Source organism: Enterobacter cloacae complex sp. 418I7, from assembly GCF_050030705.1.
Taxonomy (GTDB): Bacteria; Pseudomonadota; Gammaproteobacteria; order Enterobacterales; family Enterobacteriaceae; genus Enterobacter; species Enterobacter intestinihominis.
The window spans coordinates 4522407-4580077 of the sequence record NZ_JBLGUU010000001.1 but is presented as its reverse complement, the minus strand read 5'-3'; the positions used below and the strand labels follow the sequence as shown (position 1 = coordinate 4580077).

General features: G+C 56.6%; 44 protein-coding genes, 4 tRNA genes, 3 rRNA genes and 1 riboswitch (1 of these 52 only partly in view). Of the genes, 29 read left to right on the top strand and 22 right to left on the bottom strand.

Going from position 1 to position 57671, the window contains the following annotated elements; all coding sequences use genetic code 11:
- The 6 genes from menA to priA all read right to left on the bottom strand — a co-directional run.
- A protein-coding gene (gene menA / locus ACQG0S_RS22015; protein ID WP_088581795.1) for a 1,4-dihydroxy-2-naphthoate polyprenyltransferase crosses the window boundary here: on the bottom strand, positions 1 to 514 show its 5' portion. It extends 413 nt beyond the left edge of the window; 514 of the gene's 927 nt are visible here — the first part of the coding sequence; its start codon is at positions 512 to 514; the stop codon falls past the left edge of the window.
- Between the two features lie 62 nt (positions 515 to 576).
- Positions 577 to 1911 (bottom strand): HslU--HslV peptidase ATPase subunit, encoded by a 1335-nt coding sequence (hslU, locus tag ACQG0S_RS22010; protein ID WP_022649796.1) that lies wholly within the window; start codon positions 1909 to 1911, stop codon positions 577 to 579.
- A 9-nt stretch (positions 1912 to 1920) separates the two neighbouring features.
- The gene (gene hslV, locus ACQG0S_RS22005) at positions 1921 to 2451 is read right to left on the bottom strand and encodes an ATP-dependent protease subunit HslV (RefSeq protein WP_022649795.1); all 531 of its coding nucleotides are present in this window, start codon (positions 2449 to 2451) and stop codon (positions 1921 to 1923) included.
- A gap of 94 nt (positions 2452 to 2545) precedes the next feature.
- Positions 2546 to 3514: a cell division protein FtsN gene (gene ftsN / locus ACQG0S_RS22000; RefSeq protein WP_017383099.1), complete on the bottom strand. Its 969-nt coding sequence runs from the start codon at positions 3512 to 3514 to the stop codon at positions 2546 to 2548.
- A 92-nt stretch (positions 3515 to 3606) separates the two neighbouring features.
- A complete protein-coding gene (cytR, locus tag ACQG0S_RS21995) occupies positions 3607 to 4632 on the bottom strand; it encodes a DNA-binding transcriptional regulator CytR (protein WP_048966386.1) in 1026 nt (341 codons plus the stop codon).
- A gap of 119 nt (positions 4633 to 4751) precedes the next feature.
- Positions 4752 to 6947, bottom strand: coding sequence for a primosomal protein N' (gene priA / locus ACQG0S_RS21990; protein WP_048966387.1), 2196 nt, complete (start codon positions 6945 to 6947; stop codon positions 4752 to 4754).
- Between the two features lie 200 nt (positions 6948 to 7147).
- Between priA and rpmE the strand changes: the two genes are divergently transcribed.
- Positions 7148 to 7360 carry a 50S ribosomal protein L31 gene (rpmE, locus tag ACQG0S_RS21985; RefSeq protein ID WP_003862040.1) on the top strand — a complete coding sequence of 71 codons (213 nt, stop codon included), beginning with the start codon at positions 7148 to 7150 and terminating at the stop codon, positions 7358 to 7360.
- Between the two features lie 48 nt (positions 7361 to 7408).
- Here rpmE and metJ read toward each other — a convergent pair whose 3' ends face one another.
- Positions 7409 to 7726, bottom strand: coding sequence for a met regulon transcriptional regulator MetJ (metJ, locus tag ACQG0S_RS21980; protein ID WP_006179183.1), 318 nt, complete (start codon positions 7724 to 7726; stop codon positions 7409 to 7411).
- Positions 7727 to 8001: 275 nt separating this feature from the next.
- Between metJ and metB the strand changes: the two genes are divergently transcribed.
- The 4 genes from metB to katG all read left to right on the top strand — a co-directional run bounded on the left by metB (position 8002) and on the right by katG (position 15083).
- On the top strand, positions 8002 to 9162 hold the full coding sequence (gene metB / locus ACQG0S_RS21975) for a cystathionine gamma-synthase (protein ID WP_017383102.1): 1161 nt from the start codon (positions 8002 to 8004) through the stop codon (positions 9160 to 9162).
- Positions 9163 to 9164: 2 nt separating this feature from the next.
- On the top strand, positions 9165 to 11597 hold the full coding sequence (locus ACQG0S_RS21970; RefSeq protein WP_023298896.1) for a bifunctional aspartate kinase/homoserine dehydrogenase II: 2433 nt from the start codon (positions 9165 to 9167) through the stop codon (positions 11595 to 11597).
- Between the two features lie 270 nt (positions 11598 to 11867).
- The gene (gene metF, locus ACQG0S_RS21965; protein ID WP_022649792.1) at positions 11868 to 12758 is read left to right on the top strand and encodes a methylenetetrahydrofolate reductase; all 891 of its coding nucleotides are present in this window, start codon (positions 11868 to 11870) and stop codon (positions 12756 to 12758) included.
- Between the two features lie 144 nt (positions 12759 to 12902).
- Positions 12903 to 15083: a catalase/peroxidase HPI gene (gene katG / locus ACQG0S_RS21960; RefSeq protein ID WP_023298895.1), complete on the top strand. Its 2181-nt coding sequence runs from the start codon at positions 12903 to 12905 to the stop codon at positions 15081 to 15083.
- 91 nt (positions 15084 to 15174) lie between these two features.
- Here the strand turns inward: katG and gldA are convergent, their stop codons facing one another.
- The 5 genes from gldA to argE all read right to left on the bottom strand — a co-directional run bounded on the left by gldA (position 15175) and on the right by argE (position 22058).
- On the bottom strand, positions 15175 to 16278 hold the full coding sequence (gldA, locus tag ACQG0S_RS21955; RefSeq protein ID WP_023298894.1) for a bifunctional L-1,2-propanediol dehydrogenase/glycerol dehydrogenase: 1104 nt from the start codon (positions 16276 to 16278) through the stop codon (positions 15175 to 15177).
- 12 nt (positions 16279 to 16290) lie between these two features.
- Positions 16291 to 16953, bottom strand: coding sequence for a fructose-6-phosphate aldolase (fsa, locus tag ACQG0S_RS21950; protein ID WP_048966390.1), 663 nt, complete (start codon positions 16951 to 16953; stop codon positions 16291 to 16293).
- Between the two features lie 128 nt (positions 16954 to 17081).
- A complete protein-coding gene (locus ACQG0S_RS21945) occupies positions 17082 to 17846 on the bottom strand; it encodes a helix-turn-helix transcriptional regulator (protein ID WP_048966391.1) in 765 nt (254 codons plus the stop codon).
- A 102-nt stretch (positions 17847 to 17948) separates the two neighbouring features.
- Positions 17949 to 20600 (bottom strand): phosphoenolpyruvate carboxylase, encoded by a 2652-nt coding sequence (ppc, locus tag ACQG0S_RS21940; RefSeq protein WP_048966392.1) that lies wholly within the window; start codon positions 20598 to 20600, stop codon positions 17949 to 17951.
- 306 nt (positions 20601 to 20906) lie between these two features.
- Positions 20907 to 22058: an acetylornithine deacetylase gene (gene argE, locus ACQG0S_RS21935; RefSeq protein ID WP_015569956.1), complete on the bottom strand. Its 1152-nt coding sequence runs from the start codon at positions 22056 to 22058 to the stop codon at positions 20907 to 20909.
- Positions 22059 to 22146: 88 nt separating this feature from the next.
- Between argE and argC the strand changes: the two genes are divergently transcribed.
- The 4 genes from argC to oxyR all read left to right on the top strand — a co-directional run bounded on the left by argC (position 22147) and on the right by oxyR (position 26636).
- Positions 22147 to 23151, top strand: a complete 1005-nt coding sequence (gene argC, locus ACQG0S_RS21930) for an N-acetyl-gamma-glutamyl-phosphate reductase (protein WP_023298889.1) — start codon at positions 22147 to 22149, stop codon at positions 23149 to 23151.
- A gap of 6 nt (positions 23152 to 23157) precedes the next feature.
- Entirely contained in the window at positions 23158 to 23934 is a 777-nt protein-coding gene (argB, locus tag ACQG0S_RS21925; protein WP_169440832.1) for an acetylglutamate kinase, read from the top strand.
- A gap of 105 nt (positions 23935 to 24039) precedes the next feature.
- Positions 24040 to 25413: an argininosuccinate lyase gene (gene argH, locus ACQG0S_RS21920; RefSeq protein ID WP_126490455.1), complete on the top strand. Its 1374-nt coding sequence runs from the start codon at positions 24040 to 24042 to the stop codon at positions 25411 to 25413.
- A 305-nt stretch (positions 25414 to 25718) separates the two neighbouring features.
- Positions 25719 to 26636 (top strand): DNA-binding transcriptional regulator OxyR, encoded by a 918-nt coding sequence (oxyR, locus tag ACQG0S_RS21915; protein ID WP_022649783.1) that lies wholly within the window; start codon positions 25719 to 25721, stop codon positions 26634 to 26636.
- On the opposite strand, the gene sthA is transcribed toward oxyR, so the two are convergent.
- Entirely contained in the window at positions 26619 to 28019 is a 1401-nt protein-coding gene (gene sthA / locus ACQG0S_RS21910) for a Si-specific NAD(P)(+) transhydrogenase (protein WP_003862057.1), read from the bottom strand. The genes oxyR and sthA overlap by 18 nt on opposite strands.
- A gap of 196 nt (positions 28020 to 28215) precedes the next feature.
- On the opposite strand from sthA, the gene fabR reads away from it, so the two are divergent.
- Both fabR and ACQG0S_RS21900 read left to right on the top strand, forming a co-directional pair.
- Positions 28216 to 28854, top strand: coding sequence for an HTH-type transcriptional repressor FabR (gene fabR / locus ACQG0S_RS21905; protein WP_003862059.1), 639 nt, complete (start codon positions 28216 to 28218; stop codon positions 28852 to 28854).
- 9 nt (positions 28855 to 28863) lie between these two features.
- A complete protein-coding gene (locus tag ACQG0S_RS21900) occupies positions 28864 to 29223 on the top strand; it encodes a YijD family membrane protein (RefSeq protein ID WP_017383113.1) in 360 nt (119 codons plus the stop codon).
- 90 nt (positions 29224 to 29313) lie between these two features.
- Here ACQG0S_RS21900 and trmA read toward each other — a convergent pair whose 3' ends face one another.
- Positions 29314 to 30414, bottom strand: coding sequence for a tRNA (uridine(54)-C5)-methyltransferase TrmA (gene trmA, locus ACQG0S_RS21895; RefSeq protein WP_023298887.1), 1101 nt, complete (start codon positions 30412 to 30414; stop codon positions 29314 to 29316).
- A 104-nt stretch (positions 30415 to 30518) separates the two neighbouring features.
- Positions 30519 to 30694: riboswitch (cobalamin riboswitch) on the top strand.
- A gap of 66 nt (positions 30695 to 30760) precedes the next feature.
- Between trmA and btuB the strand changes: the two genes are divergently transcribed.
- From btuB to ACQG0S_RS21850, 9 genes are all read left to right on the top strand, one after another.
- Positions 30761 to 32608: a TonB-dependent vitamin B12 receptor BtuB gene (gene btuB / locus ACQG0S_RS21890; RefSeq protein WP_023330102.1), complete on the top strand. Its 1848-nt coding sequence runs from the start codon at positions 30761 to 30763 to the stop codon at positions 32606 to 32608.
- Complete coding sequence (gene murI / locus ACQG0S_RS21885) at positions 32553 to 33404, top strand: glutamate racemase (RefSeq protein ID WP_169440830.1); 852 nt, start codon at positions 32553 to 32555, stop codon at positions 33402 to 33404. Before btuB ends, murI begins: the two co-directional genes overlap by 56 nt.
- A 384-nt stretch (positions 33405 to 33788) precedes the next feature.
- A 16S ribosomal RNA gene (locus ACQG0S_RS21880) occupies positions 33789 to 35330 on the top strand.
- Between the two features lie 70 nt (positions 35331 to 35400).
- Positions 35401 to 35477, top strand: a tRNA-Ile gene (locus ACQG0S_RS21875).
- A 105-nt stretch (positions 35478 to 35582) separates the two neighbouring features.
- Positions 35583 to 35658, top strand: a tRNA-Ala gene (locus tag ACQG0S_RS21870).
- A gap of 170 nt (positions 35659 to 35828) precedes the next feature.
- Positions 35829 to 38734: ribosomal RNA gene (locus tag ACQG0S_RS21865) — 23S ribosomal RNA — on the top strand.
- Positions 38735 to 38805: 71 nt separating this feature from the next.
- Positions 38806 to 38921: ribosomal RNA gene (gene rrf / locus ACQG0S_RS21860) — 5S ribosomal RNA — on the top strand.
- The 16S, 23S and 5S rRNA genes sit together here with 4 tRNA genes alongside, the layout of an rRNA operon.
- Positions 38922 to 38976: 55 nt before the next feature.
- A tRNA-Asp gene (locus ACQG0S_RS21855) sits at positions 38977 to 39053 on the top strand.
- Positions 39054 to 39106: 53 nt separating this feature from the next.
- Positions 39107 to 39182, top strand: a tRNA-Trp gene (locus tag ACQG0S_RS21850).
- A 100-nt stretch (positions 39183 to 39282) separates the two neighbouring features.
- On the opposite strand, the gene hdfR is transcribed toward ACQG0S_RS21850, so the two are convergent.
- Positions 39283 to 40104, bottom strand: coding sequence for an HTH-type transcriptional regulator HdfR (gene hdfR, locus ACQG0S_RS21845; RefSeq protein ID WP_022649779.1), 822 nt, complete (start codon positions 40102 to 40104; stop codon positions 39283 to 39285).
- Positions 40105 to 40222: 118 nt separating this feature from the next.
- Here hdfR and ACQG0S_RS21840 point away from each other — a divergent pair, with 118 nt between their 5' ends.
- Positions 40223 to 40561 (top strand): DUF413 domain-containing protein, encoded by a 339-nt coding sequence (locus ACQG0S_RS21840; RefSeq protein ID WP_006808641.1) that lies wholly within the window; start codon positions 40223 to 40225, stop codon positions 40559 to 40561.
- A gap of 27 nt (positions 40562 to 40588) precedes the next feature.
- Here the strand turns inward: ACQG0S_RS21840 and ACQG0S_RS21835 are convergent, their stop codons facing one another.
- Positions 40589 to 42109 (bottom strand): YifB family Mg chelatase-like AAA ATPase, encoded by a 1521-nt coding sequence (locus ACQG0S_RS21835; RefSeq protein ID WP_169440828.1) that lies wholly within the window; start codon positions 42107 to 42109, stop codon positions 40589 to 40591.
- A gap of 341 nt (positions 42110 to 42450) precedes the next feature.
- Between ACQG0S_RS21835 and ilvL the strand changes: the two genes are divergently transcribed.
- From ilvL to ilvA, 7 genes are all read left to right on the top strand, one after another.
- A complete protein-coding gene (gene ilvL, locus ACQG0S_RS21830; RefSeq protein WP_001311244.1) occupies positions 42451 to 42549 on the top strand; it encodes an ilv operon leader peptide in 99 nt (32 codons plus the stop codon).
- Positions 42550 to 42635: 86 nt separating this feature from the next.
- Positions 42636 to 42686: a peptide IlvX gene (ilvX, locus tag ACQG0S_RS21825; protein ID WP_166792073.1), complete on the top strand. Its 51-nt coding sequence runs from the start codon at positions 42636 to 42638 to the stop codon at positions 42684 to 42686.
- 2 nt (positions 42687 to 42688) lie between these two features.
- The gene (gene ilvG, locus ACQG0S_RS21820) at positions 42689 to 44335 is read left to right on the top strand and encodes an acetolactate synthase 2 catalytic subunit (RefSeq protein WP_094948592.1); all 1647 of its coding nucleotides are present in this window, start codon (positions 42689 to 42691) and stop codon (positions 44333 to 44335) included.
- The gene (ilvM, locus tag ACQG0S_RS21815) at positions 44332 to 44595 is read left to right on the top strand and encodes an acetolactate synthase 2 small subunit (RefSeq protein ID WP_003860184.1); all 264 of its coding nucleotides are present in this window, start codon (positions 44332 to 44334) and stop codon (positions 44593 to 44595) included. Before ilvG ends, ilvM begins: the two co-directional genes overlap by 4 nt.
- An 18-nt stretch (positions 44596 to 44613) precedes the next feature.
- Positions 44614 to 45543 carry a branched-chain-amino-acid transaminase gene (gene ilvE / locus ACQG0S_RS21810; RefSeq protein WP_003860182.1) on the top strand — a complete coding sequence of 310 codons (930 nt, stop codon included), beginning with the start codon at positions 44614 to 44616 and terminating at the stop codon, positions 45541 to 45543.
- A 60-nt stretch (positions 45544 to 45603) separates the two neighbouring features.
- Positions 45604 to 47454, top strand: a complete 1851-nt coding sequence (ilvD, locus tag ACQG0S_RS21805; protein ID WP_022649775.1) for a dihydroxy-acid dehydratase — start codon at positions 45604 to 45606, stop codon at positions 47452 to 47454.
- A 2-nt stretch (positions 47455 to 47456) separates the two neighbouring features.
- Entirely contained in the window at positions 47457 to 49001 is a 1545-nt protein-coding gene (ilvA, locus tag ACQG0S_RS21800) for a threonine ammonia-lyase, biosynthetic (RefSeq protein WP_169441321.1), read from the top strand.
- 45 nt (positions 49002 to 49046) lie between these two features.
- Here the strand turns inward: ilvA and ilvY are convergent, their stop codons facing one another.
- Entirely contained in the window at positions 49047 to 49937 is an 891-nt protein-coding gene (gene ilvY / locus ACQG0S_RS21795) for an HTH-type transcriptional activator IlvY (protein WP_017382574.1), read from the bottom strand.
- A gap of 152 nt (positions 49938 to 50089) precedes the next feature.
- Between ilvY and ilvC the strand changes: the two genes are divergently transcribed.
- The gene (gene ilvC, locus ACQG0S_RS21790) at positions 50090 to 51565 is read left to right on the top strand and encodes a ketol-acid reductoisomerase (RefSeq protein WP_022649773.1); all 1476 of its coding nucleotides are present in this window, start codon (positions 50090 to 50092) and stop codon (positions 51563 to 51565) included.
- Positions 51566 to 51601: 36 nt separating this feature from the next.
- Here ilvC and trmL read toward each other — a convergent pair whose 3' ends face one another.
- The 5 genes from trmL to lldP form a co-directional block, all read right to left on the bottom strand.
- A complete protein-coding gene (gene trmL / locus ACQG0S_RS21785) occupies positions 51602 to 52075 on the bottom strand; it encodes a tRNA (uridine(34)/cytosine(34)/5-carboxymethylaminomethyluridine(34)-2'-O)-methyltransferase TrmL (protein ID WP_022649772.1) in 474 nt (157 codons plus the stop codon).
- A 46-nt stretch (positions 52076 to 52121) separates the two neighbouring features.
- Positions 52122 to 53462 (bottom strand): MFS transporter, encoded by a 1341-nt coding sequence (locus tag ACQG0S_RS21780; protein WP_048966146.1) that lies wholly within the window; start codon positions 53460 to 53462, stop codon positions 52122 to 52124.
- Between the two features lie 179 nt (positions 53463 to 53641).
- Positions 53642 to 54829: an FMN-dependent L-lactate dehydrogenase LldD gene (lldD, locus tag ACQG0S_RS21775; RefSeq protein ID WP_022649770.1), complete on the bottom strand. Its 1188-nt coding sequence runs from the start codon at positions 54827 to 54829 to the stop codon at positions 53642 to 53644.
- Positions 54826 to 55599, bottom strand: a complete 774-nt coding sequence (gene lldR / locus ACQG0S_RS21770) for a transcriptional regulator LldR (RefSeq protein WP_023298877.1) — start codon at positions 55597 to 55599, stop codon at positions 54826 to 54828. Before lldR ends, lldD begins: the two co-directional genes overlap by 4 nt.
- Positions 55596 to 57251 carry an L-lactate permease gene (lldP, locus tag ACQG0S_RS21765; protein WP_022649769.1) on the bottom strand — a complete coding sequence of 552 codons (1656 nt, stop codon included), beginning with the start codon at positions 57249 to 57251 and terminating at the stop codon, positions 55596 to 55598. Before lldP ends, lldR begins: the two co-directional genes overlap by 4 nt.
- Between the last annotated feature and the right edge of the window lie 420 nt (positions 57252 to 57671).

The window sequence follows — 57671 nt, the reverse complement described above, 5'->3', positions numbered from 1 at the left end:
ACCAGCTTCCCATGACGCTCAGCCAGCCGAAGAACACCAGTACGGAGATGTCGCCCAGACCAATATACCCGTAAGGACGCGTCCCGACGGTATAGGTAATTGCTGCAATAATGGCGAGCAAGCCCAGCACCAGGAAGCCAATGAAATCGCTGGTGGTTTTCGAGGCGACCGTCACCAGCGCCAGGCCGGACAGGCAAATCAACACCACGGTGATAATCAGCGCCCGCTTCATCTGTGCCTGGGTAATTACCCCTTTTTGCATCCCGCGCAGCGGCCCGATACGATCGGGTTTATCGCTGCCTTTTACCGCATCGCCGTAATCATTGGCGAGATTAGAGAGGATTTGCAGTAGCCCGGCGGTGACAAGCGCCAGACCAGCCACCAGGGGATCGAAATGCCCCTGCCACCAGGCAAGTGCGGTACCGACGATAATGGCGGCAAAAGCCAGAGGAAGCGTTTTTGGACGCAGACTTTCGAGCCACGCCTGCGTACGGCTGATATCAGTCATAGTTATTTAGCCAATAAAAATGGGGGCCATAGCCCCCATCAACAGTGATGAAAATGCATTGAACGCGATTATAGAATAAAACGGCTCAGATCTTCATCTGCCACTAACGCATCCAGGTGTTTGCCCACATACTCTGCGTCAATGGTAATGGTTTGACCGTTAAGGTCGCTCGCATCGTAAGAGATATCTTCCACCAGGCGTTCCAGCACGGTGTGCAGACGACGCGCACCGATGTTTTCGGTGGTTTCGTTGACCTGCCATGCGGCCTGAGCGATGCGTTTGATCCCATCGTCGGTGAACTCGATATTCACGCCTTCGGTCGCCATCAGCGCTTTGTACTGTACGGTCACAGAAGCGTTTGGCTCAGTCAGGATACGTTCGAAATCTTCAGTGGTCAGCGCCTGCAGCTCAACGCGGATTGGCAGACGACCCTGCAGTTCCGGAATGAGATCGGATGGGCTGGCAACCTGAAACGCACCTGACGCGATAAACAGAATGTGGTCAGTTTTCACCATGCCGTGCTTGGTAGAGACGGTGCAACCTTCCACCAGCGGCAGCAGGTCGCGCTGAACGCCTTCGCGGGAAACATCCGGGCCGGAGCTGTTGCCGCCGCGCTTACAGATTTTGTCGATTTCGTCGATAAACACGATACCGTGCTGCTCAACCGCGTCGATAGCGTCCTGTTTCAGCTCTTCCGGGTTAACCAGCTTCGCGGCTTCTTCTTCAATCAGCAGCTTCATCGCGTCTTTGATTTTCAGCTTACGCGCTTTCTGCTTCTGCCCGCCCAGGTTCTGGAACATGGACTGCAACTGGCTGGTCATCTCTTCCATGCCCGGAGGGGCCATGATTTCAACGCCCATTGGCGCGGCAGCGAGATCGATCTCAATCTCTTTGTCGTCCAGCTCGCCTTCGCGCAGTTTTTTGCGGAATGCCTGACGCGCAGCAGAAGGTTCAGGCTGCTGTTCAGCCTGTCCCCAGTTATTTTTTGCCGGTGGGATCAGCACGTCGAGAATACGCTCTTCGGCCATCTCTTCGGCGCGATAGCGGTTTTTCTCAATCGCCTGGACACGCACCATCTTAATCGCTGAATCGGTCAGGTCGCGGATGATGGAGTCCACTTCTTTACCCACATAGCCCACTTCGGTGAACTTGGTGGCTTCAACTTTGATGAACGGCGCGTTAGCCAGTTTGGCCAGACGACGAGCGATTTCGGTTTTACCCACCCCGGTCGGGCCGATCATCAGAATATTTTTTGGTGTCACTTCGTGGCGGAGCTCTTCGTCGAGCTGCATGCGACGCCAGCGGTTACGTAGTGCGATAGCCACGGAGCGCTTGGCGTTGTCCTGGCCGATAATGTGTTTGTTCAGTTCGCTGACAATTTCGCGTGGGGTCATTTCAGACATGGGCGATCCTTACGCTTTGGAGGTCAATTCTTCGATGGTGTGATTGTGGTTGGTATAGATGCAGATATCACCTGCAATATCCAACGCTTTCACCGCGATATCGCGCGCGTTCATGTCGGTATTTTCCAACAGCGCACGGGCTGCGGCCTGGGCGTACGGGCCGCCAGAGCCGATGGCAATCAGGTCGTTTTCAGGCTGAACCACGTCGCCGTTACCGGTGATGATCAGCGAGGCGTTTTCGTCAGCCACGGCCAGCAGTGCTTCGAGCTTGCGCAGCATGCGGTCGGTACGCCAGTCTTTTGCCAGCTCAACGGCGGCTTTCACCAGATGACCCTGATGCATTTCCAGTTTGCGTTCAAACAGTTCAAACAGCGTGAAGGCATCAGCCGTGCCGCCTGCGAAACCGGCGATCACTTTGTCGTTATAAAGACGACGTACTTTCTTCACGTTGCCTTTCATGACGGTATTACCCAGCGTGGCCTGGCCATCACCGGCAATTACCACCTGGCCGTTACGGCGTACACTTACTATTGTTGTCACGAGCAGACCCCCTGGTTACAGATTCGGGAAACAGAAGCCCTGAGCCTGTGCTCAGGGCTGAATTAAATGATAGATGGGGGGGATTTTGGGGGTTTCAACCCCCGGAGGCGAGTCGAATGCAGTTTGTGTGGCCAGCCACTTTCAAACGGGAAATGGTGCCGTCTGCGTTTTCTTTGCCTTTGACCGGTCCAATCACCACGCGATTCCAGCCGTTATTGGTGGTAATGCGTGAGTCAAATCCTTCAAATGCCAGCTGAGCTCGCACCGTTTCTGCCTGTTCGGCGCCTTTAAACGAACCGCACTGAACCATCCAGCGGCGTTCATCTTTTTTCTCAGCCGTCTGCTTTGGTGCCTCGGTCTCTTTAGTGACCGGCGCAGCCTGCTGCGTTTTTGGCTGTTGCGCAGTGGTATGTGCAGGCGTCTGCAACAGATCCTGATACGGCTGTGCTGTTTGCTTCTGCGGCTGGGCTTTCGGCTGCTGCTGAACAGGCTGCGTTTGTACGGTACGCGTCTGCTGCTGCGGTTGTGTACGCGGCTGTTGTACCGGCTGCGTCTGCGTCCACTGCTGCTGTTGCGTTTGCTGCTGTGCCTGACGCTGGCGCTGCAACGTTTGCTGACGCTGCGCCGGGGTTTGTTCGTTCCACGGTACTTCGTTCAGCTGCGTAGGCTGCTGGCGCATGTCCGCCTGCATCTGAGCGAGCAACTGGCGCTGTTCGTCCGTCAGCTGATCGGCATTCTTCACTTCACCCCCGGCAGAAGGCTCGGTAGGCGCACGTACGCCAGGCTGGCGGCTTTCCAGCTCTTTAATGTAGCGCCAGCGCTCTTCAGGCTTCGGAGGAAGGCCGTTGCCGACGACCTTGTTACCCTGAAGGGCTTCAGACTCTTCTTTTTTATGATGCGTAATGAAGTAGAGGCCGCCAATAAAGGCCACCAGCACAGCCGCAGCAATGGCGACCATGGCTGGGGAGACAGCAGACAGGCTACGTTGCTTGCTTTTTGAACTACTCTTTTTGCGTCGCGAAGGTGCCGGCTGGCCGCGACGTACATAATCTCGTTGTGCCACTATCGTTTCGCTGTATTTATTCGTTCGTCAGCCCGCCATGTTACTTAAGCGACGGGGCTTTGACCAGATAAGGGTGTCGAAAGGTATTTACTTTAAGTTAATGCCTGGGTAGAGCCGCGCACAATCAGCTCACAATCCAGTAGTCGTGACCCACTGCTAACTGTTTGACCGTGCAGCTGATCCAGCAAAAGCAGCATCGCTTCCCGGCCAATGTCATACCGCGGCTGCGAAACAGTCGAAAGCGGCGGATCGCAAAACTCCGAAAGCGAAATATTATCAAAACCGATTATCGACAGGTCCTTCGGCACGCGCAGGCCGTGACGTTTGGCGTAGGATAACGCCCCCAGCGCCATCACGTCGCTGTGGCAGAAGACCGCGGTAGGCGGTTCTGGCAAGGCAAGCAATTTTTGCAGCGCCTGCCCGCCCGCTTCAAAGGTGAAATCACCGCGCGCAATGTAGTGCGGATCGACAACAGCCCCGGTACGGCGAAGCGCCTGAACGTAGCCCTGCAACCGGTAATGACACAGCGGCATCTCTTCTGGTCCGGCAATACAACCGATACGCTTATGCCCCAGCTCCTGAAGATAGTTCACGGCGTTGAACGCAGCGGTGAGGTTATCGATATGAACGGTCGGCAGCTCCAGCTCCGGCGCGAATTCGTTCGCCATGACCATTGGCGGTAAATTGCGCTGTTCTTCAATGCTGGCATCAAACGGCAGGCGTGAGCCAAGCAGCAGCATGCCATCAATCTGCTTGGTGATGATCAGGTCGATGAATGTTTTTTCCTGCTGGTTCTGGTGGGCACAATCACCAATCAGCACCAGATAGCCCTGGGCGGCGGCCGTGACCTCAATGCCGCGGATGATTTCGCTGAAGAAGGGATCGCAGATGTCCGGCACGATCACCAGGATGGTGCGGGATTCGTTGCGTTTAACGTTGCGCCCCATGGCTTGCGGGAAATAACCGACCTCAAGCGCCGCCTTTTCAACCCGGTTTCGGGTCGACTGGGAGACTTTGTCAGGGTTCATCAATGCGCGGGACACGGTTGCTGTTGAGACTTGTGCTTTCTCGGCAACGTCTTTCATGGTCGCCGAGGCAACCTCTTTCCTGGACTTCAACGTCTTCTCCTCGCCTGAACACCGAACTGCGGACCGCACCATTTTTACAGATAGTTAATGGAATCGGTTACAGAATTTTCATAAAAAGTGTGAGGCGCATTAAATTTTTCGATCCGTCTTCAGCCTTCAATCGGATCGACGTCCAGAACCCACTTCACTTTTCGCGCTTCCGGCAGGGTATTAATCAGCGCCAGCGTGCCGCTGACGATCTGCTGTAAACGGATACGCGAAGGGTGCTGAAGTAAGAGTTGCCAGCGGAAACGGCCACCGCGTTTCGGGGCGAGCGCGGGTACCGGGCCTAAAATCCACAGCTGATTATCCACCAGTGGGCTGGCCTGCAGGAGATTTCTCAGCTGTTGCAGGAATAGCGGCGCCTGCTGGTTGTTATGATCTTCCGCACGGATGATGACGTGGCTGGTCCACGGAGGAAGCTGCATCGTCTGACGTTCGGCCAGCGCCTGGTCGGCGAAGGCGTCATAGCCTTTGTGCAGCAGCGTTTGCAGCAGCGGGTGCTCAGGATGGTGCGTTTGCAGCACTACTTCGCCCTGCTTACCCGCTCGACCGGCGCGACCAGCAACCTGGGTATAAAGCTGTGCGAAACGCTCGGCGGAGCGAAAATCCGCGGAGAACAGCGCGCCGTCGACGTCCAGCAGAGCGACCAGCGTCACGTCCGGGAAGTGATGCCCTTTCGCCAGCATTTGAGTGCCAATCAGGATGCGCGCGCCGCCGCGATGCACTTCCGCCAGCTGCTGCTCCAGTGCCCCTTTGCGGCTGGTGGTATCCCTGTCGATACGCGAAATGGGCACATCAGGGAAGAACGGCGCCAGCGCCTGTTCGAGCTGCTCCGTCCCCAGACCCACCGGCACGATGTGCGTTGAGCCGCAGGACGGGCACTGACGGGGTACCGGACGCTGGCTGTCGCAGTGGTGGCAGCGTAAATGGCGCTGAGCCTGGTGGAAGGTGTAGTAGTGATCGCAGCGCGGGCACTCGGCAATCCAGCCGCAGTCGTGGCACAGCAACGCAGGCGCGAAGCCGCGGCGGTTCAGGAACAGGATCACCTGGTTGCCCGCCTGCAAATGTTGGCGCATGCGGTTAATCAGCGCAGGCGCTAACCCGGCCTGCACCTGCTGGCCTTTCAGATCCAGCACATGCTGAATGGCCGGACGGGCATTCCCCGCGCGGCGCGTCAGGCGCAGCATGTGGTATTTACGCTGGCGAACGTTGTGCAGCGTTTCAAGCGCGGGGGTGGCGGACCCCAGAATAATGGGGATTTGCTCGCTGTGGGCGCGGTACACGGCTAAGTCGCGGGCGTGATAGCGCCAGCCTTCCTGCTGTTTATAGGAGCTGTCATGCTCTTCATCGATCACGATAACGCCGAGATTTTTAAACGGCGTAAAGAGTGAGGAACGGGTGCCAATCACAATCGCCGCTTCGCCGTTTTTCGCTTTCAGCCAGGCGCTGAGGCGCTCGCTGTCGTTCAGGCCGGAGTGCAGAACCTCAACGGGCGCATTAAAGCGTTCACGGAAACGGGCGATGGTTTGCGGCGTCAGGCCGATTTCCGGCACCATTACCAGCGCCTGTTTGCCCTGCGCGAGCACATTTTCCAGTACGCTCAGATACACTTCGGTTTTACCGGAGCCGGTGACGCCCGCCAGCAGCCAGGCGGAGAATCGATCGGCGGCGCTGTGAATCGCGCCCACGGCGGTGGCCTGCTCGGTATTCAGACGCAGGCGATCGCCCGAGACGGAAAAGCCGTCGCGCCAGTCGTGAAGGGCAGGTGCTTCGCTGGCCAGCTCGCTCAGCCCTTTCTTCCTTAATGCCTGCAACGCGGTTTCGCTCACCTCGAGCTCGTCGACCTGATGGCGCCAGATTTTCCCCTGGCGTAGCGCGGCCAACGCCTGCTGTTGTTTTTGCGAGCGCTTCAGGCTGTTAATGTCGACCGCCTGACCCTGCTCGGTGGCAAACCAGTACCACATTGGCGCATGGCTGGCGCGCTTACCCTGACGCAGCATAATCGGCAGGGCGTGGAACAATACGTCGCCAATAGGATGGTGATAATAATCTGCCGCCCACAACAGCAGTCGCCAGGTGCTTTGAGAGTAAACAGGTTCATCGTCCAGCACTTCAACGATCGATTTCAGCTCGGTAAGCGGCAGCTCGCTTTTATCGCTGACGGAGACGACGATCCCCACGCGCTGCTGTTTACCGAACGGCACGGTCACGCGACAGCCCGCTTTGGCGCTCATGCTGTCGGGCAGCAGGTAGTCAAAGGTGCGGGGAAGCGGAACGGGCAGGGCAACGTGAGCGACGGGCATCGAATCTTCCTGACTTGAAAAGTGGCGCGTTAGTATACACATTAGTGAAAGCGGCGTGCGGATCAGTTTGCATACGTTGGTTAAATTCTGTATGATTCGCCGCCTTTGGTGTACTTTACGCCAAAGAACTTACATTCAACATCGCGTGGTGTCTGGCGTTAGGGCTGGAAGAGCGACGCGGCCTTAACTGAGGTTCTCCCATGAAAAAAGATATTCACCCGAAATACGAAATGATTACTGCAAACTGCTCTTGCGGTAACTCTATCCAGATCCGCTCTACCGTGGGTCACGATCTGAACCTGGACGTGTGCGGCAAATGCCACCCGTTCTACACTGGTAAGCAGCGTGATGTTGCAACCGGTGGCCGTGTTGACCGCTTCAACAAGCGTTTCAGCATCCCGGGCGCTAAATAAGTTTCCCGAAAAAAAGGCACCGCAAGGTGCCTTTTTTGTATCCGCTTATCAGTATTCCCACGTATCCGGGTCGATACCCAGTTCACGCATGATCACCTTCGCCTCTTCTGGAATTTCGTCACTGCGCTCTTTGCGCAGATCGTCATCGTTCGGCAACGGTTGGCCGGTAAACGCATGCAGGAACGCTTCGCACAGCAGTTCGCTGTTAGTGGCGTGACGCAGGTTGTTCACCTGACGACGCGTACGTTCATCGGTGAGGATCTTCAACACCTTCAGAGGAATGGACACCGTGATTTTCTTGACTTGCTCACTCTTCTTACCGTGCTCAGCGTATGGGCTGATATATTCGCCGCTCCATTCAGCCATGAGATACCTTTAATCCTCTCAGTCATTAATCTAAAGGTGCAAAACCGGTAACCATCAGTTTTGAACCGTAATCTTGCGTAGTTTACCGTAGAGACGATACCGAGGCACGGATATTGCCGCTGTAGCGTGTCCTAAAGCATATAATTTTAACGGCTATTTGCGCATTGCTCAATCTATACGCAAAGAGGTTTAGATGTCCAGATGTATTGACGTCCATACTTTCAATGTTTACTCTGGTGCCTGACTTTTCACCTCATTCGCCAGGAAGCCTCACCATGACGCGTAAACAGGCCACCATCGCAGTGCGTAGCGGATTGAATGATGACGAGCAGTACGGCTGCGTTGTCCCGCCAATTCATCTCTCCAGCACCTATAATTTCACCGGATTTAATGAACCCCGCGCGCATGACTACTCGCGTCGCGGCAATCCTACGCGTGACGTCACCCAGCGCGCGCTGGCGGAACTGGAAGGCGGCGCAGGTGCGGTATTAACCAATACCGGCATGTCTGCCATTCATCTGGTGACCACGGTGTTCCTGAAACCTGGCGATCTGCTGGTGGCGCCGCACGACTGCTACGGCGGCAGCTATCGTCTGTTTGATAGCCTGGCGAAACGTGGCTGCTACCGCGTGTTGTTTGTCGATCAAAACGACGAACAGGCGCTGAAACAGGCGTTAGCCGAACAGCCGAAGCTGGTTCTGGTGGAAAGTCCAAGCAATCCATTGTTGCGCGTAGTCGATATTGCGAAAATTTGTCAGCTCGCAAGGGATGCGGGAGCGATAAGTGTAGTGGATAATACGTTCCTCAGTCCGGCCCTTCAGAACCCACTGGCACTGGGTGCCGATCTGGTGTTGCATTCATGCACGAAATATCTGAACGGCCATTCTGACGTGGTAGCGGGTGTGGTGATTGCCAAAGATCCTGATGTTGTCACTGAACTGGCATGGTGGGCCAATAACATTGGCGTCACCGCGGGCGCGTTCGACAGCTATTTGCTGCTGCGCGGCATCCGCACGCTGTCACCGCGTATGGACGTCGCGCAGCGTAATGCCCAGGCGATCGTGGATTTCCTGAAAACCCAGCCGCTGGTGAAGAAGCTTTATCACCCGTCGCTGCCGGAAAACCAGGGGCACGAGATTGCCGCGCGCCAACAGAAAGGATTTGGCGCGATGTTAAGTTTTGAACTGGACGGTGACGAGCAAACGCTGCGTCGCTTCCTGAGCGGGTTGTCATTGTTTACGCTGGCGGAATCCTTAGGGGGAGTAGAAAGCTTGATCTCCCACGCCGCAACCATGACGCACGCAGGTATGGCACCCGAAGCACGTGCCGCCGCCGGGATTTCCGAGACGCTGCTGCGTATCTCGACCGGTATTGAAGATTCTGAAGATTTAATTGCCGATCTGGAAAATGGCTTCCGGGTCGCAGCCAAGGGGTAATCATGAGTGTGATAGCGCAGGCAGGGGCGAAGGGTCGTCAGCTGCACAAGTTTGGTGGTAGTAGTCTTGCTGATGTGAAATGTTATCTGCGTGTCGCAGGGATCATGACCGAGTATTCACAGCCGGGGGACATGATGGTTGTCTCTGCGGCGGGCAGCACCACCAACCAGCTGATTAGCTGGCTGAAACTGAGCCAGACCGATCGCCTCTCTGCGCATCAGGTGCAACAGTCCTTACGTCGTTACCAGAGTGAACTGATTGCCGGTTTGCTGCCTGCGGACGTGGCGGACGGGCTGATAAGCGCCTTTACTCACGACCTTGAGCGTCTGGCAGCTCTGCTGGACAGCGGCATTACCGATGCGGTGTATGCGGAAGTGGTTGGCCATGGTGAAGTGTGGTCTGCGCGCCTGATGGCCGCCGTGCTGCAACATCTTGGCGTGGAAGCCGCCTGGCTCGACGCGCGTGATTTCCTGCGTGCCGAACGCGCCGCACAGCCGCAGGTAGACGAAGGGTTGTCCTACCCGCTGCTGCAACAGCTGCTGGTGCAACATCCGGGTAAACGTATTGTAGTGACCGGCTTTATCAGTCGCAGCAACGCAGGTGAAACCGTACTGCTGGGCCGTAACGGCTCTGACTACTCGGCAACGCAGATTGGCGCCCTGGCGGGCGTGTCCCGCGTCACCATCTGGAGCGACGTGGCCGGTGTCTACAGCGCGGACCCGCGCAAAGTAAAAGATGCCTGCCTGCTGCCGCTGCTGCGTCTCGACGAAGCGAGCGAGCTGGCGCGTCTGGCGGCACCAGTGCTGCACGCGCGCACGCTACAGCCGGTTTCCGGCAGCGACATCGACCTGCAACTACGCTGTAGCTACACGCCGGATCAGGGTTCCACTCGCATCGAGCGCGTGCTGGCATCCGGTACGGGCGCGCGCATTGTCACCAGCCACGATGACATCTGCCTGATTGAGTTCCAGGTGCCTGCGGGCCAGGATTTCAAACTGGCGCACAAAGATATCGACACCATCCTGAAACGTGCCCAAGTGCGTCCGCTGGCCGTTGGCGTGCATAACGATCGCCAGCTGTTGCAGTTCTGCTATACCGCTGAAGTAGTGGACAGCGCCCTGAAGATTCTGGATGAAGCGGGACTGCCGGGCGAGCTTCGCCTGCGTCAGGGACTGGCGCTGGTGGCAATGGTGGGCGCGGGCGTCACCCGTAACCCGCTGCACTGCCACCGCTTCTGGCAGCAGCTGAAAGGGCAGCCGGTGGAGTTCACCTGGCAGTCGGAAGAGGGCATCAGCCTGGTTGCCGTTCTGCGCAAGGGGCCAACCGAAAGCCTGATTCAGGGCCTGCACACCTCCCTGTTCCGCGCGGAAAAACGCATCGGCCTGGTACTGTTCGGGAAAGGGAACATCGGTTCCCGCTGGCTGGAGCTGTTCGCCCGCGAGCAGGTGACGCTTTCGGCGCGTACCGGATTTGAGTTTATTCTGGCAGGCGTGGTGGACAGCCGCCGCAGCCTGTTGAACTACGAAGGGCTGGACGCCAGTCGGGCGCTGGCCTTCTTTAACGATGAAGCGGTTGAGCAGGACGAAGAGTCGCTGTTCCTGTGGATGCGCGCGCACCCTTACGACGATCTGGTGGTGCTGGACGTTACCGCCAGCGAGCAACTGGCCGATCAGTATCTGGATTTTGCCAGCCACGGGTTCCACGTCATCAGCGCCAACAAGCTGGCAGGCGCGAGCAGCACTGATAAATATCGCCAGATCCACGACGCGTTCGAAAAAACGGGTCGTCACTGGCTGTATAACGCCACCGTTGGCGCAGGTCTGCCGGTTAACCATACCGTGCGCGATCTGATTGATAGCGGCGACAGCATTCTGGCGCTGAGCGGGATCTTCTCCGGCACGCTCTCCTGGCTGTTCCTGCAATTTGACGGCACCGTGCCGTTCACCGACCTGGTGGATCAGGCGTGGCAGCAGGGCTTAACCGAGCCGGATCCGCGCGTCGACCTTGCCGGTAAAGACGTGATGCGCAAGCTGGTGATCCTGGCGCGTGAAGCGGGCTACGACATTGAGCCTGGCCAGGTTCGCGTTGAGTCTCTGGTGCCTGCGGGCTGCGAGGAAGGATCTGTCGATCACTTCTTTGAGAACGGCGACGAGCTGAACGAGCAGATGGTGCAACGTCTGGAAGCGGCAAACGAGATGGGCCTGGTGCTGCGTTACGTGGCGCGCTTCGAGGCGAACGGTAAAGCGCGCGTGGGCGTGGAGGCGGTACGTCCTGAACATCCGCTGGCGGCGCTGCTGCCGTGCGATAACGTCTTCGCCATCGAAAGCCGCTGGTACCGCGATAACCCGCTGGTGATCCGTGGCCCGGGTGCGGGGCGCGATGTGACCGCCGGAGCCATTCAGTCCGACATTAATCGCCTGGCTAAGCTACTGTAACCCCTCACCCTAACCCTCTCCCCTTAGGGGAGAGGGGACTGCTCGGTGCGGTCTTTCCCCCCTCGCCCCTTTGGGGAGAGGGCTGGGGTGAGGGGCCTTCTCACCCCCCATCATGAATCCCCTTCATCTTCCCTGAACAAACCTCACCGTTAATGTTGATTATTTCTGTTGACGTCATCCCGCTTTTCCGTCATTTTTACATCTGGACGTCTAAACGTATAGAAGTTCACAACACAACAAACAATGACACGCGAAAGATAGAGGTAAGGTATGAGCTTTTTTCACGCCAACCAGCGGGAAGCCCTGAATCAGAGCCTGGCCGAAGTAAACGGCCAGATTAACGTCTCTTTTGAATTTTTCCCGCCGCGCACCAGTGAAATGGAGCAAACCCTGTGGAGCTCTATCGATCGCCTGAGCAGCCTGAAGCCGAAGTTCGTCTCCGTGACCTACGGCGCCAACTCCGGTGAGCGTGACCGCACGCACAGCATCATTAAGGGCATTAAAGACCGAACCGGTCTGGAAGCGGCACCGCACCTCACCTGTATCGACGCCACCCCTGATGAACTGCGCGCGATTGCTCAGGACTACTGGAACAACGGCATTCGTCATATCGTTGCCCTGCGCGGCGACCTGCCGCCGGGGAGCGGTAAGCCGGACATGTACGCCACCGATCTGGTTGCCCTGCTGAAAGACGTTGCTGACTTTGATATTTCCGTTGCCGCTTACCCGGAAGTTCACCCGGAAGCGAAAAGCGCCCAGGCGGATCTGCTTAACCTGAAGCGTAAGGTGGACGCAGGTGCCAATCGCGCCATTACTCAGTTCTTCTTTGATGTGGAAAGCTATTTACGCTTTCGCGACCGCTGCGTCTCGGCGGGTATTGATGTCGAAATCATCCCTGGCATTCTGCCGGTCTCGAACTTCAAACAGGCGAAGAAATTCGCGGATATGACCAACGTGCGCATTCCGCTGTGGATGTCCAAAATGTACGAAGGTTTGGACGATGACCCGGAAACACGCAAGCTGGTGGGGGCCAATATCGCGATGGATATGGTGAAGATTTTAAGCCGTGAAGGGGTGAAGGATTTCCACTTCTATACGCTTAACCGCGCGGAGATGAGTTACGCCATTTGCCATACGCTGGGTGTCCGCCCGGCGTTATAAAGTAAAAATCCCTCATAAAGTGAGGGTTTTTTACTCGAACAGAAAGTTAAAAGGTATTAGCTATCGAATCTGTGGATTAATTCAACTATCTCTTATCGCTAGTGGTGTATATCGTAACGGTAACACTGTAAAGGGAGCATAGCGATGAGCATGTCAGACGAGACCAATAACGCGGCATCCGCCGGCAAATGTCCGTTCCACCAGGGCGGCGTCGATCACAGCGCGGGTGCAGGTACCGGCAGCAAAGAGTGGTGGCCTAAACAACTCCGCATCGATTTACTTAATCAACACTCCAGCCGTTCAAACCCTCTGGGTGAAGACTTCGACTACCGTAAAGAATTCAGTAAGCTCGACTATTCCGCCCTTAAGGGCGATCTCAAAGCACTGTTAACCGACTCACAACCGTGGTGGCCTGCCGACTGGGGCAGCTATGCGGGCCTGTTTATCCGTATGGCCTGGCACGGTGCGGGTACCTATCGCTCCGTTGATGGTCGCGGCGGTGCCGGTCGCGGTCAGCAGCGTTTTGCGCCGCTGAACTCCTGGCCTGATAACGTCAGCCTGGATAAGGCTCGCCGTCTGCTGTGGCCAATTAAGCAAAAATACGGACAAAAAATCTCCTGGGCCGACCTGTTTATCCTCGCGGGTAACGTGGCGCTGGAGAACTCCGGCTTCCGCACCTTTGGTTTCGGTGCCGGGCGTGAAGACGTCTGGGAACCGGATCTGGACGTGAACTGGGGCGATGAAAAAGCCTGGCTGACTCACCGTGACCCGGAAGCGCTGGCGAAGCGCCCGCTGGCCGCCACAGAAATGGGCCTGATTTACGTTAACCCGGAAGGGCCAAACGCCAGTGGTGAACCGCTGTCTGCGGCGGCGGCGATCCGCGCTACCTTTGGCAACATGGGCATGAATGACGAAGAGACCGTTGCGCTTATTGCAGGCGGCCATACGCTCGGTAAAACGCACGGTGCAGGCGAAGCCACGCACGTGGGCACTGACCCTGAAGCGTCGCCTATTGAAGCGCAGGGCCTGGGCTGGGCCAGCACGCACGGCACCGGTATTGGCGCTGACGCCATCACCTCCGGGCTGGAAGTTATCTGGTCTCAAACCCCAACCCAGTGGAGCAACTATTTCTTCGAGAACCTGTTCAAATACGAATGGGTGCAGACGCGTAGCCCGGCGGGCGCAATTCAGTTTGAAGCCGTGGATGCGCCGGAAATTATGCCTGACCCGTTCGACCCGTCGAAAAAACGCAAGCCAACCATGCTGGTCACCGACCTGACGCTGCGTTTTGATCCGGAATTCGAGAAAATTTCCCGTCGTTTCCTGAACGATCCGCAGGCCTTCAACGAAGCCTTTGCGCGCGCGTGGTTCAAGCTGACCCACCGCGATATGGGGCCAAAAGCGCGGTACATCGGCCCGGAAGTACCGAAAGAAGATCTGATTTGGCAGGATCCGCTGCCTCAGCCGGTGTTCCATCCGACGCAGGAAGATATTGAAAGCCTGAAAGCGGAAATCGCGGCCTCGGGTCTCTCCGTGAGCGAGCTGGTTTCCGTGGCCTGGGCGTCGGCATCGACCTTCCGCGGCGGCGACAAGCGTGGCGGCGCTAACGGCGCGCGTCTGGCGCTGGCACCTCAGCGCGACTGGGACGTTAACGCCGCGGCGGTGCGGGCATTACCGGCTCTGGAAGCGATCCAGCGCACCACCAACAAAGCGTCACTGGCCGATATCATTGTGCTGGCGGGTGTCGTGGGCGTTGAGCAGGCGGCGAAAGCGGCAGGCGTTTACGTCAACGTACCGTTCACTCCAGGTCGTGTGGATGCGCGTCAGGATCAGACGGATATCGAGATGTTTAACCTGCTCGAACCGATTGCCGACGGTTTCCGTAACTATCGCGCGCAGGTGGATGTGTCCACCACGGAGTCGCTGCTGATCGACAAAGCCCAGCAGTTGACCCTGACCGCGCCGGAACTGACGGTGTTGATCGGCGGTTTGCGCGTACTGGGTGCAAACTTCGATGGCAGCAAGAATGGCGTGTTTACTAACCGCGAGGGCGTGCTGAGCAACGACTTCTTCGTCAATCTGCTGGATATGAACACCCAGTGGAAAGCGACCGACGACTCAAACGAGCTGTTTGCCGGTAGCGATCGCGCCAGCGGGGAAGTGAAATATACCGCCACCCGCGCCGATCTGGTCTTCGGTTCCAACGCTGTCCTCCGCGCGCTGGCCGAAGTTTACGCCAGCAGCGATGCACAAGAGAAGTTCGTCCGCGACTTCGTTGCCGCATGGGCGCGAGTGATGGATTTGGATCGGTTTGACGTGAAGTAACCCTTGTGCCGGGTGGCGGCTACGCCTTACCCGGCCTACAAATTAAAGTGCCATGTAGGCCGGGTAAGCGCAGCGCCACCCGGTTTTTCTATTACTCCCACTCCTGCAAGAATCGCTGTCCATACTGGTCCGCCACCAGCAGCGCCGCATAGACCTGATCCGGCGTTACGCCGCCAGGCATGTTGTGAATGGTTTCCCCTTCGGCACAGGACGCCTCCGCGATCAGCCGCATTTTAGCCGGAATATCCTCTTTGATATTCAGCTGCGCCAGCGTAATTGGCAGCCCGACGCTATGGCACAGCGCCGCAACGGTTTCGATTTCTTCTACCGGCGCGTTCTCCAGTACCAGTTGCGTCAGCGTACCAAATGCCACTTTTTCACCGTGGTAGAAATGGTGCGCATCCGGCACCGCCGTCATGCCATTGTGAATGGCGTGTGCCGCCGCCAGCCCGCCGCTTTCGAAGCCCACGCCGCTCAGATAGGTGTTGGCTTCAATAATGCGTTCCAGAGCAGGCGTCACCACGTGTTGTTCCGCCGCCAGCATCGCTTTCTCGCCCTCTTCAACCAGCGTGTTGTAGCACAGCTCAGCCAGCGCTAACGCTGCCTGCGTGCACTTGCCACCCGCCATGGTCGTGGCGCCGCTACGCGAACAGGCGCGCGCTTCAAACCAGGTTGCCAGGGCATCGCCAATCCCGGCGGCCAGCAGGCGCGCAGGTGCGCCCGCCACCACCCTGGTATCGACAATCACCATGTTCGGGTTGTGCGGCAGCATCAGGTAGCGATCGAACTCGCCGCTGTCGGTATAAATCACGGAAAGGGCACTGCACGGCGCATCGGTGGAGGCAATGGTCGGGGCAATAGCCACCGGCACGTCCATAAAGTGCGCCAGCGCTTTGGCGGTATCCAGCGTTTTTCCGCCCCCGATACCCAGCACCGCCAGGCAGTCGGTACTGTCGGCCAGTTTTTTCAGGCGATCGATTTCATTTTGCGAACATTCGCCGCCAAACGGTGCAATTTCGGCATGGAGTCCGGCTTTTTTAAAACTCTGACGCAGGGTTTCTTCGGCAAAACCCAGCACAAATTTATCGCCTACCACCAGCCAGCGAGCCGCCAGCGGCTTCAGGTAGTCGCCGAGACGAGTGAGAACATCAGCGCCCTGGATGTACTTCCCCGGCGATTGAATGATACGGTCCATAACATATCTCCCTTAGAGGTTGAGGTTACCAAACGCGTTTTTCCAGTCCTGCTCGAACTTCTCTATGGCTGACTCTACCGCTGGCGTGCCGAGTATTTGTTGCGCTACGTCTAAGGGAAGCGTGATTGCCTCACATCCTGCCAACAGGCAATCCAGCGCCTGGCGCGGCGTTTTAAAGCTGGCAGCCAGCACCATGCTCTCTGGCGCATGCTGTTCCAGCAGGGATTGCAGTTCCTGTACCGTGCGAATGCCGTCACCGCCCTGCGCATCGACGCGGTTTACATACGGTGCGACATATTTCGCTCCTGCCAGCGCGGCCAGTAACCCCTGAGCGGCGCTGTAAACGGCGGTTCCCAGCGTGGTAATTCCCTCTTTCTTCAGCGCTTTAATCGCGATGAGCCCCTGTGCAGTGACGGGAATTTTTACCACGATGTCCGGCAGGGCATTGTTCAGCCGTTTTGCTTCCGCCACCATTCCTTCGGCGTCGCGGCTCATGGTTTGGGCAAACAGCCTGCCCTCCGGGCCGATAGCATGCTGCAGGCGCGGCAACACCTCCCAGACAGATTCGCCGCTGGCGGCTACGATGCTTGGGTTGGTGGTCACGCCCGCAATGGGAAAAATGCGCGCCAGGCGTTCAACTTCTGCCACGTTGGCGGTATCCAGGTACAGTTCCATTATTTTTCCTTAAGTCAGAAAGGTTGAATAAAGGATACGGCGCACCCAGTCGCGGCGAATACAGGTCAATTTTGCCAAATACTGGATAAATGTAATGTCCCTGGCGAAGTGAGAGAGCGATCACAATGCTACTTTTTGGCGATCAGCTGGCTGTGATACTGGTGTCGATATTCGGAAGGGGAACGTTCAGTGTGCTTGCGAAAGAGACGGCAAAAGTAGTTACTGTCCGTAAATCCGCAGCTTGCAGCGATATCTTTGATTTTAAACTCGTAGCCTTTAAGAAGCTGACGCGCGTGCTCGAGGCGTGTTTGCGTAAGATATTCGTTGAACCCCACGCTGCCTGTTTTTTGAAAAAGATGAGAAAGGTAGTTCGGTGAAATATAAAACGCCTGCGCCACCGATTCACGGGTCAGTGCAGAGGCGTGATGTTCTTCGATGTAGTGACGAATCGCTTCAAATAATGCACGGCTGCGGCTGGCGGTATGGATATCGCTGCCCAGCAGATCGCGACAGTGGCTGAGCAAACTTAATACCACCAGTCTGGCCGTTTCCCGATCGTCTGGCTGCATTTGCAATTCAGCGAGCGTCTGCAAAAGGAATGCGCCCACTCGCGGCCCGCGTCTGGCAACCTGTTGCTGTTGCAAAAGCGTGTTGTCGCGCTCGAGCTGAAGAGTCAGTTGTTGCTTGCCGAAGCTGATGTTGAGCGAAAAGGCGGGTTGAAGCGGAATATTACCGGATGAAAAAAATAACGCTTCGCAGGCCGTATCAAAGCTAAGCACGAGGCAAGGTGACGTTCGGGGGAGCGGTTTAGCCGAAGGGGGGAAATGCACCTGACGCAGCGGCAAGGTGCCGTTGATCAGGTCATTCAGGATGTGGGGGATATCGTGGTGCATGGTGTGGATACCAGGGTATTGCCCGGCGACGCTGGCGCTTGCCGGGCCTACGAAAAGCCTATTGTAGGCCGGGTAAGCGTAAGCGCCACCCGGAAAAACCGATCAACCGGTGTTACGCATCCCCGCCGCAACGCCCGCAATCGTCACCATCAGCGCCTGTTCAACGCGCGGATCCGGCTCTTTACCTTCCTCTTCCGCCAGACGCGAACGGTGCAGCAGTTCAGCCTGTAAAACGTTCAGCGGGTCGGTGTAGATGTTACGCAGTTGGATAGACTCGGCGATCCACGGCAGGTCTTCCATCAGGTGGGAGTCGTTAGCGATATCCAGCACCACTTTGATGTCGCCTTCCAGCAGCTCGCGTAGCTCTTTACCCAGCGCCCACAGCTCGGGTTTCACCAGACGCTGATCGTAGTATTCCGCCAGCCACAGGTCGGCTTTCGAGAAGACCATCTCCAGCATGCCCAGACGGGTAGAGAAGAATGGCCAGTCGCGGCACATGGTTTCCAGTTCGCACTGCTTACCGTCTTCCACCACTTTTTGCAGCGCCGCACCGGCACCCAGCCAGGCTGGCAGCATCAGACGGTTCTGCGTCCAGGCAAAGATCCACGGAATGGCGCGCAGGGATTCAACGCCGCCAGTAGGACGACGCTTGGCCGGGCGCGAGCCGAGCGGCAGTTTACCCAGCTCCTGCTCAGGCGTGGCTGAGCGGAAGTAAGGCACAAAGTCTTTGTTTTCACGCACGTAGCCGCGATACAGATCGCAGGAGATGTCAGACAGCTCGTCCATAATCCGGCACCAGGATTCTTTTGGCTCCGGCGGCGGCAGCAGGTTGGCTTCCAGGATCGCACTGGTATAGAGCGACAGGCTGCTGATGGTCACTTCCGGCAGGCCGTACTTGAAGCGGATCATCTCGCCCTGCTCGGTCACGCGCAGTCCGCCTTTCAGGCTTCCTGGTGGTTGGGAGAGCAGCGCTGCGTGTGCAGGCGCACCGCCACGACCAATTGAGCCGCCGCGTCCGTGGAACAGGGTCAGTTCAATACCGGCTTTTTCGCAGGTTTTGATTAGCGCATCCTGCGCCTGATACTGCGCCCAGGAGGCTGCCATCACGCCCGCATCTTTCGCGGAGTCGGAATAGCCAATCATCACCATCTGCTTGCCCTGAATAAAGCCGCGATACCAGTCGATGTTCAACAACTGGGTCATCACGTCGTTGGCGTTGTTCAGGTCGTCGAGAGTCTCAAACAGCGGTGCTACCGGCAGAGCGTAGTCGATGCCCGCTTCTTTCAGCAGAAGGTGAACGCCCAGCACGTCGGACGGGGTCTTCGCCATGGAGATCACATAGGCGGCCACCGATCCTTTCGGCGCATCCACGATCGCTTTACAGGTGTTGAGCACTTCGCGGGTGTCATTGCTTGGCTCCCAATTGCGCGGCAGCAGCGGGCGCTTGGAGTTCAGCTCGCGGATCAGGAACGCCTGTTTGTCGGCTTCGGACCAGCTTTCATAGTCGCCAATGCCGAGATAACGGGTCAGCTCGCCCAGCGCTTCGGTATGACGGGTGCTTTCCTGACGGACGTCGATACGCACCAGCGGCACGCCGAAACACTTCACGCGGCGCAGAGTGTCGAGCAGTTCGCCATTGGCAATGATGCCCATCCCGCAGGCCTGAAGCGATTTATAACAGGCGTACAGCGGTTCCCAGAGCTGTTCGTTCTGGCTCAGCAGACCTTCCGGCTTCGGCAGGCGCTGGCCTTTCAGGCGCGCTTCCAGCCAGGCCTGCGTGGCCATCAGCTGACCGCGCAGTTTTTTCATCAGGAAACGGTACGGCTCACTGGCACCTTCTTCACCGGCCAGCGCGCGCAGTTCCGGCGTCGCTTCTACCATCGACAGCTCGGAGATCAGCACCTGAATATCTTTCAGGAACAGGTCGGTTGCTTTCCAGCGGCTCAACAACAGGACGTGACGGGTGATTTCCGCCGTCACGTTCGGGTTGCCGTCGCGGTCGCCGCCCATCCAGGAAGTGAAGCGAACCGGCACAAAGTCGACCGGCAGGCGATAGCCCAGATTTTCTTCCAGCTGTTCGTTAAGCTCGCGCAGGTAGTTTGGCACCCCTTCCCACAGGCTGTTTTCCACCACCGCAAAGCCCCATTTTGCTTCGTCGACCGGGCTTGGGCGATGCTTACGAATTTCATCGGTGTGCCAGGACTGAGCAATCAGCTGGCGCAGGCGGCGCATAAGCTGGTTACGTTCGTAGTCGGCAATGTCTTTGTTATCCAACTGCTTCAGACAGTTGTTCACTTCCACCATTTTGTGGATCAGCGTACGACGCGTGATTTCGGTTGGGTGTGCGGTCAGCACCAGCTCCAGCGAAAGGGATTCCACCGCTTTTTTGATGGTCGCTTCGTTGAGGTTGGGCTGGTCTTTGAGTTTACGAAGGGTGCGGGCAATGACTTCCGGGTTGCTGGCCGCTTCGCCTTTTGGCGAAATGCTGTGGTATTGCTCAGCGGTGTTTGCCAGGTTCAGAAACTGGCTGAAGGCGCGGGCAACGGGCAGTAGCTCATCATTAGAGAGGTTCTGCAAGGTGGTGAGCAGCTCCTGACGATTGGCCTCGTTACCGGCGCGGGAAGATTTGGACAGCTTGCGGATGGTTTCAACACGGTCGAGGATGTTCTCCCCCAACGCATCTTTGATGGTATCTCCAAGCACTTTGCCGAGCATACTGACATTACTACGCAACGCGGAATATTGTTCGTTCATAAAAACCCAGTCACCCCATCATTTTTGTTTATGCCCAGGCGAAAATTTTCTGGACATTATTTTGTCATCTCCCTTTATAAAGCCACGTAAAACCCCCGTCGTCAATTGCTGCGAAAACGGTTCAGCAGATGAATAAATGCGGGCAATTTACGAAATTTAATTCGTATTGCGTCAGATAAGAGATGCTTATGGGAATGTGACGGAGATCGCGGGATTTACTCCCCTCACCCTAACCCTCTCCCCAAAGGGGAGAGGGTACTTGAACACCCTCTCCCCTTTGGGGAGAGGGCAGGGTGAGGGGCCGTTTTAATGCCAGCAGAAGTGATGCACAACCTGGGTAATGAGTTCGCGGGTGGGCTTGATGAAGCGGGTTTCGAGATATTCGTCCGGCTGGTGGGCCTGGTTGATGGAGCCAGGGCCCAGAACCAGCGTCGGGCACAGGGTCTGAATAAACGGCGCTTCGGTGCAGTAGTTCACCACGTCGGTTTTCTCTCCGAGCAGTTTTTCCACCACCTGAACCAGCTGGTGGTCAGGCGGGCATTCGTAGCCTGGAATCGGCGGATGCAGTTCGGAGACCGTCAGACGTCCCGGCCAGCGCTCGCTGACCGGTGCCAGCGCTTCGTTCAGTAAGCCATCCAGATCGCTCAGCGTCATGCCCGGCAGAGGACGGATATCCATATGTAGTTCGCAGCAGGCGCAGATACGGTTGGACGCATCACCGCCGTGCAGGCTGCCGAGGTTCAGCGTCGGATACGGCACGGTGAACGCCTCGTAGTGATAGCGCTCTTTCAGATCGTCGCGCAGGGTCATGATGCGGCCAATCGCGTCATGCATCAGCTCAATGGCGTTCACGCCGCGCGCCGGATCGCTGGAGTGACCAGACTGGCCCAGCACGCGCACTGCGGTAGAAATATGGCCTTTGTGCGCCCGAATCGGTTGCAGAGAGGTAGGTTCACCGATGATCGCGCAGTCCGGGCGAATCGACGTGTTTTCAGAGAAATACCGTGCGCCCGCCATGCTGGTCTCTTCATCGGCGGTCGCCAGAATGTAGAGCGGCTTTTTCAGCGTTGTCACGTCCACGTCACGCAGCGCGTCGAGGATAAAAGCAAAGAAGCCTTTCATGTCCGCCGTGCCGAGACCGTAGAGCTTGTTGTCGTGCTCTGTCAGGGTGAACGGATCGCGGGTCCAGCGGCCATCGTCAAACGGCACGGTGTCAGTGTGACCAGCCAGCAGCAGGCCGCCAGCGCCATGTCCGGTGCTGGCGAGCAGGTTAAATTTGTGACGTGTTCCGGGGACGGGCTGAACCTCAACGTTAAACCCAAGATCGCTAAACCAACCCGCCAGCAGATTGATTAAAGACTCATTGCTCTGATCCAGCGCTTCTTCCGTTGCGCTGATGGACGGTGTGGCAATCAGGGCGCGGTAAATCTCGATAAATGGCGGTAAGTTCATTTTCATTGTTGACACACCTTAGGTCGTGATAGTATCAATATTCATGCAATAAATGTGAATAAAAATACATTAACGTTGAGCATAAAGGAACCCGATGTTGAATACGCTGATTGTAGGCGCTAGCGGTTATGCGGGCGCAGAGCTTGTAAGCTACGTGAATCGCCACCCACATATGACCATAACCGCTTTGACCGTGTCAGCGCAAAGCAATGATGCCGGAAAGTTAATTTCCGATTTGCATCCACAACTTAAGGGCGTGGTTGATTTGCCTTTGCAGGCCATGTCTGACATCAGCGAGTTTACCGACGGCGTTGACGTGGTGTTTTTAGCCACCGCACACGAGGTCAGTCACGACCTGGCGCCGCAGTTTCTGGCAGCCGGTTGCGTGGTCTTCGATCTCTCCGGCGCGTTTCGCGTTAACGACAGCGCGTTCTACGAAAAATATTACGGCTTCACCCATCAGCACCCGGATCTGCTCGAAAAAGCGGTGTACGGCCTGGCGGAGTGGAGCGCAGATAAACTGAAAGAAGCGAATCTGATTGCCGTGCCTGGCTGTTACCCGACGGCGGCGCAGCTCTCCCTTAAGCCACTGATCGACGCGGGTCTGCTGGATCTTGACCAGTGGCCGGTGATCAACGCCACCAGCGGCGTGAGCGGCGCCGGGCGCAAGGCCGCGATCTCCAACAGTTTCTGCGAAGTGAGCCTTCAGCCGTATGGCGTGTTTAATCACCGTCATCACCCTGAAATCACCACCCATCTGGGCGCGGAGGTGATCTTCACCCCGCACCTCGGTAGCTTCCCGCGCGGGATCCTTGAAACCATTACCTGTCGCCTGAAGCCGGGCGTGACCAAAGACCAGGTGAGCGAAGTCTTCACGCAGGCGTATGCGGATAAACCACTGGTGCGTCTGTATGACAAAGGCGTACCAGCGCTGAAAAACGTGGTCGGCCTGCCGTTCTGCGACATCGGCTTTGCCGTGCAGGGCGAGCACCTGATTGTGGTCGCCGCAGAAGATAACTTACTCAAAGGCGCTGCCGCACAGGCAATGCAGTGTGCAAATATTCGTTTCGGCTTCCCTGAAACGCAGGCTCTTATTTAAGGTGTGATGATGAATCCATTAATTATCAAACTCGGTGGTGTACTGCTGGACAGCGAAGAAGCGCTGGAGCGCCTGTTTACCGCGCTGGTGAACTATCGTGAATCACATCAACGTCCGCTGGTGATTGTCCACGGCGGCGGCTGTGTGGTGGACGAGCTGATGAAAGGGCTCAACCTGCCGGTGATTAAGAAAAATGGCCTGCGCGTCACGCCTGCCGACCAGATTGACATTATTACTGGTGCGCTGGCGGGGACGGCGAACAAAACGCTGCTGGCGTGGGCGAAGAAGCACCACATCGCGTCCGTTGGTCTCTGTCTGGGCGATGGCGATAGCGTGAAAGTGACCCAGCTCGACGAAGCGCTTGGCCATGTTGGACTGGCGCAGCCAGGTTCGCCTAAGCTGATTAACACCCTGCTGGAAGGTGGTTTTCTGCCGGTGGTGAGCTCAATCGGCGTGACCGAAGAGGGCGAGCTGATGAACGTCAATGCGGACCAGGCGGCAACCGCGCTGGCTGCTACGCTGGGCGCAGACCTGATCCTGCTCTCCGACGTGAGCGGTATTCTGGACGGCAAAGGCCAGCGTATTGCGGAAATGACCGCCGCAAAAGCCGAACAGCTGATCGAACAGGGCATTATCACCGACGGCATGATCGTTAAGGTGAACGCGGCGCTGGATGCCGCGCGCACGCTGGGTCGTCCGGTGGATATCGCCTCCTGGCGTCACGCGGAGCAACTCCCGGCGCTGTTTAACGGTACGCCGATTGGTACGCGTATTCTGGCTTAAGATTCTGTGCCGGATGGCGCTTCGCTTATCCGGCCTACGGGAATTTTGTAGGCCCGGTAAGCGCAGCGCCACCGGGCAAAAATATCATCATTAAGGAAATTCGTTATGGCACTTTGGGGTGGGCGTTTTACACAGGCAGCGGATCAGCGGTTCAAACAGTTCAACGACTCTTTGCGCTTCGACTACCGCCTGGCCGAACAGGATATTGTCGGCTCTGTGGCCTGGTCCAAAGCGCTGGTGACCGTGGGCGTGCTGACCGCAGAGGAACAGCAGCAGCTGGAAGAGGCGCTGAATAATCTGCTGGAAGAGGTGCGTCTGGATCCGCAGCAAATCCTCCAGAGCGATGCCGAAGATATTCACAGTTGGGTGGAAGGCAAACTTATCGACAAAGTCGGCCAGCTGGGTAAAAAGCTCCATACCGGGCGTAGCCGTAATGACCAGGTGGCGACCGACCTGAAGCTGTGGTGTAAAGAGACCGTCGGCGAACTGCTGGCGGCGAATCGTCAGCTGCAGAGCGCGCTGGTGGACACTGCGCAGAACAATCAGGATGCGGTGATGCCGGGTTATACCCACCTGCAACGCGCACAGCCGGTGACCTTTGCGCACTGGTGTCTGGCCTACGTTGAGATGCTGGCGCGTGATGAGAGCCGTTTACAGGATACCTTAACGCGTCTGGACGTCAGCCCGCTGGGCAGCGGCGCGCTGGCCGGTACGGCTTATGAAATCGACCGTGAGCAGCTGGCAGGCTGGCTGGGCTTTGCTTCCGCCACCCGCAACAGCCTTGACAGCGTCTCTGACCGTGACCACGTGCTGGAGCTGCTGTCGAATGCCTCTATCGGGATGGTGCACCTGTCGCGCTTTGCCGAAGACCTGATCTTCTTTAACTCTGGCGAAGCGGGCTTCGTCGAGCTGTCCGACCGCGTGACGTCCGGCTCCTCCCTGATGCCGCAAAAGAAAAACCCGGATGCGCTGGAGCTGATCCGCGGCAAATGTGGCCGCGTGCAGGGCGCGCTGACCGGTATGATGATGACCCTGAAAGGGCTGCCGCTGGCATACAACAAAGACATGCAGGAAGACAAAGAGGGGCTGTTCGACGCGCTCGACACCTGGCTCGACTGTCTGCATATGGGCGCGCTGGTGCTGGACGGCATTCAGGTGAAGCGTCCGCGCTGCCAGGAAGCGGCGCAGCAGGGGTATGCTAATTCTACCGAGCTGGCGGACTACCTGGTGGCGAAAGGCGTACCGTTCCGCGAGGCACACCATATTGTGGGTGAAGCGGTAGTGGAAGCGATTCGTCAGGGTAAAGCCCTTGAAGAGCTGGCGCTTGCCGACCTGCAAAAATTCAGCGCGGTTATCGGGGATGATGTCTACCCGATTCTGGCCCTGCAATCCTGCCTGGATAAGCGTGCAGCGAAAGGTGGAGTCTCGCCGAAGCAGGTAGCGCAGGCGATTGCGGACGCGAAAAACCGGTTGGTTTGATTTGTGCGGGCTGGTGCCCTCACCCCGGCCCTCTTCCACAGGGAGAGGGAGAAAAACGGAGCCTGGCTTAGTGCCGGGCTTTTTTATACGCAAAAAAAAGCGGACCACGGGGTCCGCAAAAGTTCACGTTGGCTTTAGTTTTTCGAGTTTTGAGAGAAACTCGCTGACGGTGCGGGGTCGTTTTGGGTCAAACACGTGCCGCCTCGTCTATGTGATGTATTATTCAACAGAATGCTTGATAGGGATAATCGTTCGTTGCTATGCTATCTATCGCCATGAACTATCGTGGCGACGGAGGATGAATAATGAATATTCGTGATCTTGAATACCTGGTAGCGTTAGCTGAGCATCGCCATTTTCGCCGCGCGGCAGACTCCTGCCACGTCAGCCAGCCAACGCTGAGCGGTCAGATCCGCAAGCTGGAAGATGAGCTGGGCGTGATGCTGCTAGAGCGCACCAGTCGTAAGGTACTGTTCACGCAGGCAGGTCTGCTGCTGGTGGATCAGGCGCGCACCGTACTGCGCGAGGTCAAAGTGCTCAAGGAAATGGCAAGCCAGCAGGGGGAGGCGATGTCCGGCCCGCTGCATATTGGCCTGATCCCAACCGTTGGCCCGTATCTGTTGCCGCAAATCATTCCGCTGCTGCACCAGACGTTCCCGAAACTCGAAATGTACCTGCATGAAGCGCAAACCCATCAGCTGCTGGCGCAGTTAGACAGCGGCAAGCTCGACTGCGCGATCCTGGCGCTGGTCAAAGAGAGTGAAGCGTTTATTGAAGTACCGCTGTTCGATGAGCCGATGATGCTGGCGATCTATGAAGATCACCCGTGGGCGAACCGCGATCGCGTGCCGATGGCCGATCTGGCCGGAGAAAAGCTGCTGATGCTGGAAGACGGCCACTGTCTGCGCGATCAGGCGATGGGCTTCTGCTTCGAAGCGGGTGCAGATGAAGATACCCATTTCCGCGCAACCAGCCTGGAAACGCTGCGTAACATGGTCGCGGCGGGAAGTGGCATTACGCTGCTGCCTGCGCTGGCCGTGCCGCGCGAGCGTAAGCGTGATGGCGTGGTCTATCTGCCGTGTATTAAGCCAGAGCCGCGTCGCACGATCGGCCTGGTTTATCGTCCGGGTTCACCGCTGCGCAGCCGCTATGAGCAGCTGGCAGAGGCCATCCGTGGTGCAATGGATGGCCATTTCGACAACGCGTTAAAACAGGCGGTTTAAGCCGTTCAGCGCAGCTACCCGATAGGCTTCCGCCATGGTCGGGTAGTTAAAGGTGGTGTTAACGAAGTACTCGATGGTGTTGCCACCACCTTTTTGCTCCATGATCGCCTGGCCGATATGAATGATTTCCGCGGCACGTTCACCAAAGCAGTGAATACCGAGGATCTCTTTCGTCTCGCGATGGAACAGGATCTTCAGCGTACCCACGCTCATCCCCACAATTTGTGCGCGCGCCAGGTGTTTAAACTGGGCACGACCCACCTCGTAAGGCACCTTCATGGCCGTCAACTGCTGCTCGGTTTTGCCGACAGAACTGATTTCCGGGATGGTGTAGATGCCCGTCGGGATGTCCTCGATCAGATGCGCCGTCGCTTCACCTTTCACCAGCGCCTGTGCGGCGATGCGGCCCTGATCGTAAGCAGCGGAGGCCAGACTTGGGTAACCAATTACATCGCCCACCGCGTAAACGTGCGGCAGCGCAGTCTGGTACATGCTGTTGACCTTGAGCTGACCGCGGCTGTCGGTTTCAAGCCCGATATTCTCCAGCTGCAATGAATCCGTGTTGCCGGTACGGCCGTTGGCATACAGCAGGCAGTCCGCCTTCAGCTTCTTACCAGATTTCAGGTGCATGATCACACCGTCGTCGCAGCCTTCGATTTTCTCGTACTCTTCGTTGTGGCGAATCACCACGCCACTATTCCAGAAGTGGTAGGAGAGGGAATCTGACATCTCCTGATCGAGGAACGCCAGCAGCCGGTCGCGGGTGTTGATCAAATCAACTTTGACCTCCATGCCGCGGAAGATCGACGCATATTCACAGCCAATCACGCCCGCGCCATAGATGATCACATGGCGTGGCTCGTGGTGCAGGCTGAGGATGGAGTCGCTGTCGTAAATGCGTGGATGAGAGAAGTCCACGTCTGCCGGATGATATGGGCGCGATCCGCAGGCAATCACAAATTTTTCAGCGGTGAGCGTCTCAACCGAACCGTCGTGGCACTCCAGCGCCAGGGTGTGTTCATCTACAAAATGCGCGTTACCCTGCAGAATTTCACAGTGGTTGCGCTCATAGAAACCCTGACGCATGCGCGTCTGCTGGTTAATGACCGTGTCTGCGTGATTCAGGATATCGGCAAAGGAAGAACGAAGAAGTCGGGAGTGGTCGCTGTAAAGAGGGTTCTGGTTAAATTCGATAATGCGGCTAACGGCGTGGCGGAGGGCTTTCGAAGGGATGGTGCCCCAGTGGGTGCAACCGCCGCCGACATTATGGTAGCGCTCAATAACCGCTACTCTGGCTCCCTGTTTTACCAGACCCATAGCAGCACCTTCGCCGCCGGGGCCGGAACCAATAACTATTGCGTCGTAATCGTAGGAATGTGGCATGGCAAGGCTTACCTGTTCTTATACATAAAAGCAACAGAATCATAACATCATTGCCTGGGTAACCCAATTATCGTTGTGCTTTTTTCGGGCAGTGGAGCACAAACCGCGCGTAAACAATCATTCACAAAGCCAGGTAAACAGATTAATTTTATTCTCTGGTATAGTGCCAACGGGCCTTTGGAAGGATTCAACTATCGTGATGGGCGTAAGAGCACAACAAAAAGAGAAAACCCGGCGTTCGCTGGTGGAAGCCGCATTCAGTCAACTGAGTGCTGAGCGGAGTTTTGCCAGTTTAAGCCTGCGCGAAGTGGCGCGCGAGGCCGGGATTGCGCCAACGTCCTTCTATCGTCATTTCCGTGATGTGGATGAACTGGGCCTGACCATGGTCGACGAGAGCGGTTTGATGCTGCGCCAGCTTATGCGTCAGGCGCGTCAGCGTATTGCCAAAGGCGGCAGCGTGATCCGCACCTCCGTGTCGACATTTATGGAATTTATCGGCAATAACCCTAACGCGTTTCGCCTTTTGCTGCGCGAGCGCTCTGGCACGTCGGCGGCGTTTCGTGCCGCCGTCGCGCGTGAAATTCAGCATTTCATCGCGGAACTTGCCGACTATCTTGAACTCGAAAACCATATGCCGCGTGCGTTTACTGAAGCACAGGCCGAGGCGATGGTGACCATTGTTTTCAGTGCGGGTGCCGAAGCGCTGGATGTCAGCATTGAACAACGTAAGCAACTCGAAGAACGACTGGTATTGCAACTGCGGATGATTTCTAAAGGTGCGTACTACTGGTATCGCCGTGAACAAGAGAAGTTGGCACATCAAAACGATGAGTGAAGGTGAGTAATGAAACAGTCAGGTCAGGATAAAGGAACGCTGTTGCTGGCATTGATCGCTGGCTTATCCATCAATGGTACGTTTGCGGCGGTTTTCAGCTCAATTGTACCGTTCTCGATTTTCCCGATTATCGCGCTGGTGCTGACGGTGTATTGCCTGCATCAACGTTATCTGAACCGCACCATGCCGGTTGGGTTACCGGGGCTGGCCGCAGCCTGTTTTATTCTGGGTGTACTGTTGTACAGCACCGTGGTGCGTGCAGAGTATCCGGATATCGGTTCTAACTTCCTGCCTGCGGTGCTGTCTGTGGCGCTGGTGTTCTGGATTGGCTCGCGCATGCGTAGCCGCAAGAGCCAGTTACCAGAGTAAAGGGTTTTGTCATTGTAGGCCGGATAAGCGAAGCGCCATCCGGCTTTTTTGGCAGGTGGCGCTTCGCTTACCTGCCCTACAAGGCCCACATTACTTCGCCGTGAGCAGTACGCCGCACTCCATATGGTGCGTATATGGGAACTGATCGAACAGCGCCAGACGTTCAACCTTGTGCGTCTGGCTTAATGTTTCCAGATTCTTGCACAGCGTCTCCGGGTTACAGGAGATGTACAAAATACGCGGGTACGCCTGCACCATCTTCTCGGTTTCGCTGTCCAGGCCACTGCGCGGCGGATCGACAAAAATTGTCTCACACTGGTAGCTCTTCAAATCAATCCCTTGCAGGCGGTTAAACTCACGTACGCCGTTCATCGCCTGGGTAAACTCTTCTGCCGCCATACGAATGATCTGCACATTATCAATATGGTTAGCGGCGATGTTGTACTGCGCGGCGGCCACCGACGGTTTGGCGATTTCCGTCGCCAGCACGCGTTCGAAGTTACGCGCCAGCGCCAGCGAGAAGTTGCCGTTACCGCAGTAGAGCTCCAGCAGATCGCCCGTCGACCCTTCCGTCGCATTCAGCGCCCACTCCAGCATCTGCACGTTCATAGCCGCATTCGGCTGGGTGAAGCTGTTCTCCACCTGACGGTAAACCATCTCTTTTCCTGCCACCGGCAAACGCTCGTCGATGTAATCCTGGTCCAGCATGATTTTGGTTTTGGTCGCGCGGCCAATCAGGTGCACGTTGATGTTCTGCGCGCGCAGCGCATCGCGCAGGGCTTCTGCCTGCTCGCGCCACTCGTCGGTCAGCGCTTTGTGATAGAGCAGAGAGACAATGGCCTGATTGCTTTGGGTGGTCAGGTAGTCAATCTGGAACAGCTTGTTGCGCAGCACCGGATTAGTGCGCACACCGTCGATCATCAGCGTCATTAGCTGGTTGATAAGCTCACTCGCCGCCGGGAAACTGTCTACGCGAATCCGGGATTTCGTCTGCTGATCGAAAATGATGTGGTACAGGTCATCGCCATCGTGCCAGATGCGAAACTCAGCGCGCATACGGTAGTGGCTGACCGGAGAACGAAACACCTCGGGAACGGGCGCGTTGAAAGGCGTCATCATACTTTGCAGGCGGACAACTTTTTCTGCCAGCTGTGCGTCGTACTGTTCTGTCGGGAGGTGTTCGGGGGTCATGATGCGTCCTGAGTGATAAAGAATTACGCGGGGATTGTAGGGATTGTGCAGTGGATGTCCAGATTTAATGGCTAATAGCTATCTGGACATCTATACGTGTCTAATTGTAGCATTCTGTTTCCGGTCTCCTGAGAGTGAAAAGGGAATCCAGTGCAAATCTGGAGCTGACGCGCAGCGGTAAAGACTGGCGGGATGAGAGTTGTAGACACTGTGAAAACGGGAAGTCTTCATCCGTATAACGCCACCCAGCCCGAAGACCTGCCGGGATCACGTCGCATTTGGTTTCATCATCGCGTGCTATCGATGAGGCCTGCGGCATCCTTCTTATATTGTGGATGCTTTAACAATGATTAAAAAAGTATCGCTGTTGACGGCGTTTTCCGTCACGGCATTTTCGGGCTGGGCGCAGGAAAGCGCCGACTCGTTGGTGGTGACAGCAAACCGTTTCGAACAACCTGAAAAATCTGTTCTGGCTGCGACTTCTGTCGTGACGCGGGCCGATATCGACCGCTGGCAATCCACCACGGTTCTGGATGTCATGCGTCGCCTGCCTGGCGTAGATACGGCACAAAATGGCGGGATGGGGCAGCTCTCTTCTCTCTTTATACGCGGTACGAACTCCAGCCATGTCCTGATTCTCGTCGACGGGATCCGTCTTAACCAGGCGGGCGTCACGGGGTCGTCCGATCTCAGCCAGTTTCCGATCTCCCTGGTGCAGCGCATCGAATATCTTCGTGGACCGCGTTCGGCGGTGTACGGCTCGGATGCGATCGGTGGTGTAGTCAACATTATCACTACGCGTGCGAAGGATGGCACAACGCTGAATGCTGGCGTTGGGACACACGGCTTCCAGAATTATGGTGGCAGCACCCAGCAAACATTGGGTGAAAGTACGCGCGTTACGCTGGCGGGGGATTACACCTACACAAAAGGCTTTGACGTCGTTGCTGACGGTAATAACGGCGGCCTTGCCCAGACCGATCGCGACGGCTTTATGAATAAAACGCTCTACGGCGCACTGGAGCATGCTTTCTCTGAGCAATGGAGTGGTTTCGTTCGCGGCTATGGTTACAGCAACCGTACCGCCTATGACGGCTATTACAGTTCATTTACCCCTGATGTGCTGGTTGATACCCGCCAACTCTATAGCCAGACCTGGGATGCCGGATTGCGGTTTAACCGGGATGTTTTCCATTCACAGTTGCTCTCCAGCTACAGTCACAGCAAAGACTACAATTACGATCCGCACCTTGGACGCTATGACTCCACAGCAACCCTGGATGAAATCAAACAGTACAATGTTCAGTGGACCAACTCAGTTGACGTGGGACATGGCAACATCGGCGCGGGCGTTGACTGGCAGAAACAGAGCACCGAGCCGGGTACCAACTACGTAACCAACGCCTATGACCTGCGTAACACTGGCGTCTACCTGACTGGGTTGCAGCAGTTTGGAGATTTCACTCTGGAGGCGGCGGCCCGCAGCGATGACAACTCTCAGTTTGGTCGCCATGGTACCTGGCAAAGTAGCGCAGCCTGGGAGTTCGTTGACGGTTACCGCTTCATAGCCTCTTATGGCACGGCCTATAAAGCGCCGAATCTGGGTCAGCTCTATGGCTTCTACGGCAATACCCATCTTGATCCTGAAGAGAGCAAGCAGTGGGAAGGGGCGTTTGAAGGCCTGACGGCAGGCGTAAGCTGGCGCGTATCCGGCTATCGTAATGACGTTGATAATCTCATCGACTTCAACAATAACCTGCAGCAATATTACAACGTCGGCAAAGCACGCATTAAAGGTGTAGAAGCGACAGCGTCGTTTGATACGGGTCCGTTGACGCATACTGTGGGCTACGACTATGTGGATGCCCGCAATGCGGCAACCAATCAACTTCTGGACCGTCGTGCTAAACAGCAGGTGAAATATCAGCTTGATACGCAGATCTATGATGTTGACTGGAGCCTGACGTATCACTATCTCGGCACGCGCTACGACACCGACTTTGGAACCTATCCGTCAGAGAAAGTTAAAATGGGCGGCGTCAGCCTGTGGGACGTCGCGGTTTCATATCCTGTCACCTCACATCTCACAGTTCGTGGTAAAATAGCCAACCTGTTCGATAAAGATTACGAGACAGTTTATGGCTACCAAACTGCAGGACGGGAATACACCTTGTCTGGCAGCTACACCTTCTGATCCGCGTCCCACCGTGCTAGTGTTTGATTCCGGCGTCGGTGGGCTTTCGGTCTATGATGAGATTCGGCAGCTCCTGCCGGATCTCCATTACATCTACGCCTTCGATAACGTCGCGTTCCCGTATGGGGAAAAGAGTGAAGACTTTATCGTTGAGCGTGTGATTGAAATCGTCACTGCGGTACAAAAGCGCTATCCCCTGGCGCTGGCGGTTATTGCCTGTAATACGGCAAGCACGGTCTCTCTTCCTGCCCTGCGCGAAAAATTCCCGTTCCCGGTTGTGGGCGTTGTCCCGGCAATCAAACCTGCGGCGCGTCTGACGGCGAACGGTATCGTGGGGTTGCTGGCGACACGCGGTACGGTAAAACGTCCTTATACGCGTGAGCTTATTGAGCGCTTTGCCAATGAATGCCAGATCGCCATGCTCGGCTCCGCGGAGCTGGTGGAAATGGCGGAAGCGAAACTGCACGGCGAGACGGTATCGCTTGAAGAGCTGCGTCGCATTCTGCGTCCATGGCTGCGGATGCAGGAACCACCGGATACGGTTGTTCTCGGCTGCACCCATTTCCCGCTATTACAGGAAGAGCTGTTAAAGGTTTTGCCTGAAGGGACCCGGCTGGTGGATTCCGGTGCTGCGATTGCGCGTCGGACGGCCTGGCTACTGGAGCACGAGGCGCCGGATGCGAAATCAGCGGATGCGAACATCGCTTTCTGTATGGCGATAACAAAAGAAACCGAACAACTTTTGCCCGTTTTACGTCGTTATGGCTACGAAACGCTCGAAAAACTGGCGCTGTAGCACGGTTTTGAGCAAAAAAGAGACGGTTGAACATTTTTTTTCAAAGAGGGGTTGTCAACGTCGGAGAACTCCCTATAATGCGCCTCCACTGACACGGAACAACGGCTTACAAGCCGCCGGGACAGCGGGGTTCAGAGATGAACGCCAACAGAGAAAAGTGAAAATAATTGCTTGACTCTGAATGAGGAAAACGTAATATACGGGACCTCGCAACGGTGAGCGAAAGCCGCGTTGCACTGCTCTTTAACAATTTATCAGACAATCTGTGTGGGCACTCAAAGTGACATGGATTCTTAATGTCCTCGGACACTAAATGAATACCAAGTCTCAACGAGTGAACACGTAATTCATTACGAAGTTTAATTCATTGAGCATCAAACTTTTAAATTGAAGAGTTTGATCATGGCTCAGATTGAACGCTGGCGGCAGGCCTAACACATGCAAGTCGAACGGTAACAGGAAGCAGCTTGCTGCTTTGCTGACGAGTGGCGGACGGGTGAGTAATGTCTGGGAAACTGCCTGATGGAGGGGGATAACTACTGGAAACGGTAGCTAATACCGCATAACGTCGCAAGACCAAAGAGGGGGACCTTCGGGCCTCTTGCCATCGGATGTGCCCAGATGGGATTAGCTAGTAGGTGGGGTAACGGCTCACCTAGGCGACGATCCCTAGCTGGTCTGAGAGGATGACCAGCCACACTGGAACTGAGACACGGTCCAGACTCCTACGGGAGGCAGCAGTGGGGAATATTGCACAATGGGCGCAAGCCTGATGCAGCCATGCCGCGTGTATGAAGAAGGCCTTCGGGTTGTAAAGTACTTTCAGCGGGGAGGAAGGCGACAGGGTTAATAACCCTGTCGATTGACGTTACCCGCAGAAGAAGCACCGGCTAACTCCGTGCCAGCAGCCGCGGTAATACGGAGGGTGCAAGCGTTAATCGGAATTACTGGGCGTAAAGCGCACGCAGGCGGTCTGTCAAGTCGGATGTGAAATCCCCGGGCTCAACCTGGGAACTGCATTCGAAACTGGCAGGCTAGAGTCTTGTAGAGGGGGGTAGAATTCCAGGTGTAGCGGTGAAATGCGTAGAGATCTGGAGGAATACCGGTGGCGAAGGCGGCCCCCTGGACAAAGACTGACGCTCAGGTGCGAAAGCGTGGGGAGCAAACAGGATTAGATACCCTGGTAGTCCACGCCGTAAACGATGTCGACTTGGAGGTTGTGCCCTTGAGGCGTGGCTTCCGGAGCTAACGCGTTAAGTCGACCGCCTGGGGAGTACGGCCGCAAGGTTAAAACTCAAATGAATTGACGGGGGCCCGCACAAGCGGTGGAGCATGTGGTTTAATTCGATGCAACGCGAAGAACCTTACCTACTCTTGACATCCAGAGAACTTTCCAGAGATGGATTGGTGCCTTCGGGAACTCTGAGACAGGTGCTGCATGGCTGTCGTCAGCTCGTGTTGTGAAATGTTGGGTTAAGTCCCGCAACGAGCGCAACCCTTATCCTTTGTTGCCAGCGGTTAGGCCGGGAACTCAAAGGAGACTGCCAGTGATAAACTGGAGGAAGGTGGGGATGACGTCAAGTCATCATGGCCCTTACGAGTAGGGCTACACACGTGCTACAATGGCGCATACAAAGAGAAGCGACCTCGCGAGAGCAAGCGGACCTCATAAAGTGCGTCGTAGTCCGGATTGGAGTCTGCAACTCGACTCCATGAAGTCGGAATCGCTAGTAATCGTGGATCAGAATGCCACGGTGAATACGTTCCCGGGCCTTGTACACACCGCCCGTCACACCATGGGAGTGGGTTGCAAAAGAAGTAGGTAGCTTAACCTTCGGGAGGGCGCTTACCACTTTGTGATTCATGACTGGGGTGAAGTCGTAACAAGGTAACCGTAGGGGAACCTGCGGTTGGATCACCTCCTTACCTTAAAGAACCTGCCTTTGTAGTGCTCACACAGATTGTCTGATGAAAAACAGCAGTAAAAAATCTCTGCAGGCTTGTAGCTCAGGTGGTTAGAGCGCACCCCTGATAAGGGTGAGGTCGGTGGTTCAAGTCCACTCAGGCCTACCAAATTTTTGCTGATGCTGCGTTGCGGCGACACTCACATACCTGAGTATGCTTCGTGTCACCACGCCTTGCCTCAACAAAAATTACCGGTAGAGAGATAACTACGATGGGGCTATAGCTCAGCTGGGAGAGCGCCTGCCTTGCACGCAGGAGGTCTGCGGTTCGATCCCGCATAGCTCCACCATCCTTTACTGCGAACACAAGAAAACTTCAGAGTGAACCTGAAAAGGTGCACTGCGAAGTTTTGCTCTTTAAAAATCTGGATCAAGCTGAAAATTGAAACGACACACAGCTCATGTGTGTTCGAGTCTCTCAAATTTTCGCAATCGGAAGTGAAACATCTTCGGGTTGTGAGGTTAAGCGACTAAGCGTACACGGTGGATGCCCTGGCAGTCAGAGGCGATGAAGGACGTGCTAATCTGCGAAAAGCGCCGGCGAGGTGATATGAACCTTTGACCCGGCGATGTCCGAATGGGGAAACCCAGTGCAATCCGTTGCACTATCGTTAACTGAATACATAGGTTAACGAGGCGAACCGGGGGAACTGAAACATCTAAGTACCCCGAGGAAAAGAAATCAACCGAGATTCCCCCAGTAGCGGCGAGCGAACGGGGAGCAGCCCGGAGTCTGAATCAGCTTGTGTGTTAGTGGAACGGTCTGGAAAGTCCGACGGTACAGGGTGATAGTCCCGTACACGAAAGCACACTTGCTGTGAACTCGAAGAGTAGGGCGGGACACGTGGTATCCTGTCTGAATATGGGGGGACCATCCTCCAAGGCTAAATACTCCTGACTGACCGATAGTGAACCAGTACCGTGAGGGAAAGGCGAAAAGAACCCCGGCGAGGGGAGTGAAAAAGAACCTGAAACCGTGTACGTACAAGCAGTGGGAGCCTCTTTATGGGGTGACTGCGTACCTTTTGTATAATGGGTCAGCGACTTATATTCTGTAGCAAGGTTAACCGTATAGGGGAGCCGAAGGGAAACCGAGTCTTAACTGGGCGTTAAGTTGCAGGGTATAGACCCGAAACCCGGTGATCTAGCCATGGGCAGGTTGAAGGTTGGGTAACACTAACTGGAGGACCGAACCGACTAATGTTGAAAAATTAGCGGATGACCTGTGGCTGGGGGTGAAAGGCCAATCAAACCGGGAGATAGCTGGTTCTCCCCGAAAGCTATTTAGGTAGCGCCTCGTGAACTCATCTTCGGGGGTAGAGCACTGTTTCGGCTAGGGGGCCATCCCGGCTTACCAACCCGATGCAAACTACGAATACCGAAGAATGTTATCACGGGAGACACACGGCGGGTGCTAACGTCCGTCGTGAAGAGGGAAACAACCCAGACCGCCAGCTAAGGTCCCAAAGTCATGGTTAAGTGGGAAACGATGTGGGAAGGCACAGACAGCCAGGATGTTGGCTTAGAAGCAGCCATCATTTAAAGAAAGCGTAATAGCTCACTGGTCGAGTCGGCCTGCGCGGAAGATGTAACGGGGCTAAACCATGCACCGAAGCTGCGGCAGCGACGCTTAGGCGTTGTTGGGTAGGGGAGCGTTCTGTAAGCCGTTGAAGGTGTGCTGTGAGGCATGCTGGAGGTATCAGAAGTGCGAATGCTGACATAAGTAACGATAAAGCGGGTGAAAAGCCCGCTCGCCGGAAGACCAAGGGTTCCTGTCCAACGTTAATCGGGGCAGGGTGAGTCGACCCCTAAGGCGAGGCCGAAAGGCGTAGTCGATGGGAAACAGGTTAATATTCCTGTACTTGGTGTTACTGCGAAGGGGGGACGGAGAAGGCTATGTCAGCCGGGCGACGGTTGTCCCGGTTTAAGCATGTAGGCGGAGGTTCCAGGTAAATCCGGTACCTTATTAACGCTGAGGTGTGATGACGAGGCACTACGGTGCTGAAGTGATAAATGCCCTGCTTCCAGGAAAAGCCTCTAAGCATCAGGTAACACGAAATCGTACCCCAAACCGACACAGGTGGTCAGGTAGAGAATACCAAGGCGCTTGAGAGAACTCGGGTGAAGGAACTAGGCAAAATGGTGCCGTAACTTCGGGAGAAGGCACGCTGATAGGTAGGTGAAGTCCCTGCGGACGGAGCTGAAATCAGTCGAAGATACCAGCTGGCTGCAACTGTTTATTAAAAACACAGCACTGTGCAAACACGAAAGTGGACGTATACGGTGTGACGCCTGCCCGGTGCCGGAAGGTTAATTGATGGGGTTAGCGGCAACGCGAAGCTCTTGATCGAAGCCCCGGTAAACGGCGGCCGTAACTATAACGGTCCTAAGGTAGCGAAATTCCTTGTCGGGTAAGTTCCGACCTGCACGAATGGCGTAATGATGGCCAGGCTGTCTCCACCCGAGACTCAGTGAAATTGAACTCGCTGTGAAGATGCAGTGTACCCGCGGCAAGACGGAAAGACCCCGTGAACCTTTACTATAGCTTGACACTGAACACTGGTCCTTGATGTGTAGGATAGGTGGGAGGCTTTGAAGCGTGGACGCCAGTCTGCGTGGAGCCAACCTTGAAATACCACCCTTTAATGGCTGGTGTTCTAACGTAGACCCGTAATCCGGGTTGCGGACAGTGTCTGGTGGGTAGTTTGACTGGGGCGGTCTCCTCCCAAAGAGTAACGGAGGAGCACGAAGGTTGGCTAATCCTGGTCGGACATCAGGAGGTTAGTGCAATGGCATAAGCCAGCTTGACTGCGAGCGTGACGGCGCGAGCAGGTGCGAAAGCAGGTCATAGTGATCCGGTGGTTCTGAATGGAAGGGCCATCGCTCAACGGATAAAAGGTACTCCGGGGATAACAGGCTGATACCGCCCAAGAGTTCATATCGACGGCGGTGTTTGGCACCTCGATGTCGGCTCATCACATCCTGGGGCTGAAGTAGGTCCCAAGGGTATGGCTGTTCGCCATTTAAAGTGGTACGCGAGCTGGGTTTAGAACGTCGTGAGACAGTTCGGTCCCTATCTGCCGTGGGCGCTGGAGAATTGAGGGGGGCTGCTCCTAGTACGAGAGGACCGGAGTGGACGCATCACTGGTGTTCGGGTTGTCATGCCAATGGCACTGCCCGGTAGCTAAATGCGGAAGAGATAAGTGCTGAAAGCATCTAAGCACGAAACTTGCCCCGAGATGAGTTCTCCCTGAGACCTTGAGTCTCCTGAAGGAACGTTGAAGACTACGACGTTGATAGGTCGGGTGTGTAAGCGCAGCGATGCGTTGAGCTAACCGATACTAATGAACCGTGAGGCTTAACCTTACAACGCCGAAGCTGTTTTGGCGAAGAGAGACAGACACGATTTTCAGCCTGATACAGATTAACAGAATTTGCCTGGCGGCTTTAGCGCGGTGGTCCCACCTGACCCCATGCCGAACTCAGAAGTGAAACGCCGTAGCGCCGATGGTAGTGTGGGGTCTCCCCATGTGAGAGTAGGGAACTGCCAGGCATCAAATTAAGTAGTAAGCCGGTGCATTAATCCGGTGGTTACAGAAGTATTCGGTGGAGCGGTAGTTCAGTCGGTTAGAATACCTGCCTGTCACGCAGGGGGTCGCGGGTTCGAGTCCCGTCCGTTCCGCCACTTATTAAGACATTAAGCCTGCCCAAAGGGCAGGCTTAATGGCAAAAAAATTTAGGGGCGTAGCTCAGTTGGTAGAGCACCGGTCTCCAAAACCGGGTGTCGCGAGTTCGAGTCTCTCCGCCCCTGCCATATAGAATCCTTTGCTTCGGCAAAGGATTTTTTTTTGCCTGCAAAACGGCTCAACACCTTCCTGAAGAATAAGCAGCCTGCGTTTCCGCAGGCTTTTGCGTTAATCCAGTATGCTGGTTTTTAACAGATCTTTTATCTGCGACTGCTTATCGCTGTTTTGCAACCAAATAGCATACAGCGGCCTGGAGAGCGTTGTTGAATCGGTGACAACATGGAGTGCGGGTTTATTATCCGCCCAGCGAACAGGTAACCATGTACAGCCTTTCAGTGTGGGAAGATGCTGGCATGCGATCTCCGCAGAGCTTGTCGTGAGTTGCGGGATATCATCGCTGGCAATTAACCCCGTCTCGTGCTGCTGAAAATCAGGCCCCCATTCCAGGCGTAAATAATTCAGGTCGGCCTTCATCATTGCAGGCTCGGATGCATAGAGCGCAAGGCTAAACTGTCCAACAATCTGGCTGCTAAATTCATCCATCTTGGGGGCTTCTGTGGTGATCAGCAGATCAAGCTGCCGCTCGTGGAGTTGCTTAACCAGCGACTGGCGTTGCGCAATCCTCGCCTCAAATTGCAGATGGTTGTGTGTGCGATATAGCCGCATAAGCCACTGGCTGAGCATGCATTCCCATAGTGAAGCGCTGGCACCGATCGAGAATTCATTATGCCGGGAGGTGTGCGCAACCTCCTTTCGCGCTGCCTGCCAGGTATTCATCAGGGTTTCTGCATAAGGCAATAGCTTTTCACCGGCCGGGGTTAGACGAATATTGTTGCGATGGCGGGTAAAAAGGTTCACACCCAGTTGATTTTCCAGCTGTCGAATACGAAAACTGACTGCTGACTGCGTCAGGTAGAGGGCTTCAGCTGCTCGCCCAAAGTGTCGCGTTCTGCTCACTTCGAGGAAAGTTTTTAGCAATTCCGTATCCACATCTTTCTCCACAAAATTATTTGTCGTTATGATTTAAATGTTTTGTTTTACACTCTGTCAAGCGTAACTAATACTCCGCGCCATAAATAGCTCGGCCAAAGAATTAGGAGCGTGTAGGATGGCGGAAAGCTTTACGACGACTAATCGTTTTTTCGATAATAAACATTATCCGCGCGGGTTCTCTCGTCACGGCGATTTCACTATCAAAGAAGCTCAACTTCTTGAGCGCCATGGTTATGCCTTTAACGAGCTGGATCTGGGTAAGCGCGAACCGGCAACCGAAGATGAAAAACAATTTGTCTCTGTTTGTCGTGGTGAGCGTGAGCCGCAGTCTGATGCAGAACGTGTATGGATCAAGTATATGGCTCGCATTAAGCGTCCTAAGCGTTTCCATACGCTGTCTGGCGGCAAGCCGCAGATGGAAGGTGCAGAAGACTACACCGAGTCTGACGATTAAGAAGAGAAGGGGCTACGGCCCCTTTTTTTATGCCAGCATTTTTTGCAGATGCAACAGCAGCCGATCGATCGCACGGTAGCTTAATGCCTCCTGCAAATGTCGCCTCTCTATTCCGGGGCAGCCCTCCACGTCAGCGACCGTGCGCGCAACTTTCAACAAACGCTGCCACGCGCGAATGGATAGCCCAAACCGCGTCAGTGTCTCTTCCAGCCAGCCTGCATCTTCGGCGTTGAGAGAGCAAAACTGTCGGATCCCGCTGTTATCCAGCCGGGCATTCAGCCTGTTCTGACGAGCATACTGCCGCGCCTGAGCCGCAATAACCCGTTCTCGCACCGCTGCTGAGCTTTCGCCTTTGATACCGGTTTGCCTCAGCAGACCGGGCGGTGGCAGGGGGATCTCGAGAGATAAATCAAAACGGTCGAGGAAGGGGCCGGACAGCTTACTCAGATAGCGCAGCGTCTGCTCCGGCGTACAGCGGTTATGGTTGCCCTGATAATGGCCCGTTGGGCTAGGGTTCATCGCGGCGACCAGCTGAAACTGCGCAGGGTAGCTTATTTTGGCGCGTGTACGAGACAGATGGATTTCGCCGGATTCAATCGGCTCCCGCAACGCATCCAGCACGCGGCGTTCAAACTCTGGCAATTCATCCAGGAACAGAATGCCGTTGTGTGCCAGTGAGATTTCACCCGGTCCGGGAATTGAGCCCCCGCCCACCATCGCGGTAAGAGACGCACTGTGGTGTGGCGAGCGGAAAGGACGGCGGCGCCACTGTTTATGCAGCGATATTGAACTGACCAGGCTAAATATCGCGGCGCTTTCCAGCGCTTCGTGATTATTGAGGGGGGGCAGCAGGCCGCTCAACCTGCTCGCCAGCATCGTTTTCCCCGTGCCTGGCGGACCTATCAGTAGCAGGTTATGCCCACCCGCGGCCGTTATTTCTAACGCCCGCTTACCCTGTTCCTGACCCATAATATCGCTGAGGTCATCGGATGAATCTGCCACTACCTCCTCATTCTCCTGCGGCTCGGCAAGCTCGTGTCGGCCTTCCAGCCAGGCGCAAACCTCCTGCAAATGTCCCGCGACAAGACACCCCTTTTCGGCGATAAGGCTGACTTCAGAGGCATTTTCATTGGCCACAATGATTTGCCTTCCCGCGCGTATGGCTTCAAGCGCACCCGAGATTGCTCCGGGAACGCCTCTTAACGCGCCTGTAAGCGCTAATTCACCCACGAACTCGCACGAGCTTAACCCTGGCGTATTGAGCTGTTCAGAAGCCGCGAGAAGCGCTATAGCAATAGGTAAATCATATCGCCCTCCCTCCTTTGGCAAATCGGCGGGCGCAAGGTTGATGGTGATCTTCTTCGCCGGAAAAGCATAACCGCTATTAATAATTGCGCTGCGCACGCGATCCCTGGCCTCCTTAACGGTCGTTTCGGGTAAGCCGACCAGCGTCAGTCCGGGCAGTCCATTACTTAAATGAACCTCTACAGAAATAAGCGGTGCCTTCACGCCGATGGCCGCGCGTGTATAAACAACTGACAGTGACATAAGCCCCTCCTTGGCGGTAACTATGCCAGCATCATTTTTTCCTGTTTAGCGCTAATTCACTGAATTACGGCGCTCGTTCCAGCCTTTTAGCGCCTAAATGTAATCATTACATGTCGGTGGAATCGGCCTCGCAGAAAAGAAATCATGCGCGCCTTGCCTGATGAAACAGGACAAAAAAATGAAAAATCTTCATTTCTATTTTTTCCCTATATAAAACAACGATTTTGAAAGAAATAGTTCGCCTGCTACAGAAATGGGTCATAAAAAAATCTTGTGTCAGATGAAATATCTGTGGTAACTCTTTAGGTATTCCTTCGAACAAGATGCAAAAAGAACTGAAAATGACAGCCCTTCTACGAGTGATTAGCCTGGTCGTGATTAGCGTGGTGGTGATTATTATCCCACCGTGCGGGGCTGCACTTGGACGAGGAAAGGCTTAGAAATCAAGCCTTAACGAACTAAGACCCCCGCACCGAAAGGTCCGGGGGTTTTTTTATGACTAAAAAACTTAAATGAGGAGCAGAGAATGACGACTAGCACAAAATTCTGTTTCTCCAGATTTATGACGGGGAACTAACTATGAATGGGGCACAATGGGTAGTACATGCGTTGCGCGCGCAGGGAGTCGAAACCGTATTCGGTTATCCGGGTGGCGCAATTATGCCGATTTACGATGCACTGTATGACGGCGGCGTGGAACACCTCTTGTGCCGACACGAGCAGGGCGCAGCGATGGCCGCCATCGGTTATGCCCGTGCGACCGGTAAAACAGGCGTCTGTATGGCCACCTCCGGTCCGGGCGCAACGAACCTGATCACCGGCCTGGCTGACGCGCTGCTCGATTCCGTACCCGTGGTGGCGATCACCGGCCAGGTGGCCTCTCCGTTCATCGGCACCGATGCTTTCCAGGAAGTGGATGTGCTCGGTTTATCGCTTGCCTGCACCAAACACAGCTTCCTCGTTCAGTCTCTCGAAGAGCTGCCGCGCGTGATGGCCGAAGCGTTCGAGGTTGCCAGCTCTGGCCGTCCTGGTCCGGTTCTGGTAGATATCCCGAAAGATATTCAGGTTGCACTCGGCGATCTGGAACCGCACTTCTCCACCGTTGAAAGCGACGACGTGTTTCCCCATACGGAGGTTGAAGAGGCTCGCCAGATGCTGGCGCAGGCGAAACAGCCGATGCTGTATGTAGGCGGCGGCGTGGGCATGGCGCAGGCTGTTCCTGCCCTGCGCGAATTTATCGCAGTAACGCAAATGCCCGCCACCTGCACGCTGAAAGGATTGGGCGCGGTCGACGCGGACTATCCATACTATTTGGGCATGTTAGGGATGCACGGCACCAAAGCGGCAAACCTGGCGGTGCAGGAGTGTGACCTGCTCATCGCCGTCGGCGCCCGTTTTGACGACCGCGTCACCGGCAAGCTGAACACCTTTGCGCCGAACGCCAAAGTGATCCATATGGACATCGACCCGGCGGAGATGAACAAACTGCGTCAGGCGCATGTCGCGTTGCAGGGCGATCTCAACGCGCTGTTACCGGCGCTGGAGCAGCAGCTGGATATCAACCCATGGCGTCAGCACACCGCCGATATGCGCGCTGAACACGCCTGGCGTTACGACCACCCCGGCGAGGCCATCTATGCGCCGCTGTTGTTGAAACAGTTGTCCGACCGCAAACCCGCAGACAGCGTGGTGACGACGGATGTCGGCCAGCATCAGATGTGGTCAGCCCAGCACATGACCTACACCCGCCCGGAGAACTTCATCACCTCGAGCGGCTTAGGCACGATGGGCTTCGGCCTGCCCGCTGCCGTGGGCGCACAGGTTGCCCGCCCGAACGATACCGTTATCTGTATCTCCGGTGACGGCTCCTTCATGATGAACGTCCAGGAGCTCGGCACCGTGAAGCGTAAGCAGTTACCGCTGAAGATCGTTTTGCTCGATAACCAGCGTTTAGGCATGGTTCGCCAGTGGCAGCAGCTGTTCTTCCAGGAGCGTTACAGCGAAACGACCCTGACCGACAACCCCGATTTCCTCACCCTGGCCAGCGCCTTCGGCATTCCTGGCCAGCACATCACCCGTAAAGACCAGGTTGAAGCGGCACTCGACACCATGCTGTCAAGCGAAGGGCCATACCTGCTTCATGTCTCAATCGACGAGCTTGAGAACGTCTGGCCGTTGGTACCGCCCGGTGCCAGTAACTCACAAATGCTGGAGAAATTATCATGATGCAACATCAGGTTGCCGTGCAGGCTCGCTTCAACCCGGAAACGTTAGAACGCGTATTGCGTGTGGTCCGTCACCGTGGTTTTCAGATTTGCTCTATGAATATGGAAACGGCCACGGATGCACAAAATATCAGTATCGAATTAACCGTTGCCAGCCCGCGGCCGGTCGACTTACTGTTTAGTCAGTTATCAAAACTGGTAGACGTTGCCCATGTTGCCATCTGCCAGAGCACAACCACATCACAACAAATCCGCGCTTAAGCGTGACAGGACGAAAAAATGACGACAAAAAAAGCTGATTACATTTGGTTCAATGGTGAGATGGTTCGCTGGGAAGACGCGAAAGTTCACGTGATGTCCCACGCGCTGCACTACGGCACCTCCGTGTTTGAAGGCATCCGTTGCTACGATTCTCACAAAGGACCAGTGGTGTTCCGCCATCGCGAACACATGCAGCGTCTGCATGACTCAGCCAAAATTTATCGTTTCCCGGTCTCCCAAAGCGTTGATGAGCTGATGGAAGCCTGCCGCGAGGTGATCCGCCAGAACAAACTGACCAGTGCCTATATTCGTCCGCTGGTCTTCGTGGGTGATGTCGGCATGGGTGTCAATCCGCCCGCTGGCTATAACACCGATGTGATCATTGCTGCGTTCCCGTGGGGCGCCTACCTGGGCGCGGAAGCACTGGATCAGGGGATCGACGCAATGGTTTCTTCCTGGAACCGCGTGGCACCAAACACTATCCCGACCGCGGCTAAAGCGGGCGGTAACTACCTCTCCTCACTGCTGGTTGGCAGCGAAGCGCGCCGTCACGGTTACCAGGAAGGTATCGCGCTCGATGTAAATGGCTACATCTCCGAAGGTGCGGGCGAAAACCTGTTTGAAGTAAAAGACGGCATTCTGTTCACCCCGCCGTTTACCTCGTCCGCGCTGCCGGGCATCACCCGCGACGCCATCATCAAGCTGGCAAAAGATCTGGGTATCGAAGTACGCGAGCAGGTGCTGTCCCGCGAATCCCTGTACCTGGCTGACGAAGTGTTCATGTCCGGTACCGCGGCTGAAATTACACCGGTGCGTAGCGTCGACGGCATTCAGGTGGGCGAAGGCCGCTGTGGTCCGGTCACCAAACGCATTCAGCAAGCCTTCTTCGGCCTGTTCACCGGCGAAACAGAAGACAAATACGGCTGGTTGGATCAGGTTAATCACTAAATATAAATTTGGGACGGCACGCACCGTCCCATTAAATAGTCAGACGGGAGTAAATAAAGCATGCCTAAGTATCGTTCAGCCACCACCACCCACGGCCGTAATATGGCGGGTGCCCGCGCACTGTGGCGCGCCACCGGAATGACCGACGCCGATTTCGGCAAGCCAATTATCGCCGTGGTGAACTCCTTCACCCAGTTTGTACCGGGCCACGTGCACCTGCGCGATCTCGGTAAGCTGGTTGCCGAGCAAATCGAAGCCTCTGGCGGCGTGGCGAAAGAGTTCAACACCATTGCGGTGGATGACGGTATCGCAATGGGCCACGGGGGGATGCTCTATTCACTGCCGTCGCGCGAGCTGATCGCCGACTCGGTGGAGTACATGGTTAACGCCCACTGCGCCGATGCGATGGTCTGTATCTCCAACTGCGACAAAATCACCCCGGGGATGCTGATGGCCTCCCTGCGCCTGAACATTCCGGTGATCTTCGTTTCCGGCGGCCCGATGGAAGCGGGTAAAACAAAGCTTTCCGACAAAATCATCAAGCTCGACCTGGTCGATGCGATGATCCAGGGCGCGGACCCGAAAGTCTCTGACGAGCAGAGCGACCAGGTGGAACGCTCCGCGTGTCCGACCTGCGGCTCCTGTTCCGGGATGTTCACCGCCAACTCCATGAACTGCCTGACCGAAGCGCTGGGCCTTTCTCAGCCGGGTAACGGCTCGCTGCTGGCGACCCACGCCGACCGTAAGCAGCTGTTCCTTAACGCGGGCAAGCGCATCGTTGAGCTGACCAAACGCTACTACGAGCAGGACGACGCCAGCGCGCTGCCGCGCAACATCGCCAGTAAAGCGGCGTTCGAAAACGCCATGACGCTGGATATCGCCATGGGCGGTTCCACCAACACCGTTCTGCACCTGCTGGCCGCCGCGCAGGAAGCCGAAATCGACTTCACCATGAGCGACATCGACAAGCTCTCCCGCAAAGTGCCGCAGCTGTGTAAAGTCGCGCCGAGTACCCAGAAGTACCATATGGAAGACGTGCATCGTGCTGGTGGTGTCATCGGTATTCTCGGCGAGCTGGATCGCGCAGGGCTGCTGAACCGCAACGTGAAAAATGTGCTCGGCCTGACGCTGCCGGAGTCGCTGGACCAGTACGACGTGATGCTGACCAAAGACGACGCGGTGAAAAAGATGTTCCGCGCCGGTCCGGCAGGTATTCGCACCACGCAGGCGTTCTCGCAGGATTGCCGCTGGGACACGCTGGATGACGATCGCGCCGAAGGCTGCATCCGCTCGCTGGAACATGCCTACAGCAAAGACGGCGGTCTGGCCGTGCTGTACGGTAACTTTGCGGAAAACGGCTGCATCGTGAAAACCGCAGGCGTGGACGACAGCATTCTCAAATTCACCGGTCCGGCAAAAGTGTATGAAAGTCAGGACGAGGCGGTAGACGCTATCCTCGGTGGCAAAGTGGTGGAAGGCGACGTGGTGGTCATTCGCTACGAAGGGCCGAAAGGCGGTCCGGGCATGCAGGAGATGCTCTACCCGACTACCTTCCTGAAATCGATGGGCCTCGGCAAAGCCTGCGCGCTGATCACCGACGGTCGTTTCTCTGGCGGCACGTCAGGCCTCTCCATTGGCCACGTCTCCCCGGAAGCGGCAAGCGGCGGCAATATCGCGATCATCGAAGATGGCGACCTGATCGAAATCGACATTCCGAACCGCGGCATTCAGCTGAAGCTGAGTGACCAGGAGATTGCGGCCCGTCGTGAAGCGCAGGAAGCCCGCGGCGACAAAGCCTGGACGCCGAAAGACCGCCAGCGTGAAGTCTCCTTCGCCCTGCGTGCCTACGCAAGCCTTGCCACCAGTGCAGATAAAGGCGCGGTGCGCGATAAATCTAAACTTGGGGGCTAATGATGGCCGAGTCACAACCCTTATCCGCCGCCCCCGAGGGGGCGGAATACCTGAGAGCGGTGCTGCGCGCACCGGTCTATGAAGCCGTTCAGGTCACGCCCCTGCAAAAAATGGACAAACTCTCCTCGCGCCTCGACAACGTCATTCTGGTGAAGCGCGAAGACAGGCAGCCGGTGCACAGCTTCAAGCTGCGCGGCGCCTACGCGATGATGGCCGGGCTGACGGATGAGCAGAAAGCGCGCGGCGTCATTACCGCGTCGGCGGGCAACCACGCGCAGGGCGTAGCGTTCTCCGCGGCCCGTTTAGGGCTGAAAGCGCTGATCGTGATGCCGGTTGCCACGGCGGATATCAAAGTCGACGCGGTGCGCGGGTTCGGCGGCGAAGTGCTGCTCCACGGCGCGAATTTTGACGAAGCGAAAGCCAAAGCGATTGAGCTGGCGCAGCAGCAGGGCTTCACCTGGGTCCCGCCGTTCGATCACCCGATGGTGATTGCCGGGCAGGGTACGCTGGCGCTGGAACTGTTGCAGCAGGATGCCCATCTCGACCGCGTTTTCGTCCCGGTGGGCGGCGGTGGCTTAGCCGCTGGTGTGGCGGTGCTGATCAAACAGCTAATGCCGCAGATCAAAGTGATTGCGGTTGAAGCGGAAGACTCCGCTTGCCTGAAGGCGGCGCTGGACGCCGGACATCCGGTGGATCTGCCGCGCGTCGGGCTGTTCGCCGAGGGCGTGGCGGTGAAGCGCATTGGCGATGAAACGTTCCGTCTGTGCCAGGAGTATCTCGACGATATCGTCACCGTCGACAGCGACGCTATCTGCGCGGCGATGAAAGATCTCTTCGAGGATGTGCGTGCGGTGGCGGAGCCGTCCGGCGCGCTGGCGCTGGCGGGGATGAAGAAATACATCGCCCAGCACAACATTCGCGGCGAGCGTCTGGCGCACGTGCTTTCCGGCGCCAATGTGAACTTCCACGGCCTGCGCTACGTGTCCGAACGCTGTGAGCTGGGCGAGCAGCGTGAAGCCCTGCTGGCGGTGACCATTCCGGAAGAGAAGGGCAGCTTCCTGAAGTTTTGCCAGCTGCTGGGCGGCCGTTCGGTAACGGAGTTCAACTACCGCTTTGCCGATGCCAAAGATGCGTGCATTTTTGTCGGCGTGCGTCTGAGCCGTGGCGTGGAGGAGCGCAAAGAGATCCTCAGCCTGCTGCATGACGGCGGCTACAGCGTGGTCGATCTCTCCGACGACGAAATGGCGAAGCTGCACGTGCGTTACATGGTCGGCGGCCGTCCATCCAAGCCGCTCAGGGAACGCCTGTTCAGCTTCGAGTTCCCGGAATCGCCGGGCGCGTTGCTCAAGTTCCTGCACACGCTGGGCACCCACTGGAACATTTCTCTGTTCCACTACCGCAGCCACGGCACCGACTACGGCCGCGTGCTGGCGGCGTTCGAGCTGGGCGAGCACGAGCCGGATTTCGAAACGCGCCTGAACGAGTTGGGCTATGAGTGCCATGACGAAACCCACAACCCGGCGTTCCGCTTCTTCCTCGCGGGCTAAGGGTTGAGCTGCGTGTAGGACGGGTAAGCGCAGCGCCACCCGGCTTTAGTGGTTCGGCAATATCTTCCAGAACGCATCAATAAGCGGCTCATGCAGCCGCTTTTTTTGTGCGCACACGCCAAGCTCGAACGGTGTTTTCTCGTCGCTGCGTTCTAAAATCATCACGCGATTGCGCACTGGCTCCGGGCTGTTTTCCAGCACCACTTCTGGCAGCAGCGCCACGCCGCAGCCGAGCGCCACCATCGACACCATCGCCTCATGGCCGCCGACCGTGGCGTAAATCGACGGGTTGCTGATTTTCTGGCGGCGGAACCACAGCTCAATGCGGCGGCGCACCGGCCCCTGATCGGCCATGATAAACGGCACCGTCGACCAGTCCGGTTTCTCCACCGAGACCTGGTTGCGCACAGGGCAGGGCAGCGCCGGGGCAATCAGTACTACCGCCAGATTCTCCAGCATTGAGAACGCTACCGCGCCCGGCAGGGTTTCCGGCTTCCCGGCAATCGCGAGATCCGCTTCGCCCGTGACCACTTTTTCCATCGCGTCGGCGGCATCGCCGGTGGTGAGCTTAATTTCAACCGACGGATGTTCCGCGCGGAAGCGGTCGAGAATGGGGGGAAGATGGCTGTAGGCGGCGGTCACGGAGCAGAAAATATGCAGCTCGCCGGAAAGCGACGGCCCCTGCTGGTCGATGGTGTGCCGCAGCTGCTGGTACTGCAACAAGGTTTGCTGGGCAAAGATGCGCAGCTCTTCACCGGCTTCCGTGAGGGTGACGGTGCGGTTATCGCGCACGAACAGCGGCTGGCCGAGGTCTTCCTCAAGGCGCTGGATCTGGCGCGACAGCGTGGAAGGGCTGACGTGCATCGCCCGGGCGCTGCGGCCAAAGTGACGGCTTTCCGCCAGATGCAGGAACATTTTCAGATCGCGTAAATCCACCGATTCCACTCCCTCTTTTTACATTGCATAAATTGCAATGTGACGTTGTGAATATATCAATTTCCGCAATAAATTTCCTGTTGTAATGTGGGTACATTCTCGCTGAAACGCGAACCGAACAATAAGACACACAACATCACGAGGTATCACCCATGGCTAACTACTTTAATACACTGAACTTGCGCCAGCAGCTGGCGCAGCTGGGCAAATGCCGCTTCATGGCGCGCGATGAATTTGCTGATGGCGCGAGCTACCTTCAGGGTAAAAAAGTGGTCATTGTTGGCTGTGGCGCACAGGGTCTGAACCAGGGCCTGAACATGCGTGACTCCGGGCTGGATATCTCCTACGCCCTGCGCAAAGAAGCGATTGCTGAAAAGCGCGCTTCCTGGCGTAAAGCGACCGAAAACGGCTTCAAAGTAGGTACCTACGAAGAGCTGATCCCGCAGGCGGACCTGGTGGTTAACCTGACGCCAGACAAGCAGCACTCAGACGTTGTGCGTTCCGTACAGCCGCTGATGAAAGACGGCGCCGCGCTGGGTTACTCCCACGGCTTCAACATCGTTGAAGTGGGCGAGCAGATCCGTAAAGACATCACCGTAGTGATGGTGGCACCGAAGTGCCCGGGCACCGAAGTGCGCGAAGAGTACAAACGTGGTTTCGGCGTACCGACGCTGATCGCCGTTCACCCGGAAAACGATCCGAAAGGCGAAGGCATGGCGATTGCCAAAGCCTGGGCAGCGGCCACCGGCGGCCATCGTGCGGGCGTACTGGAATCTTCCTTCGTTGCGGAAGTGAAATCTGACCTGATGGGCGAGCAGACCATTCTGTGCGGCATGCTCCAGGCGGGTTCTCTGCTGTGCTTCGACAAGCTGGTGGAAGAGGGCACCGATCCGGCATACGCGGAAAAACTGATTCAGTTCGGCTGGGAAACCATCACCGAAGCGCTGAAGCAGGGCGGCATTACGCTGATGATGGACCGTCTGTCCAATCCGGCAAAACTGCGCGCGTTCGCACTCTCTGAACAGCTGAAAACCATCATGGCACCGCTGTTCCAGAAACACATGGACGACATCATCTCCGGCGAGTTCTCTTCCGGCATGATGGCGGACTGGGCGAATGACGATAAGAAACTGCTGACCTGGCGCGAAGAGACCGGTAAAACCGCGTTCGAAACGGCACCACAGTTCGAGGGTAAAATCAGCGAGCAGGAGTACTTCGATAAAGGCGTACTGATGATCGCGATGGTGAAAGCGGGCGTTGAGCTGGCGTTCGAAACCATGGTGGATTCCGGCATCATTGAAGAATCTGCGTACTACGAATCGCTGCACGAGCTGCCGCTGATCGCAAACACCATCGCCCGTAAGCGTCTGTATGAGATGAACGTGGTGATCTCCGATACCGCCGAGTACGGTAACTATCTGTTCTCTTACGCCTGCGTACCGCTGCTGAAAGAGTTCATGACTACCCTGCAAGCAGGCGATCTGGGTAAAGCGATTGCGGAAGGTGCGGTTGATAACGCGCAGCTGCGTGACGTAAACGAAGCGATTCGCAGCCACGAAATCGAGAAAGTGGGCCAGAAACTGCGTGGCTACATGACCGATATGAAACGTATCGCAGTAGCAGACTAAAAAGACAATCGGGTGGCGCAAGCCACCCGAACTGTTTTAGCTACGCAGTATCGCGCCGGGATAACCCAGCTGGCGCCACGCCTCATACACCACCACCGACACCGCATTCGACAGGTTCATGCTGCGGCTGTCCGGCATCATCGGAATACGAATTTTTTGCTCAGCGGGCAAGGCATCCAGAATGGTGGCCGGCAGGCCGCGGGTTTCCGGACCAAACATCAGATAATCCCCGTCCTGATAGCTTACGGCACTGTGCGCTGGCGTGCCTTTGGTGGTCAGGGCGAACATGCGCTGCGGCTTCTCTGCGTCCAGAAACGCGGCGTAATCGTGATGACGAACGACGGCAGTAAACTCATGGTAGTCCAGCCCCGCGCGGCGCAGACGTTTGTCGTCCCACGTAAAGCCCATCGGCTCAATGATGTGCAGACGAAAACCGGTGTTGGCGCACAGGCGGATGATATTGCCGGTATTGGGTGGGATTTCTGGTTCGAATAAGACGATGTTAAGCATGCTGCCCCCTTAATTGCGGGGGGCAGAATAGCAGAAAAGAGAGGGACTAGGCGACGCCCGGCTCCTGCGAGCGGCTATACAGCATTTTGTAGACGGTTGCCGCCGCGGCCACGAGAGCAGGCACGCTGAGGATCATCAAAATACTGTCCGCCTGCCACTGCATGGAGAGAAGCTGGGCGCTGGTCATGGTGCCCGCCACGCCGCCGAAGCGGCCGATCCCCTGCATCCAGGCGATACCCGTCGCGCGGCACTCGGTAGGGTAAAAGGTGGCGGCCAGGGTCTGCATCCCCGACTGCGCGCCGTTCATCGCGATCCCCATCAGGAAGATTAACCCGCCAAACAGGGTGATATGATTATGCTCAATGCCGAGTAAAAGAATCAGGCCCATCGTCAGCACGAAACCACACGCGACCACCTTGTGCGCTTCCCAGCGGTCCATCATCCAGCCCGCGAGCAGAATGCCAGCGGTGCCGCCGAAGGTGAACAGCGAGGTGAGCCAGGCGGATTCCGCCAGCGCATACCCCATCCCCTGCATCAGCGTTGGCATCCAGCTCAGCAGGACGTAATAAATCACCAGTCCCATAAAGTAGGTGACCCACAGCATCAGGGTGCCGGGCAGCCAGGGCATGGAAAACAGCTGCGACACGCTGCCTTTTTTCGACGCGACCTTCTCCTCCGCCAGGAAAAAGCCCGTGACGCTATCCAGCGTGCTGCGGGCGAACCGGCTGGCGATGCGGCGAACCTGCGCGACGTCTTTCCCTCGCTGCACCAGAAACTTCACCGACTCCGGCAACAGCAGCGCCAGCAGCACCGTTAAAATCAGCGGCGCAATCGCGCCGGTCAGCAGTACGCTTCGCCAGCCATGGTGAGGGATAAGCCAGGACGAGATAGCCCCGCCGCCCGCCGCACCCAGCGGAAAGCCGCAGTACATCGTGTTAATTGCCATGGCGCGGCAGCGCTGGGGGGCAAACTCTGAGATCAGCGTGATGGCGTTAGGCATCGCGGCGCCCAGCCCGAGACCGGTCAGAAATCGCCACAGCGTCAGGGTATTCAGACTTTGCGCCCAGGCCGTGCCCAGGCTCGCCAGGCCGAAGAACAGGCATGAAAAGACCAGTACGCGCTTGCGTCCCATACGGTCCGATACCGGACCTGCAATAAGAGCTCCCAGCGACAGCCCCAGTAGCGCCGCACTCAACACCGGCCCCAGATCCTGTTTATGTATTCCCCACTCCGCCGACAGCGTAGGCGCAATGTAACCCATCGCTGCGGTATCGAAACCATCGATCGCCAGCACCAGAAAGCCCAGCACAATAAGAAGCCAGTGAAACCCTGAAAAAGGACTCTCATCGATCACCTGCTGAATATCCACCCGACCTGAATACGTCATACGTTCCCCTCCGATGTGATGTTGTTTTTGTGTTCTTGTATTTGCTTGTCTATACAATTGCGGAGGGCGGGTTGTGTCAAATTTTCTTATCCAGAATGTTACGCAGGTGTTATTTTCAACAAAAAAAGCGCCCGAGGGTAAAGCCGGGCGCGGAAGAAGGGGAGGCTAACCGGGGGATATCAGGCCGCGTTTCCTTGAGAAAGGGGGGCCAGCGCCGCAGGCAGCTTACTGAGCTCCTGCACCAGAGAGTCTTTGCTGATTTCACCGATTGTTTTCGCACCGGTAAGGGTCATCGCCACCTTCATCTCTTTCTCGATCAGGTTCAGCAGATTCGCCACGCCCGCCTGGCCGCTGGTGGCCAGCGCGTACAGGTAAGCACGGCCCAGCAGCACACTGTCTGCGCCCAGGGCAATCATGCGTACCACGTCCAGCCCGTTACGGATGCCGCTGTCGGCCAGAATCGCAATATCGCCTTTCACCGCATCGGCAATGGCTGGCAGGGCGCGGGCGGAGGAGAGCACCCCGTCAAGCTGGCGGCCACCATGGTTAGAGACCACGATCCCATCGGCACCAAAACGCACCGCGTCGCGCGCATCTTCCGGATCGAGGATCCCTTTGATCACCATCGGGCCGTCCCAGAATTCGCGGATCCACTCCAGGTCTTTCCAGGAGATGGATGGATCGAAGTTGTTCGCCAGCCAGCCGATGTAATCTTCCAGCCCGGTCGGTTTACCCAGGTAGGCCGAAATATTGCCCAGATCGTGCGGACGGCCATTCACGCCGACATCCCACGCCCACTGAGGGTGCGTCACCGCCTGCCAGTAGCGGCGCATCGCGGCGTTCGGACCGCTCATGCCGGAGTGCGCATCACGGTAGCGGGCGCCGGGCGTGGGCATATCGACGGTAAAGACCAGCGTGGAGCAGCCCGCCGCTTTGGCGCGCTCAAGGGCGTTACGCATAAAACCGCGATCGCGCAGGACGTACAGCTGGAACCACATCGGGCGCTTGATGGTCGGGGCGACCTCTTCAATCGGGCAGACGGACACGGTGGAAAGGGTAAACGGAATGCCTTTGGCATCTGCTGCGGCGGCGGCCTGCACTTCGCCCCGGCGGGCATACATGCCGCATAAGCCGACGGGCGCAAGCGCCACCGGCATGGAGAGCGTCTCGTTAAACAGCTTCGTCTCAAGGCTCAGGTCAGACATATTCTTCAGCACGCGCTGGCGCAGGGCCACTTCCGACAGGTCCTCCACGTTGCGGCGCAGGGTATATTCGGCGTACGCCCCGCCGTCAATGTAGTGGAACAGGAATGGCGGCAAAATGCGCTGTGCCGCGGCGCGATAGTCACTGGCTGCGGAAATAATCATGCTTTGTTCTCCCTGGAAATATCACTCTCGCCAGGCAGACGGGTAATACGCGCCTGTCGGGCCTGATCTTCATCGAATCGTTTAATGGTGGTATGCACGAAGCCGAGATGCGCCATCATCGCCTTGCGCGCGGCCTCGGCATCACCGGCCAGAATGGCGTTGAGCACCGCCTCGTGCTGTTCGGTCAGTTGGGCAAAGACTGGCGGCACCAGATACATGCGCTGGCGGCTCTGCTTCACGGAGGATTGCAGCAGGTCGAAGAACCCGCGCATGGTTTGCAGCAGAACCACGTTATGTGACGCCTCGGCAATCGCGAGGTGAAAACGCACGTCCGCCTGGGAGGCGATGTCCGGGTCGCTGCTTTGCGTGGCCTCAAAGCAGGCTTTGAGCTTCTCTTTGTCGGCCTCGGTTGCCCGCATCGCCGCATGCCACGCGGTGCTGGTTTCGATGGCGTGACGCGCTTCGAGGATGTCAAAGCTGTAGTCCGGGTCGTTTTCCATCAGCGTCTTAAGCGGCTGCACGATGTTTTGTTCGGACCAGTCGTCATGCTGCCAGCGCACGAAGGTGCCGCCGCCTCGACGGCTCAGCAGCACCCCTTCGCTGACCAGCGTCGCCAGCGCCTCGCGCAGTGAATTGCGCGACACGCCAAGCTGGGCGGCAAGCTGACGCTCGGCGGGCAATCTCATGCCCGCTTCCAGCTGTTGTTCTTCTATCAGCGCCCGTACGCGAGTGGCAATCTCGTCGGACAGACGTCTGGGCATCACTATCATGGAATCATCCAGGTTAAGACATAGGCCTGCAATGTGGTGATCACGCCCACCATGCAGGTAAATATCAGGCTGTGTTTAACGGTAAAGCGGAACAGATCCGACTCTTTGCCTACCAGCCCCACCGCGGCACAGGCAATGGCGATGGACTGCGGTGAGATCATCTTCCCGGTCACGCCGCCGGTGGTGTTCGCGGCGACCAGCAGCACGTCCGAGACGCCAATCTGCTGCGCGGCTGTGGCCTGTAGGGCGGCAAACAGGGCGTTAGATGACGTATCTGAACCGGTCAGGAACACCCCCAGCCAGCCGAGGAACGGCGAGAAGAAGGTAAACGCGTGGCCGGTATGCGCCAGCGCTAACGCCAGCGTCGACGACAGGCCGGAGTAGTTCGAAATAAACGCGAACGCCAGCACCATGCCGATGGAGTAAATCGGCAGCATCAGCTCTTTAATCGTCGCCGCAAAGGTCTGCACCGCGGCGGCAGGCTTCATGCGCAGCCACACTACGGAAAGGATAGCGGCAAACAGGATGGCCGTGCCGGTGGCTGAGAACCAGTCAAACTTAAACACTGCCGCATACGGCGTGGCGTCGTGTACCACCGGCGGCATACGGGCGACCATTTTGTCGAGGAACGGCACGGAGATATTAATCACCATGTCGTACAGCGCGCCGCCCGGGGCGAACAGGGCTTTAAACGGCGGAATACTCCACAGCGTCACGGTGGCGGTCAGGAACAGGAACGGTGACCACGCGCGCACAATCTGTCCGGCGGTATAGCCGGTGCGCGCCAGCGTCTGATCCACGTGCGATGCGCCCATGTCAGCAAAGCGGAAGATACGTACCGGCTGCCAGCGTTTCAGGAACAGCGTCAGACAGACCAGCGACACCAGGGAAGAGATGATGTCCGGCAGTTCCGGGCCGAGGAAGTTGGAGCTGAGATACTGGGCAATGGCGAACGAACCGCCCGCTACCATCACCGCAGGCCAGGTCTCCTTCACGCCGCGCCAGCCGTCCATAATCGCCATGATCCAGAACAGCACGATAATGGTCAGGAACGGCAGCTGGCGGCCCACCATCTGGCCGATCTCGAAGCTGTCCAGCCCGGTCACCTGGCCCGCCACCAGAATAGGAATGCCCATCGCGCCAAACGCCACCGGCGCGGTATTCACAATCAGGCACAGGCCAGCGGCATACAGCGGGTTAAAGCCCAGACCGACCAGCAGGGCGGCGGTGATGGCCACCGGTGCGCCGAATCCTGCCGCCCCTTCCAGAAATGCTCCGAAGGAGAAGCCGACGATCAGCATCTGCAAACGCTGGTCCGGCGTGATGGAGAGAATCGACGAGCGAATAATGTCGAACTGCCCGGTTTTGACCGAGATTTTGTAGACAAAGACGGCGGCGATGATGATCCACGCAATCGGCCACAGGCCGTAGAAGAAGCCATAGACGACGGAGGCCAGCGCGCGATCGACCGGCATTTTGTAGAAGAACAACGCCACCATCAGGGCGATGGCAACGGTATACGTCGCGGCGAGGTAGCCCTTCAGCTTGAGCTTAATCAGCGCAAAGAAGAAAAACAGGATCGGTAGCGATGCGATCAGGCTCGACAGCCAGATATTTCCGGCCGGATCGTAGTTTTGTTGCCAGAGGCTCATGCAGGTCTCCTGAGGACCACACAGGTGTTCGTCGGGTGAGTCTCTGCTCATCTCTGCGTCACACTTAGTGTAAAAGTGGTCCTTCCAATATTGTGATGTAGGGTTAATGACAACAAATGGTTAACCAAGTGTTGCTATTCAGCAATTGTTTTGTGAAGTGGAGCATCGAAATTGTGAACGATGGATAGCTTTGTGCGTGATTGGTAGGACCAAACCCGCAAAATCAAATCACCGTGTGCATTGGGAGCGGTGGTCAGGTGGAGAGCCTTACATTCGCCTTTTAAGCAGATACGGCGCGTAAAAGAGGTTATATAAAAAGGAGAGGTGATAATATTGCGTGAATTGAATGAGGTTTGTTTGTTTTATTTGTGTTTTTGAGAAGCTGTATATGTGTGAGCAGAGTGATATATTTCCTATAAA

Bases quoted from the DNA above. Each gene is read 5' to 3' on its own strand.
- hslU (WP_022649796.1), bottom strand. From the start codon at position 1,911: ATGTCTGAAATGACCCCACGCGAAATTGTCAGCGAACTGAACAAACAC.
- priA (WP_048966387.1), bottom strand. From the start codon at position 6,947: ATGCCCGTCGCTCACGTTGCCCTGCCCGTTCCGCTTCCCCGCACCTTT.
- rpmE (WP_003862040.1), top strand. From the start codon at position 7,148: ATGAAAAAAGATATTCACCCGAAATACGAAATGATTACTGCAAACTGC.
- metJ (WP_006179183.1), bottom strand. From the start codon at position 7,726: ATGGCTGAATGGAGCGGCGAATATATCAGCCCATACGCTGAGCACGGT.
- metB (WP_017383102.1), top strand. From the start codon at position 8,002: ATGACGCGTAAACAGGCCACCATCGCAGTGCGTAGCGGATTGAATGAT.
- ACQG0S_RS21970 (WP_023298896.1), top strand. From the start codon at position 9,165: ATGAGTGTGATAGCGCAGGCAGGGGCGAAGGGTCGTCAGCTGCACAAG.
- metF (WP_022649792.1), top strand. From the start codon at position 11,868: ATGAGCTTTTTTCACGCCAACCAGCGGGAAGCCCTGAATCAGAGCCTG.
- katG (WP_023298895.1), top strand. From the start codon at position 12,903: ATGAGCATGTCAGACGAGACCAATAACGCGGCATCCGCCGGCAAATGT.
- gldA (WP_023298894.1), bottom strand. From the start codon at position 16,278: ATGGACCGTATCATTCAATCGCCGGGGAAGTACATCCAGGGCGCTGAT.
- fsa (WP_048966390.1), bottom strand. From the start codon at position 16,953: ATGGAACTGTACCTGGATACCGCCAACGTGGCAGAAGTTGAACGCCTG.
- ACQG0S_RS21945 (WP_048966391.1), bottom strand. From the start codon at position 17,846: ATGCACCACGATATCCCCCACATCCTGAATGACCTGATCAACGGCACC.
- ppc (WP_048966392.1), bottom strand. From the start codon at position 20,600: ATGAACGAACAATATTCCGCGTTGCGTAGTAATGTCAGTATGCTCGGC.
- argE (WP_015569956.1), bottom strand. From the start codon at position 22,058: ATGAAAATGAACTTACCGCCATTTATCGAGATTTACCGCGCCCTGATT.
- argC (WP_023298889.1), top strand. From the start codon at position 22,147: ATGTTGAATACGCTGATTGTAGGCGCTAGCGGTTATGCGGGCGCAGAG.
- argB (WP_169440832.1), top strand. From the start codon at position 23,158: ATGATGAATCCATTAATTATCAAACTCGGTGGTGTACTGCTGGACAGC.
- argH (WP_126490455.1), top strand. From the start codon at position 24,040: ATGGCACTTTGGGGTGGGCGTTTTACACAGGCAGCGGATCAGCGGTTC.
- oxyR (WP_022649783.1), top strand. From the start codon at position 25,719: ATGAATATTCGTGATCTTGAATACCTGGTAGCGTTAGCTGAGCATCGC.
- sthA (WP_003862057.1), bottom strand. From the start codon at position 28,019: ATGCCACATTCCTACGATTACGACGCAATAGTTATTGGTTCCGGCCCC.
- ACQG0S_RS21900 (WP_017383113.1), top strand. From the start codon at position 28,864: ATGAAACAGTCAGGTCAGGATAAAGGAACGCTGTTGCTGGCATTGATC.
- trmA (WP_023298887.1), bottom strand. From the start codon at position 30,414: ATGACCCCCGAACACCTCCCGACAGAACAGTACGACGCACAGCTGGCA.
- btuB (WP_023330102.1), top strand. From the start codon at position 30,761: ATGATTAAAAAAGTATCGCTGTTGACGGCGTTTTCCGTCACGGCATTT.
- murI (WP_169440830.1), top strand. From the start codon at position 32,553: ATGGCTACCAAACTGCAGGACGGGAATACACCTTGTCTGGCAGCTACA.
- ACQG0S_RS21840 (WP_006808641.1), top strand. From the start codon at position 40,223: ATGGCGGAAAGCTTTACGACGACTAATCGTTTTTTCGATAATAAACAT.
- ACQG0S_RS21835 (WP_169440828.1), bottom strand. From the start codon at position 42,109: ATGTCACTGTCAGTTGTTTATACACGCGCGGCCATCGGCGTGAAGGCA.
- ilvL (WP_001311244.1), top strand. From the start codon at position 42,451: ATGACAGCCCTTCTACGAGTGATTAGCCTGGTCGTGATTAGCGTGGTG.
- ilvG (WP_094948592.1), top strand. From the start codon at position 42,689: ATGAATGGGGCACAATGGGTAGTACATGCGTTGCGCGCGCAGGGAGTC.
- ilvM (WP_003860184.1), top strand. From the start codon at position 44,332: ATGATGCAACATCAGGTTGCCGTGCAGGCTCGCTTCAACCCGGAAACG.
- ilvE (WP_003860182.1), top strand. From the start codon at position 44,614: ATGACGACAAAAAAAGCTGATTACATTTGGTTCAATGGTGAGATGGTT.
- ilvD (WP_022649775.1), top strand. From the start codon at position 45,604: ATGCCTAAGTATCGTTCAGCCACCACCACCCACGGCCGTAATATGGCG.
- ilvA (WP_169441321.1), top strand. From the start codon at position 47,457: ATGGCCGAGTCACAACCCTTATCCGCCGCCCCCGAGGGGGCGGAATAC.
- ilvC (WP_022649773.1), top strand. From the start codon at position 50,090: ATGGCTAACTACTTTAATACACTGAACTTGCGCCAGCAGCTGGCGCAG.
- trmL (WP_022649772.1), bottom strand. From the start codon at position 52,075: ATGCTTAACATCGTCTTATTCGAACCAGAAATCCCACCCAATACCGGC.
- ACQG0S_RS21780 (WP_048966146.1), bottom strand. From the start codon at position 53,462: ATGACGTATTCAGGTCGGGTGGATATTCAGCAGGTGATCGATGAGAGT.
- lldD (WP_022649770.1), bottom strand. From the start codon at position 54,829: ATGATTATTTCCGCAGCCAGTGACTATCGCGCCGCGGCACAGCGCATT.
- lldR (WP_023298877.1), bottom strand. From the start codon at position 55,599: ATGATAGTGATGCCCAGACGTCTGTCCGACGAGATTGCCACTCGCGTA.
- lldP (WP_022649769.1), bottom strand. From the start codon at position 57,251: ATGAGCCTCTGGCAACAAAACTACGATCCGGCCGGAAATATCTGGCTG.